The sequence below is a fragment of the Kribbella sancticallisti genome (assembly GCF_039530625.1).
Lineage (GTDB): Bacteria > Actinomycetota > Actinomycetes > Propionibacteriales > Kribbellaceae > Kribbella > Kribbella sancticallisti.
The window spans coordinates 1-57379 of the sequence record NZ_BAAAOS010000018.1; the positions used below are offsets into that span (position 1 = coordinate 1).

General features: G+C 68.9%; 52 protein-coding genes and 1 pseudogene (1 of these 53 cut by a window edge). 30 read left to right on the forward strand and 23 right to left on the reverse strand.

The window, feature by feature from the left end; translation table 11 throughout:
* A pseudogene (locus tag ABD255_RS10390) lies at nt 1-336 on the forward strand (IucA/IucC family protein); the annotation flags it as partial.
* On the opposite strand, the gene ABD255_RS10395 reads toward ABD255_RS10390, so the two are convergent.
* Together ABD255_RS10395 and ABD255_RS10400 are read right to left on the reverse strand one after the other, a co-directional pair.
* Complete coding sequence (locus ABD255_RS10395) at nt 301-1722, reverse strand: amidase (protein WP_344212356.1); 1422 nt, start codon at nt 1720-1722, stop codon at nt 301-303. The pseudogene ABD255_RS10390 and the gene ABD255_RS10395 sit on opposite strands and share 36 nt — an antisense overlap.
* Nucleotides 1723-1779: 57 nt before the next feature.
* A complete protein-coding gene (locus ABD255_RS10400; protein WP_344212358.1) occupies nt 1780-1935 on the reverse strand; it encodes a hypothetical protein in 156 nt (51 codons plus the stop codon).
* A 743-nt stretch (nt 1936-2678) separates the two neighbouring features.
* Between ABD255_RS10400 and ABD255_RS10405 the strand changes: the two genes are divergently transcribed.
* Entirely contained in the window at nt 2679-3365 is a 687-nt protein-coding gene (locus ABD255_RS10405) for a Mom family adenine methylcarbamoylation protein (RefSeq protein ID WP_344212360.1), read from the forward strand.
* Between the two features lie 28 nt (nt 3366-3393).
* On the opposite strand, the gene ABD255_RS10410 is transcribed toward ABD255_RS10405, so the two are convergent.
* Both ABD255_RS10410 and ABD255_RS10415 read right to left on the reverse strand, forming a co-directional pair.
* Nucleotides 3394-4941, reverse strand: a complete 1548-nt coding sequence (locus ABD255_RS10410) for a PfkB family carbohydrate kinase (protein WP_344212362.1) — start codon at nt 4939-4941, stop codon at nt 3394-3396.
* A 63-nt stretch (nt 4942-5004) separates the two neighbouring features.
* A complete protein-coding gene (locus ABD255_RS10415) occupies nt 5005-6891 on the reverse strand; it encodes an SCO7613 C-terminal domain-containing membrane protein (protein ID WP_344212364.1) in 1887 nt (628 codons plus the stop codon).
* A gap of 396 nt (nt 6892-7287) precedes the next feature.
* Between ABD255_RS10415 and ABD255_RS10420 the strand changes: the two genes are divergently transcribed.
* Together ABD255_RS10420 and ABD255_RS10425 are read left to right on the forward strand one after the other, a co-directional pair.
* Complete coding sequence (locus ABD255_RS10420) at nt 7288-7956, forward strand: class I SAM-dependent methyltransferase (RefSeq protein ID WP_344212366.1); 669 nt, start codon at nt 7288-7290, stop codon at nt 7954-7956.
* A gap of 127 nt (nt 7957-8083) precedes the next feature.
* Nucleotides 8084-8503 carry a DUF805 domain-containing protein gene (locus tag ABD255_RS10425; RefSeq protein WP_344212368.1) on the forward strand — a complete coding sequence of 140 codons (420 nt, stop codon included), beginning with the start codon at nt 8084-8086 and terminating at the stop codon, nt 8501-8503.
* 76 nt (nt 8504-8579) lie between these two features.
* Here ABD255_RS10425 and ABD255_RS10430 read toward each other — a convergent pair whose 3' ends face one another.
* Nucleotides 8580-9989 carry a metallopeptidase TldD-related protein gene (locus ABD255_RS10430; RefSeq protein ID WP_344212370.1) on the reverse strand — a complete coding sequence of 470 codons (1410 nt, stop codon included), beginning with the start codon at nt 9987-9989 and terminating at the stop codon, nt 8580-8582.
* A complete protein-coding gene (locus tag ABD255_RS10435; protein WP_344212372.1) occupies nt 9986-11503 on the reverse strand; it encodes a TldD/PmbA family protein in 1518 nt (505 codons plus the stop codon). The genes ABD255_RS10430 and ABD255_RS10435 overlap by 4 nt, the downstream gene beginning before the upstream one ends.
* 156 nt (nt 11504-11659) lie before the next feature.
* Between ABD255_RS10435 and ABD255_RS10440 the strand changes: the two genes are divergently transcribed.
* The 8 genes from ABD255_RS10440 (at nt 11660) to ABD255_RS10475 (ending at nt 19360) form a co-directional block, all read left to right on the forward strand.
* Nucleotides 11660-12178, forward strand: a complete 519-nt coding sequence (locus ABD255_RS10440; RefSeq protein ID WP_344213850.1) for an RNA polymerase sigma factor — start codon at nt 11660-11662, stop codon at nt 12176-12178.
* Nucleotides 12175-12870, forward strand: a complete 696-nt coding sequence (locus ABD255_RS10445; RefSeq protein WP_344212374.1) for a hypothetical protein — start codon at nt 12175-12177, stop codon at nt 12868-12870. Before ABD255_RS10440 ends, ABD255_RS10445 begins: the two co-directional genes overlap by 4 nt.
* Nucleotides 12871-12928: 58 nt before the next feature.
* Complete coding sequence (locus ABD255_RS10450; RefSeq protein WP_344212376.1) at nt 12929-13609, forward strand: hypothetical protein; 681 nt, start codon at nt 12929-12931, stop codon at nt 13607-13609.
* Nucleotides 13610-13749: 140 nt separating this feature from the next.
* Nucleotides 13750-14679 carry an ABC transporter permease gene (locus tag ABD255_RS10455; protein WP_344212378.1) on the forward strand — a complete coding sequence of 310 codons (930 nt, stop codon included), beginning with the start codon at nt 13750-13752 and terminating at the stop codon, nt 14677-14679.
* Entirely contained in the window at nt 14679-15677 is a 999-nt protein-coding gene (locus ABD255_RS10460; RefSeq protein WP_344212380.1) for an ABC transporter permease, read from the forward strand. Before ABD255_RS10455 ends, ABD255_RS10460 begins: the two co-directional genes overlap by 1 nt.
* Nucleotides 15670-16683 carry an ABC transporter ATP-binding protein gene (locus ABD255_RS10465; protein ID WP_344212382.1) on the forward strand — a complete coding sequence of 338 codons (1014 nt, stop codon included), beginning with the start codon at nt 15670-15672 and terminating at the stop codon, nt 16681-16683. Before ABD255_RS10460 ends, ABD255_RS10465 begins: the two co-directional genes overlap by 8 nt.
* Nucleotides 16680-17690, forward strand: a complete 1011-nt coding sequence (locus ABD255_RS10470; RefSeq protein WP_344212384.1) for an ABC transporter ATP-binding protein — start codon at nt 16680-16682, stop codon at nt 17688-17690. The genes ABD255_RS10465 and ABD255_RS10470 overlap by 4 nt, the downstream gene beginning before the upstream one ends.
* Entirely contained in the window at nt 17687-19360 is a 1674-nt protein-coding gene (locus tag ABD255_RS10475; protein ID WP_344212387.1) for an ABC transporter substrate-binding protein, read from the forward strand. The genes ABD255_RS10470 and ABD255_RS10475 overlap by 4 nt, the downstream gene beginning before the upstream one ends.
* Nucleotides 19361-19378: 18 nt before the next feature.
* Here ABD255_RS10475 and ABD255_RS10480 read toward each other — a convergent pair whose 3' ends face one another.
* Both ABD255_RS10480 and ABD255_RS10485 read right to left on the reverse strand, forming a co-directional pair.
* On the reverse strand, nt 19379-19876 hold the full coding sequence (locus ABD255_RS10480) for a phosphatase domain-containing protein (protein WP_344212389.1): 498 nt from the start codon (nt 19874-19876) through the stop codon (nt 19379-19381).
* Between the two features lie 6 nt (nt 19877-19882).
* On the reverse strand, nt 19883-20440 hold the full coding sequence (locus ABD255_RS10485; RefSeq protein WP_344212391.1) for a GNAT family N-acetyltransferase: 558 nt from the start codon (nt 20438-20440) through the stop codon (nt 19883-19885).
* A gap of 125 nt (nt 20441-20565) precedes the next feature.
* On the opposite strand from ABD255_RS10485, the gene ABD255_RS10490 reads away from it, so the two are divergent.
* Entirely contained in the window at nt 20566-21696 is a 1131-nt protein-coding gene (locus ABD255_RS10490) for a metallophosphoesterase family protein (protein ID WP_344212393.1), read from the forward strand.
* Complete coding sequence (locus tag ABD255_RS10495; protein ID WP_344212395.1) at nt 21693-24470, forward strand: AAA family ATPase; 2778 nt, start codon at nt 21693-21695, stop codon at nt 24468-24470. The genes ABD255_RS10490 and ABD255_RS10495 overlap by 4 nt, the downstream gene beginning before the upstream one ends.
* 45 nt (nt 24471-24515) lie before the next feature.
* Here ABD255_RS10495 and ABD255_RS10500 read toward each other — a convergent pair whose 3' ends face one another.
* From ABD255_RS10500 to ABD255_RS10515, 4 genes are all read right to left on the reverse strand, one after another.
* The gene (locus ABD255_RS10500) at nt 24516-25265 is read right to left on the reverse strand and encodes an anti-sigma factor (protein WP_344212397.1); all 750 of its coding nucleotides are present in this window, start codon (nt 25263-25265) and stop codon (nt 24516-24518) included.
* A gap of 5 nt (nt 25266-25270) precedes the next feature.
* Nucleotides 25271-25870 (reverse strand): sigma-70 family RNA polymerase sigma factor, encoded by a 600-nt coding sequence (locus tag ABD255_RS10505; protein WP_344212399.1) that lies wholly within the window; start codon nt 25868-25870, stop codon nt 25271-25273.
* Nucleotides 25871-25938: 68 nt separating this feature from the next.
* Nucleotides 25939-26766, reverse strand: a complete 828-nt coding sequence (gene fdhD / locus ABD255_RS10510; protein WP_344212401.1) for a formate dehydrogenase accessory sulfurtransferase FdhD — start codon at nt 26764-26766, stop codon at nt 25939-25941.
* A gap of 17 nt (nt 26767-26783) precedes the next feature.
* The gene (locus ABD255_RS10515; protein WP_344212403.1) at nt 26784-27773 is read right to left on the reverse strand and encodes a phosphotransferase family protein; all 990 of its coding nucleotides are present in this window, start codon (nt 27771-27773) and stop codon (nt 26784-26786) included.
* Between the two features lie 91 nt (nt 27774-27864).
* Here ABD255_RS10515 and ABD255_RS10520 point away from each other — a divergent pair, with 91 nt between their 5' ends.
* Nucleotides 27865-28482 carry a trimeric intracellular cation channel family protein gene (locus tag ABD255_RS10520; RefSeq protein ID WP_344212405.1) on the forward strand — a complete coding sequence of 206 codons (618 nt, stop codon included), beginning with the start codon at nt 27865-27867 and terminating at the stop codon, nt 28480-28482.
* Here the strand turns inward: ABD255_RS10520 and ABD255_RS10525 are convergent.
* A complete protein-coding gene (locus ABD255_RS10525; protein ID WP_344212407.1) occupies nt 28479-29369 on the reverse strand; it encodes a MerR family transcriptional regulator in 891 nt (296 codons plus the stop codon). The genes ABD255_RS10520 and ABD255_RS10525 overlap by 4 nt on opposite strands.
* A 40-nt stretch (nt 29370-29409) precedes the next feature.
* Entirely contained in the window at nt 29410-30585 is a 1176-nt protein-coding gene (locus ABD255_RS10530) for an MFS transporter (protein WP_344212409.1), read from the reverse strand.
* A gap of 101 nt (nt 30586-30686) precedes the next feature.
* On the opposite strand from ABD255_RS10530, the gene ABD255_RS10535 reads away from it, so the two are divergent.
* The 4 genes from ABD255_RS10535 to ABD255_RS10550 all read left to right on the forward strand — a co-directional run bounded on the left by ABD255_RS10535 (nt 30687) and on the right by ABD255_RS10550 (nt 34150).
* Nucleotides 30687-31811: a ferrochelatase gene (locus ABD255_RS10535; protein ID WP_344212411.1), complete on the forward strand. Its 1125-nt coding sequence runs from the start codon at nt 30687-30689 to the stop codon at nt 31809-31811.
* Entirely contained in the window at nt 31808-32608 is an 801-nt protein-coding gene (locus ABD255_RS10540) for an inositol monophosphatase family protein (protein WP_344212413.1), read from the forward strand. Before ABD255_RS10535 ends, ABD255_RS10540 begins: the two co-directional genes overlap by 4 nt.
* Before the next feature lie 279 nt (nt 32609-32887).
* A complete protein-coding gene (locus ABD255_RS10545; RefSeq protein WP_012921380.1) occupies nt 32888-33187 on the forward strand; it encodes a DUF4193 domain-containing protein in 300 nt (99 codons plus the stop codon).
* A gap of 150 nt (nt 33188-33337) precedes the next feature.
* Complete coding sequence (locus tag ABD255_RS10550; RefSeq protein ID WP_344212415.1) at nt 33338-34150, forward strand: DUF427 domain-containing protein; 813 nt, start codon at nt 33338-33340, stop codon at nt 34148-34150.
* Here the strand turns inward: ABD255_RS10550 and ABD255_RS10555 are convergent.
* Complete coding sequence (locus ABD255_RS10555) at nt 34126-34407, reverse strand: DUF4235 domain-containing protein (RefSeq protein ID WP_344212417.1); 282 nt, start codon at nt 34405-34407, stop codon at nt 34126-34128. The genes ABD255_RS10550 and ABD255_RS10555 overlap by 25 nt on opposite strands.
* A gap of 28 nt (nt 34408-34435) precedes the next feature.
* Nucleotides 34436-34891: a DUF3093 domain-containing protein gene (locus tag ABD255_RS10560; RefSeq protein ID WP_344212419.1), complete on the reverse strand. Its 456-nt coding sequence runs from the start codon at nt 34889-34891 to the stop codon at nt 34436-34438.
* A 162-nt stretch (nt 34892-35053) separates the two neighbouring features.
* Between ABD255_RS10560 and dut the strand changes: the two genes are divergently transcribed.
* From dut to ABD255_RS10585, 5 genes are all read left to right on the forward strand, one after another.
* Nucleotides 35054-35506: a dUTP diphosphatase gene (dut, locus tag ABD255_RS10565; protein ID WP_344212421.1), complete on the forward strand. Its 453-nt coding sequence runs from the start codon at nt 35054-35056 to the stop codon at nt 35504-35506.
* Between the two features lie 100 nt (nt 35507-35606).
* Nucleotides 35607-36302: a DUF3710 domain-containing protein gene (locus ABD255_RS10570; protein ID WP_344212423.1), complete on the forward strand. Its 696-nt coding sequence runs from the start codon at nt 35607-35609 to the stop codon at nt 36300-36302.
* Between the two features lie 54 nt (nt 36303-36356).
* A complete protein-coding gene (locus ABD255_RS10575; RefSeq protein WP_344212426.1) occupies nt 36357-36746 on the forward strand; it encodes an OB-fold nucleic acid binding domain-containing protein in 390 nt (129 codons plus the stop codon).
* Nucleotides 36739-37599 (forward strand): DUF3159 domain-containing protein, encoded by an 861-nt coding sequence (locus ABD255_RS10580; RefSeq protein WP_344212428.1) that lies wholly within the window; start codon nt 36739-36741, stop codon nt 37597-37599. The genes ABD255_RS10575 and ABD255_RS10580 overlap by 8 nt, the downstream gene beginning before the upstream one ends.
* A 170-nt stretch (nt 37600-37769) precedes the next feature.
* Nucleotides 37770-41402 carry a S8 family serine peptidase gene (locus ABD255_RS10585; protein WP_344212430.1) on the forward strand — a complete coding sequence of 1211 codons (3633 nt, stop codon included), beginning with the start codon at nt 37770-37772 and terminating at the stop codon, nt 41400-41402.
* 51 nt (nt 41403-41453) lie between these two features.
* Here the strand turns inward: ABD255_RS10585 and ABD255_RS10590 are convergent, their stop codons facing one another.
* Both ABD255_RS10590 and ABD255_RS10595 read right to left on the reverse strand, forming a co-directional pair.
* On the reverse strand, nt 41454-42122 hold the full coding sequence (locus ABD255_RS10590; protein WP_344212432.1) for a potassium channel family protein: 669 nt from the start codon (nt 42120-42122) through the stop codon (nt 41454-41456).
* On the reverse strand, nt 42122-42784 hold the full coding sequence (locus ABD255_RS10595; RefSeq protein ID WP_344212434.1) for a potassium channel family protein: 663 nt from the start codon (nt 42782-42784) through the stop codon (nt 42122-42124). The genes ABD255_RS10590 and ABD255_RS10595 overlap by 1 nt, the downstream gene beginning before the upstream one ends.
* A gap of 97 nt (nt 42785-42881) precedes the next feature.
* On the opposite strand from ABD255_RS10595, the gene ABD255_RS10600 reads away from it, so the two are divergent.
* From ABD255_RS10600 to ABD255_RS10615, 4 genes are all read left to right on the forward strand, one after another.
* Nucleotides 42882-44912 (forward strand): APC family permease, encoded by a 2031-nt coding sequence (locus ABD255_RS10600; RefSeq protein WP_344212436.1) that lies wholly within the window; start codon nt 42882-42884, stop codon nt 44910-44912.
* Nucleotides 44909-46078 carry a class I SAM-dependent RNA methyltransferase gene (locus tag ABD255_RS10605; protein ID WP_344212438.1) on the forward strand — a complete coding sequence of 390 codons (1170 nt, stop codon included), beginning with the start codon at nt 44909-44911 and terminating at the stop codon, nt 46076-46078. Before ABD255_RS10600 ends, ABD255_RS10605 begins: the two co-directional genes overlap by 4 nt.
* A gap of 76 nt (nt 46079-46154) precedes the next feature.
* Nucleotides 46155-48923 carry a hypothetical protein gene (locus ABD255_RS10610; RefSeq protein ID WP_344212440.1) on the forward strand — a complete coding sequence of 923 codons (2769 nt, stop codon included), beginning with the start codon at nt 46155-46157 and terminating at the stop codon, nt 48921-48923.
* Nucleotides 48924-48933: 10 nt separating this feature from the next.
* Nucleotides 48934-49866, forward strand: coding sequence for an LLM class F420-dependent oxidoreductase (locus ABD255_RS10615; RefSeq protein ID WP_344212442.1), 933 nt, complete (start codon nt 48934-48936; stop codon nt 49864-49866).
* On the opposite strand, the gene ABD255_RS10620 is transcribed toward ABD255_RS10615, so the two are convergent.
* Entirely contained in the window at nt 49832-51040 is a 1209-nt protein-coding gene (locus tag ABD255_RS10620; RefSeq protein WP_344212444.1) for an MFS transporter, read from the reverse strand. The genes ABD255_RS10615 and ABD255_RS10620 overlap by 35 nt on opposite strands.
* A gap of 195 nt (nt 51041-51235) precedes the next feature.
* Here ABD255_RS10620 and acnA point away from each other — a divergent pair, with 195 nt between their 5' ends.
* Complete coding sequence (acnA, locus tag ABD255_RS10625) at nt 51236-54022, forward strand: aconitate hydratase AcnA (protein ID WP_344212446.1); 2787 nt, start codon at nt 51236-51238, stop codon at nt 54020-54022.
* Between the two features lie 146 nt (nt 54023-54168).
* On the opposite strand, the gene ABD255_RS10630 is transcribed toward acnA, so the two are convergent.
* Both ABD255_RS10630 and ABD255_RS10635 read right to left on the reverse strand, forming a co-directional pair.
* Nucleotides 54169-55203: a hypothetical protein gene (locus ABD255_RS10630; protein ID WP_344212448.1), complete on the reverse strand. Its 1035-nt coding sequence runs from the start codon at nt 55201-55203 to the stop codon at nt 54169-54171.
* Nucleotides 55200-55799, reverse strand: coding sequence for an RNA polymerase sigma factor (locus ABD255_RS10635; protein ID WP_344212450.1), 600 nt, complete (start codon nt 55797-55799; stop codon nt 55200-55202). The genes ABD255_RS10630 and ABD255_RS10635 overlap by 4 nt, the downstream gene beginning before the upstream one ends.
* Before the next feature lie 81 nt (nt 55800-55880).
* Between ABD255_RS10635 and ABD255_RS10640 the strand changes: the two genes are divergently transcribed.
* Nucleotides 55881-56441 (forward strand): HEAT repeat domain-containing protein, encoded by a 561-nt coding sequence (locus ABD255_RS10640; RefSeq protein ID WP_344212452.1) that lies wholly within the window; start codon nt 55881-55883, stop codon nt 56439-56441.
* Between the two features lie 96 nt (nt 56442-56537).
* On the opposite strand, the gene ABD255_RS10645 is transcribed toward ABD255_RS10640, so the two are convergent.
* Nucleotides 56538-56954: an HIT family protein gene (locus ABD255_RS10645; protein WP_344212454.1), complete on the reverse strand. Its 417-nt coding sequence runs from the start codon at nt 56952-56954 to the stop codon at nt 56538-56540.
* Nucleotides 56954-57379, reverse strand: partial view of a Na+/H+ antiporter gene (locus ABD255_RS10650; protein ID WP_344212456.1) — the 3' end only. 1524 nt of this gene lie beyond the right edge of the window; the window shows 426 of its 1950 coding nt (coding positions 1525-1950); its start codon lies beyond the right edge, outside the window — the gene reads right to left on this strand; it ends in the stop codon at nt 56954-56956. Before ABD255_RS10650 ends, ABD255_RS10645 begins: the two co-directional genes overlap by 1 nt.

The following is a 57379-nucleotide window of genomic DNA, read 5'->3' on the forward strand; positions in this document are numbered from 1 at the left end:
CCCAGACCGCCAAATCACCGACTCAACCGAACATCACGAACTCCGGCTGTAGTACTAGGCGTCCTCAACCCCCTGTCGGACCTCCTTGACCTCGACGCCTTCTGGCCCATGGTCCGCGGCGAGATAGAGCTCTACGCCAGCCACAACCCGCAGTACGCCGACCGCCTCACCGCCACCGGCCTCCTGGACGAAACCTTCGCCCGCTACCCCCTCAACGGCTACCGCCTAACCCTCGGCTACACAGACCTCGACACCCGCCCACCCATCCCCGTAACCGGCCGCCTCCCCAACCCCCTCCACTCAGTCCCCGGAGTCCCTCCAACCCGCCCCTGGTGACCAGGGCGGCTGCTTGCGCCAGCTTTGGAGTTCTTCGTCGATGGCTATGCCTAGGCCGAGGAGGTCGGCTTCTCGTTCGGGGACGGTGGCCAGGGAGAGGCCCACGGGGAGGCCGCGGTCGTCGAGGCCCGCAGGGACGCTGAGGGCTGCGAAGCCGGCGACGGACCAGGGGACCGAGAGGCGGATGTGTGGACCGTCGGGTTCGCCTGCGGCGTTGATCAGCGGCGGAGGCCCGTCGATGGTGGGATGGGCGATCGCGTCCAGCCGGTGGTCGGACATGATCTGCCGCCACTTGCTCTCCCAGCGGTCGCGGAGGAGCAGCGCTTCCTCGTAGCTTTCGGGGCTGATCGTCTCGCCCAGTTGGACGCGGTAGCGAACTTGTGGCGTGTAGAGGTGGCTGTGGGCCAGCAGCGCGTCGTGGATCTCCAAGGCCTCGACGTGGGTGATCGTGTCGAAGACGCCGACCGACTCCCGAAGGACCTGCTCCGCCGACGACGGCGTACTGATCTCGACGAGTTCCGCGCCGCGGGCGACCAACTCGTCCAGAGCCTCCCGGCAGACCTCCGCGAACCGGGCGTCCACCTCCTTCCACGACATCTCGATCGGCAGGCCGATGCGGACACCGGTGAGATCGGACGGCGGAGCACACGGATAGGCCGGTATGGCGCTGTCGTGGCTGGCCGGGTCCCGCGTGTCGTGGCCGGCCAGAACCCGCATCAGCAGCGAGACGTCGAGCATGCGTCGCGCCATCGGTCCGGTGACGTCGAACGACCTGCTGAGCGGGATGACGCCGTACCGGGACAGCCGGCCGATTCCGCTGCGCAACGTCGACACCCCACAGGCGGCAGCAGGAATCCGCAAGGAGCCGCCGGTGTCCGTCCCGATGGCGAGCGGCGCCATCCGCATCGCCAGCGCGGCAGCCGAGCCACCGGACGAGCCGCCGGGCGTACGCCGGATGTCCCAGGGGTTCTTGGTTGGCAACGATGCCGTCCCATAGGCGAACTCGTGCGTCGTCGTCTTCCCGAGCAGCCCCGCCCCAGCCGCAGCAAGCCGCTGCCAGAGCGCAGCGTCCTCATTGGGCACATAACTGGCCAGCACCCTGCTCCCGGCGGTAGTCAGCACGCCACGGGTCAGGAAGAGGTCCTTCACAGCCACCGGTACTCCGGCGAGCGGGCCGACGGGGATGCGTCGCGCGCGGGCTTCGTCGGCGCGCCGAGCGGCGGCCAGGGCCAGGTGCGGGGTCTGGGTGACGAAGGCCCGGATGGTGGCCTCGGACTGCTCGATCCGGCGGAGGCAGTCGGCGACGAGTTCGCGGGCCGAGAGTTTGCGGTCGGCCAATCGGTCGAGAATCTCGACCAGGCTGAGGTCCGCGGCGTCTTCGGTCACCCGACGAGCGTACGAAAATAACCCGCCCGGGGAATGCCCGGGCGGGTCGTCGCCGACTCAGTGCTGAACGGCAGCAGCGACGTTGTAGAGGCCGAAGCAGAAGACCGCGATCACCCCGAACAGAAGGATGAAGAGGATCTGCCGCCAGAACGAGATGATGATCACTGCGGAGGCCAGTACTACGAGCGACACGAGGATTTCATTCTGAGGCATGGCGTTCCCTCTTTTCCTACTCGATTCACTTCCCGTCGGATCCTTGCTTTTCACCGGGCTTGAGCTAGATTGGCCCGGTGCCCCGTCTGTTTTTCTGTTGGTTCCAGTGAACGACAGGTCAATAGGCTGTCAATCCGCAGTATTGGTGAATGCGAGGACGCCAAGTTCCGCACGCTGGTTGCCTGAATTCCGTAGCCTCCCGGCAATATGACGGGAGCGGCTGCCAATTGGCTCTGGCTCCTGCCAATTGGCAAGATGTGCTGCCGAGCTGGCGAGTTGCCGTCGGATCGTTACCCGATGTTGATGAGTTAACTGGTTTAGCTATAGCTTGGCGGCACTAGTCTTCGGATGCCGCCAACTCTCGCGGCAAGGGACTATTGCCGCGAGGTCACAAGCCGTACGGGCAAAGCTGTCGATCAAGCAGTGAACGGACGGACAGGCGGCTCTGAGTGAGTGTCATTCCCATCGATCGGCCCTCCGCGGCGCTCGATCAGTCACCCGCGCCGCGGCGCCTGGTGTCCCAGCCGCCGGCGGGCCCGTCGAGGGCAACCGTCTCTCTGGTCGACTGCCAGGCCCATGACTCGCCGTTCGGTCTGCTGGTCCGGGAAGCTGCCGCGAGCAACAAAGTCGAGCCGCGGGCGTTGGCGGTCCGGACTCTCCTTCACCTCCCGCGGGTGGCTGGACACCGTGGCCAGATCAGCTGGCGGCAGATCCACACCGAACTGCGCAGGCGCTCCGCCGAGTTGCTGGCCGACCAGAAGAAGGTGCAGCGGCTGATCCCGACCGGAAGCTTCAAGCTGCAGGACCTCCGGTTCGTCGCCGACTACAGCAGCGACAACGCGGCCGAGATCTTCAACCACCTGCACTACCTCCGCAGCGCCCGGCCGGGCTCGCTGAACTACGCCCTGGTCGACCCGTACTACGGCCTGCCGATCAGCCTCTGCAGCGTGTCCCCACTGGAATGGCGTCGCGTCGGCCGGCAGATCAATTCCCAGTTCGGGGTCGCCATGGAGGCGGTCTGGGACATCTCGCGGGTCTATTCCTTCGATGTCGCGCCGGCGAATGCCATTTCCTATCTGCTCGCCCGGGTGCGCAATGACCTTCGGCAGCGCGTGCCCGAGGCGCAGTTGTTGTCGACCGCTGTCGATCCGAATCTCGGATTCACCGGATCCAGCTATCTGGCGGCGAACTGGCAGCGCTGGATGACGATCAAGCCGCGACCGTATCTGTATTTCGAGAACGGCTATGTCAGCCCGCGGCAACTGCGCTCGCGTTTCGAGACCACTAACGTGAGCGAGTTGCGGGCAGCCTACGGGACGAAATTCGAGCAGAGCCGGGCGCCATTGCGCGACTCGATGATCTTCTGCTGCCGGATCAAAGGCGAGACCGAGTTCGTGCCCCAGGACCTGCAGCGGCGGTTGCACCGCTGATCCTTCAACGAGCGTCGGGCCGGTCAGGTCACTGATGAGGTCGGACGGTGAAGCGGGAGCGGCTGAGGAGGGCCTCGACCCGGCGGCGGTCGGGCATCGAGTTGGAGAGCGGGAAGTCGGCGGTGGCGCAGGCCATCGCGGCGGTCGCCCACAGGGCTTGTTCCTCGGAGAAGATGCGGTCGTTGTCGATCAACTGGGCGGCCAGCGCCGCGCAGAAGGCGTCGCGGGCGGCCGAGGACTCTTTGTAGATCGACGGGAAGCTCGGCACGCTGAAGGTCTGCAGGTCGGTGTCGGAGTAGATCGTGCAGCCGCCGTTCCCGGGGATGCAGAGGGTCTCGACACCGTAGGCGAGCAGATGCCGGGCGACCGGGTCCGGATCGAACCGGTCCTGACCGGGTGGCGAGTAGCGCCCGAGCTCCCAGGCGTGGGCCACCATGTAGTCGATCTGGGACAGCGAATGCCGGGAGATGTCGTCGTCCGGATACGGCTGGCCGGGCGTGACGATGACGAGCGGGCGGTTCCGCTCGGCGGCGTGGACCAGCTCGAGCGTTCTTTGCACGGTCTCCCGCGGGATCTCGAACGTCACCAGCACGGCATCGCACTCGGTCAGTTCCTGGGAAAGGTGCTCCAGGTCCCGGACGTCGAGCCTGACCTCCATCTGGTTGCGCCAGTTCACCGCGATGCTGTCGCCGAGCTCCATCTCGATCACGCCGGTGAACGGTGTCCGGGCCTGGCGGACCATCTTGAGGTGAGAGGTGTTGACGCCCTCGTCGCGCAGGTAGTGGACGATCTCCTGCCCGAACCGGTCGTCGGCGACGGCGGCGACCAGCGCCACCTCGAGGCCCAGCCGGGCCGCGGCGACTGCCTGGGAGACTCCTTTGCCACCCGGTGAGAGATCGAAGCCGTAGGCCTCGCTGGAGGTCTCGCTCTGTGGCAGGGTCTTCGTCCGGAAGGTGGCGTCCATGACCGCGCCGCCGACGACGATGACGCGCCCTGTCGGCGCTGCCGCGCCATTGCCCGCCGCATCACCCGCAGTCGGCGCGACGACGCTCCGCGCGCCGACGGAGTTCACCTCGCGCCGGATCAGCTGACGAGCAAGCTCACGCAGTACTTCGGGCTCCGTCGTACCGCGTAGGGTGCGATCGCTGGGCGCCACGCCGCCGCCGAGCCCCATCGACTCGTGCAGGCGGGTCCAGTTGCCCAGCAGCATGTTGCGCCGGGTGCCGAGCGAATCGGCCTGTAACCCCTGCACGACCCTGTCATCGATGCCGTGCTGGCTGTACTGCTCGGCGAACAACCCGAGAGCGAGCACCGTGTCAGCGACGATCCGGTGCGTCCCGTCGATCGTCTCGAGCACACACTGCGAGATGACACCGTGCGCGGCCGAGGCGAGATCCACCTTGTAGACGTTGGAGAACCGCTGAGTCGCGTGAAGCTGGAGCAAGGGCGCAGCCGCCTGACCACGATCGTCCCGCAACCTGGCCAGCGTGAGCCCGTCCCGGGCCCGCATCTTCTCCAGGACGTGCGTCAGTACCAAGGCACTGGGCGGTTCCCATTCCCCATTGTGCTCCGCCACTCGTCTCCGTCCTCACGTCGTCACCTGCAGTCATTATGCGGGAACGAAATTGAGGGTGGAAGGTCAGCGCAGCGCGGCTACCCAGCGGGCGGCGTGTTTGGCGTTCTGTAGGCGGCGTTCGTAGGTGGCGCCGACGGTGAGGAGGATCAGGCCGGCGGTGCCCAGGGTGATCCAGCGGGGGATCAACGGAGCTACCTCCAGGAATTGCCAGAGGGTGATCTTCAGGAGGACTGCGGCGCCGATGAGGAAAGGGGCCTGGAGGGAGTGGCGGGAGCCGATGAGGATGATGAGGACGGCTGCGGCCACTACGAAGGTGGTGCGCAGGTAGTCTTCGTTGCTGTTGGCAACTAAAGTTGAGGGGACGAGGCCTAGGAGCAGGCCGGGGCCCAGGTAGACCCAGCTGGGTTGGTCTCGCCAGGCCAGGAGGCCTAGGGCGAGCACGACGGCGGCGGGTGGGAGGGTGAACCACTCGATGGTGGTGGCGCCGGCGCCGAGGACGAAGGCGGTGTTGGCGATGGCTAGGAGGAGGCCCGCGATCAGGAGAGCCTCGCGGCGGTGGGGGCGCATGCCGTAGGCGACCAGAGGGGCCGCGGTGATGGTGAGGATCACGCCGGTACCGGTGGTTGCGGATTCCAGCAGGATGACGATCTCGGCCAGGGCGGCGGCGGAGGCGGCGGTGCTGAGGAGGGCGCGTTCCAGGGGTACTGCGGGGGCGACGCAGGCGATGGCGGTGGCGGTGGCGGCGACTAGGGCCAGCAGGATCGCGCCGGTCCAGAGGGTGAAAAGGCCGTCGAAGGTGACCAAGATGATGGCTAGTTGGGCCGTGAAGCCTGCGGTGATGGCTGCTGTGCAAGGGTCGATCGCCTTGCGCCAGGCAGCGATGAGTGCGAGGCCGGCGGCGATTGCCGAGATCAGGCCTAGTTGAAGCACGTCCAGCCGGACGAGACAGACCAGCAGGTTGATGGAGGCAACGACAACGGCCGCTGTTTCCAAGGCAATAGTCAGTACTCCGGTACGCCGCGTCCGTAGTAGCGCGGCGAGTGCGAGGAGGGTGGCGGCGGCGGTGGTCAGCCAGCGGCCGGCGTCGGGAATCTGCGGCAGGCAGGTGGCTACGGCGAAGGCGGCGGCTGCTGCGCAGAGGGATTCGCCGAGGGCGGGTGGGAAGGCTCGGGGGAGTGCGATCCTGCGCAGGAGGACGATGCCGGTGAAGGCGGCGAGGCAGACGACTGCGGTGGTCGCGAGGACGGGCGACAGCGGGCTGCCGACCACGTCTCCCGACAGAGAGCCGAACACGTCGCCCGGCAATGATCCGTCGAAGAGGTCTTCGAGGAACGATCGCTGGGTGCGGGGTGAATCGAGCGCCAGCAGGCCGAGGAAGACGCGGCCGCAGCCGATGATCAGCAAGGTCCAGAACACCGCCGCGGCGCAGACGACACCGGTGGTGCGGATGAACCGGGTGCCCTTGGCGGACCAGAAGAAGGTGATGACCACCTGGATCAGCAGGCCGAACAGGAACGTCGCCAGGTTGACTCGATTGACCAGGATCAACGGGAGTGGGAGTTGGCCGATGATCACGGCGGCCACACCGTACGTGACCACCTTCGGCGCGATGCGTGACATCAGCAGGTTGACGGTGGCGATCGCGGCCGCTGCCAGACCGGCGTAGGTGAGGCCGTCGATGGTGGCCGGGGAGATCAGGCCGAGCTCGCGGGCGCCGTACAGGTCGACGGTGAGGAGGCCGGTGCCGAGGATGGCGAGGGCTTCGGCGGTGCCGGCGAGTTTGGTCTTTCCGGCGGGGACAGAACCGGCGAAGGCGAGCGCGGCGAGGGTGGCGATGATCGAGGCCTGGATCGGGACGGAGAGGTTGTCCCAGTTGACGGCGAGGAAGGTGACGCCGGCGGCCAGCAGGAGGAGTACGCCGAGGCTGAGGAGGGTGGCCTGCGGGCTCAAGCGGCGCCGCGGTCTCGAAGCCTTCGGAGCCTTCAGTGGTTCAGGAGGTCGCGTGGGAAAACCCGGGAAAGGCGGTAAGGGCTGCGGTCTCGACGCGGGGATGGGCGCCGGCGCCGGGGGGAGTACGGGCGGCGGCGGGCGGAGTACGGGCGGTGGTGGGGGAGGAGGTGGTAGGACCCGTGCGGGAGTTAGCTGTACGTCCAGTTGGAGAGCGGAACTGCAGACTGGGCAACGGAATGCGGCGGGCTGGGCGTTCATCCGGCTCCTCCTCGAGTGGTGTCCTTCACTATCGCGAGGCGGAACGGGGCGCCGCCTGAGTACGTCTACTCATTTCGTCGCGTAGGCTGCTGCGGTCTGCCGATCGTCCAGACCGGCGAGGCAACCACGGGGAGCAGGATGAAGACTGGGTATGTGGAGCTCGCACGAGCTCAGCAGGAGCGATGGCAGCGGGCCTACGAGCAGAATCCGGGACTGAACGGTACGGATCCCTCGGCGGCCGCCCGCTGGACCGTCCGGCTGTTCGGTGCCGCAGGCATCGATGACGTCCTGGAGCTCGGCGCCGGCCAGGGCCGTGACGCGCTCTACCTTGCCAGGCAGGGATTCAGCGTGCACGCCACCGACTTCAGCGAGGCTGCGCTGAGCCGGCTCCGGCTGGCTGCGCAGCGTGACGGCCTGGACGACCGGGTGACGGCGGCGCTGCACGACGTCCGCGATCCGTTGCCGCCGGCCGATTCCACCGTCGGCGCGGTGTATGCCAACGTCGTGCTGAACATGGCGTTCTCCCGCGCCGAACTGCGCTCACTGGTGACCGAGATCCGCCGCGTACTGCGACCGGGCGGCCTGTTCGTCTACACGGTCTGGTCGACCGACGACAGCCGGTACGGCAACTGCAGCGAGATCGGCGACGGACTCTACGCCAACGACGGGTTCGCCTGCCGGTTCTTCGACCTGGACCTGGTGACCGACCTCGCCGACCGCTGGGAGCTCGGCGGCGCTGACCTCTACACCGAGGATGATCGGGTGTTGTGGCGGGTCACCCAGGCCAAACCCGCTCCGGCAAGCTGAAGTCCACTCTAGCTCTGGGCCCGCCACGTTGCGGTGTGGTCACCAAAGCGAAAAGTCGCATTGACGAACCGGGTGGGTTCCGACAGGCTCTGTCCGCGTCTCACCTTCGACCATCGGAGAAACACCAATGCAGTGGTACACAGAGGTACTCAAGAAGTACGCCCAGTTCAGCGGGCGCTCCCGGCGCAAAGAGTTCTGGATGTTCGTCCTGATCAACGCGGTCATCGGGATCATCCTGAGCATCATCGACCGGGCGATCGGGACGACCTACGGTGGTTCGGCCAACCAGGGCGTGCTGAACTCGATCTACAGCCTCGCCGTTCTGATCCCCTCGATCGCGGTCGGCGTCCGGCGGATGCACGACACGAACCGCAGCGGCTGGTGGCTGCTGATCAACCTGGTTCCGTGTGTCGGCTGGATCGTCTACATCGTCTTCGCGGCCCAGGAGGGCGTTGCCGGGGACAACCAGTACGGACAGGACCCGAAGGCCGCCGAGCGCTTCGGTGGGCAGGGCCCGAACCCGGAGCCGGGTTACCCGACCGTCTGAGTTGACTGACGTCGAACGTCCCGCGACCTGGTTGAGAGACGCCGGTCGCGGGACGTTCGTTTGTCAGCAGGATCTTTCAGGAGGCCTGGCTGACGCTCGACATGTTGAAGTCGGGCACCAGCAGCGGCGGGGTCGCGGTCCGGGAGAACTCGTCGCCCCACTCGCGGGAGAAGGACGGCACGGTCGCGCCGGCCGCGGTGAAGCGGGCGAGCAGGTCGACCGGGCTCTCGTTGAAGCGGAAGTTGTTCACGGCACCGGTCACCTCGCCGTTCTCGACCAGGTAGACGCCGTCGCGGGTGAGACCGGTGAGCAGCAGGGTCTGCGGCTCCACGACCCGGATGTACCACAGGCAGGTCAGTAGCAGGCCACGGTCGAGTCCGGCGACCAGGTCGTCGACGGAACCGGTCGCACCGTCGACCGAGAGCACGTAGTTGTCGACGGACGGGGTCGCCACTGGCGCGCCGGTCAGGTCGGCGGTGAACCGGCTCAGCATCAGGTTTTCCAGCTTGCCGCCGCGGATCCAGTCGGTCGCCGTCAGGGTGAGCCCGTTGTCGAACACGCTCGACGAACCGCCGGACGAGCGGGCCACCACGAACGGCAAGGTCTCCAGCCCGGCCAGGTGCGGGTCGGAACGCAGCCCGACGGGCTGCGGCGACAGCACCTCACCCAGTCGTGTTCCGCCCGAGGGCTTGGAGAAGACGCTGCGGCCCTCGTGGGCGTCGCGGCCGTCGAGCCGCCAATACAGGAACGTCGCCAGGTCTGCCACGGCAGTCGGGGGCAGCACGGTGGGGTGACGGCCGGCGTCGACGGAGACAGTGCGGGTGGCCCAGCCGAGTCGCCGGGTCAGTTCGGCGTCGATCGCGAGCGGGTCGATGTCGGTGAAGTCGCGGGTGGCGGCTCCCACCCAGGCCGACTGGGACAGTTCGCCGGACTTGCCGGTCGCCGTGACGAATCCCCGGAGCAGGCTCTTGCGCAACCGCAGGCCGGTCGACGAGCCGACGTACACGGTCACCACCTCGTGGTCGGCGAAGCCGTACAGCCAGCGGTTCTCCTTGCCTGCTCTGGTCAGTGCCTCACCGAGGGCAGGCGCGAAGCTCTCGTAGATGCTGACCGAGGTCTCTTCCGGCTCTTCGTCCCAGTCGGGGCCGACCGTCCCGTCCACCAGCGGACGGGCGTCCTCGGCGGGGCTGGAGCCGCGTGCTGCGGTCACGGCAGCCGAAACGAGGTCGCGCAGCTTGGTGTCGGTGATCGACGAGCGCCCGACGACACCAGCAGCCGTGCCTTCACCGCCGCCGACGGTGGCGATCACCGTGACGCTGGTGCCGCGCATCGCGCCGTTGGTGGTCAGCGTGTTGTTGGCCCAGCGCAGGTTGGCGCTGGAGGTCTCGGCGACGAGCACTACGCATCCCGACGCCCCTGCGACCGCGGCCAGGTCGAGCGCCCGGTTGATCGTGTCCTGCGGCGTGAGCTGAATGGCGGTCGTCACCGGCCGGCCTCCTGCGTGGTGTTGAGAATGCGGACGTCGCGGAACAGGGCTGACGGGCAACCGTGGCTGACGGCACCGGACTGGCCCGGCTGGGCCTTCCCGCAGTTGAGCGCGCCACCCAGGACATATGTCTGTGGGCCGCCGACGGCTTCCATCGAGCCCCAGAAGTCGGTCGTGGTCGCCTGGTACGCGACGTCGCGCAGTTGGCCGTCGAGCTTGCCGTCGGTGATCTTGTAGAACCGCTGGCCGGTGAACTGGAAGTTGTACCGCTGCATGTCGATCGACCAGGACTTGTCGCCGACGATGTAGATGCCGTTCTCGACCTGGGCGATCAGTTCCTCGGTCGACGGGCCGTTCTCGGCGGGCTGCAGGGAGACGTTGGCCATCCGCTGGATCGGGATGTGCCCGGACGAGTCCGCGTAGGCGCAGCCGTTGGAGCGGCTGGTGCCGAGCACGTCCTCGTTCACCTTCGCCATCCGGCGATCCACCTGGTACCCGACGAGTACGCCGTCCTTGACCAGATCCCACTGCTGTCCGGCGACCCCCTCGTCGTCGTACCCGACGGTGGACAGGCCGTTGACCGCAGTACGGTCGCCGGTGACGTGCATGATGGGCGACCCGTACTTCAGAGTGCCGAGCTTGTCGAGGGTGGCGAAGCTGGTGCCGGCGTAGTTCGCCTCGTAGCCGAGGGCGCGGTCCAGTTCGGTCGCGTGGCCGATCGACTCGTGGATGGTGAGCCACAGGTTGGTCGGGTCGATCACCAGGTCGTAGGTGCCGGCCTCGACGCTGGGAGCGGCCATCTTCTCCGCCAGCCAGCCGGGGATCTGGGCGAGCTCCTCATCCCAGTTCCAGCCCGTACCTGTCACGTACTCCCAGCCGCGGCCGGCCGGTGGGGCGCAGGTCGCCATGGAGTCGAACCGCCCGGTCTCGGCGTCCACTGCCACTGCCTGGAGCTCCGGGCCGATCCGCACCCGCTGTTGCGTGGTGGAGGTGCCTTCGGAGTTCGCGTAGAACTTGCACTCGTTCACCGACGCGACGTGCGCGTTGACGTGCGAGACCCCCTCGGCCTGGAGCAGGCGGTCGCTGTACTCAGTGAGCAGCGCGACCTTCTCCGACCGCGGCACGCTGAGCGGATCGATCTCGTACGCCGAGACCCAGGTGACGTCGTCGTACACGGGCTCGTCCGCGAGCTCGATCGGCTCCGAGTTGATCGGGCGGGACACCTGGGCCATGTGCACGGCCTGCTCCGCGACCCGGACCGCCTCGTCGGTGGTGAGGGCCACTCCGGCGGCGAATCCCCAGGTGCCGTCGTGGATCACCCGGACGGCGAGCCCGAGATCCTCGTCGTCGCGGGCGCTCTCCAGTGCACCGTCGCGCAGCGAGATGGACTCCGACCGGATCCGCTCCAGGCGGAACTCGGCGAACGTCGCCCCGAGATCCTTGGCCCGCTGGAGGGCGGCACCGGCGAGCTCGTGGCGGGGCAGGGCGAGGAACGAAGCATCGACTTCAGGCACGTCCTCGACCTTATGACATCTGCCCCGCCGACCCACGAAGTTTTCCACCGGAGGCGAGGTTCCGGATTTCCGGAACCTGCCCTGGACCGGCGGTGTAGAGACAATGAGCGGATCGGGACAGGAGACGGAATCAGCGAGGGCGAGGAAGCGGAGATCCTGGCGCGGGTCCGTGGTGGTGAGTCCGCCGCGTACGCCGAGCTGGTGCTGCGGCACGCCCCGGTGGCGAAACGGACGGCGGTGTTCCTCGGCGCGGGGTCCGAGGCGGACGACGTGGTGCAGGAGTCGTTCGTGAAGGCCTATCGCGCGCTCGGCGGCTTCCGGGACGGCTCCGCGTTCCGGCCGTGGCTGCTGCGGATCGTGGCGAACGAGACGCGCAACCTGGTCCGGTCACGGAGCCGGCGGTGGAAGCGGGAAGAGCTGGCGGTGTTACCAGAGAGCGTGCTGGATCCTGCCGACCACGCGCTGTCCAGTGAGCGCCGGCAGGAGCTCCTGGCCGCGCTGAAGGAGTTACCCGAGCAGTACCGGCTAGTGGTCACCTGCCGCTATCTGCTGGACCTGGACGAGCAGGAGACCGCCAGCGTGCTCGGCTGGCCGCGCGGCACGGTCAAATCGCGGCTACACCGGGCCCTGGGACGTCTGCGGACGCAACTACCCGACAAGGAGGTGCAGCGATGACCGACGACTCACTCGCGGACGAACTCCGCGCGCTCGGCCGGTCCGCCGTAGTACCTCCTGTTGCGGACGGTCTGGCTACGGCCGTGCTGGAACGCATCGCCCAGCCACCGGTACGCCGTACGTTCGGCGAGGTGGTTCGGAGCAAGTGGCGCGCTCTGGTGGCTCTACTCGCGGTACTAATTGCTGGAGCGCTCGTGACTCCGCCAGTACGGGCCGCGGTGGCGGAGTGGCTCAACATCGGGGGAGTGCAGGCCCAGCCGGTCGGTGGCGGGCCGACGAGTGCTCCTGCGCCACCTGCGGTCACGGGACGCCTTAGCCTCATCCAAGCCGCCGAGACAGCCGGGTTCGTCCCCGTACTGCCCAAGGAGCTAGGTACGCCGACTGCCGTCGAAGCGTCCGTGGGTTTCATAGCGCTGGGCTGGGACGGGGTGCGATTGGAGCAGTTCGGGGCGGAGCTGTCGCCGCTGTACATCAAGAAGTACTACAACACCCTGGAGCCGGTGAACGTCGTCAACGGCTACTGGTTCAGCACGCCGCACGAGCTGGTTCTGGAAGACAAGGCCGGAACGGAACGGCGAGTACGCGTCGCCGGGCCGACGCTGGTCTGGGTGTACGAGGGCCTGACGTTCCGGCTCGAAGGCGTGGCCGACAAGGCCCGGGCGACGCAGATCGCGCTCTCTGCCGTCCGGTAGGTGGAACCACCTCGGCGGTGGCGGTGTACCAGTCATAGCCGAGTGAAGGAGAACCGCCATGGCCCACTGGCCCCGTCGTACCGCCATGCTGCTGGCCGCAGTACTGGGGACTGCCGCTCTCGGGATCTCGCCGGCCGAGGCCGGCGGGCCCACCAGCGTGCTGCTGAGCGCACCACCCAAGGTCGTTGCCGCTGGCTACGAAGACAAGGCCTACGAGGAGTTGCAGCAACTCGTCGACACCTCGGTCGTCAAGCCCGAAGCCAGTGCGGAACATCGGGGAGTCGGGAAGTTCATCCGGGCGACCTGGTTGATCCACGACATGTCCGTGTGGCGGCTGGACCTGATCTATCCCGACGCGCCCGGCGGACCCTGGATCGCGACCACGATGGACACGAACGGATCCGGCCGGATGCCCGAAACTCCCGTCTGGCACCGGGCCACCGACGGGGTTCGGCTGCTCAAACTGCTGGACTCCCTGGGCCTGCTGGCCAGGAGCGGCGAGAACTACGGTGGCCCGACGGAGCTCCCGCAGGCCGGCGGCCACGTGGCCGAAACTCCCGAGACCGCAGCGGCCGCCCCTGTCGACGACCCGCCGGCGACCACCCTGAAGGCCGACCAGCCAGCGCTGTCCGGCTGGCGCTGGTCCATCCCCGGGGCTCTCCTGGGCGCGGTCCTCACCTTCGTCGCCGTCCGCCTCGTCCCGCGCCGCCGCCCGTGGGAGCTGATCGACCAGGAGTAGTCCGTACGACCTGACTCTCGCAGAGCACAATCTCCACCATCCGGATCGACATTCCCAGCATTCAAGATGGGACCCGGATGGTGGGAGACTTCGGCCTACCGTCATCCGGCTGGTCGAGTCCATCGTTATCAGGAGTGCTCGTGAGTTCCTCGGTCGTCACGGCCGTCTCACCGACCCGGCAGGCCCTGCGCCGGGTCCGCCGGGATCGCAGCGCCCGGTTCGGCGCCTGGCTGGTGATCGCGCTGGTCGTGATCGCCGCCGCCGCGCCCTTGCTGGTCAAGTTGGCCGGCCAGGACGCCTACACGTACAACATCGGGTTGCTCGATCCGGCCCGGGGCAACGCACCGCAGGGCGCGCTCGGCGGGGTCAGCGGTGACCACTGGTTCGGGGTGGAGCCGCTGACCGGCCGGGACCTGTTCTCGATCGTGGTGCTCGGCCTCCGGACGTCGCTGTTCATCGCGATCGTGGCCACCGTGATCAGCACCGTGGTCGGCACCCTGGTCGGGATCAGCGCCGCGTACTTCGGTGGCTGGTACGACGCGGTCGTGTCGCGGCTGATGGAGTTCCTCTTCGGCTTCCCCCAACTGGTCTTCATGATTGCCCTGGGCATCATCGTGCCGTCCGGGTTCCCGCGCTGGCTGCTGCTGATCCTGGTGCTGAGCGTGTTCAGCTGGGCCGGACTCGCGCGGCTGATCCGCAACCAGGCCAAGTCACTGGTCAACCGGGAGTTCGTCGAGGCGGCGCGCTCGGTCGGGTCGAGCGGTTGGCACGTGATCGCGCGCGAACTGCTGCCGAACCTGCTCGGGCCGGTGCTGGTGGTCGCGACGATGGCGATTCCGGGTTTCATCGGCGCGGAGGCGGCGTTGTCGTTCCTGGGCGTCGGGGTGCCACCGCCGACCCCGAGTCTCGGCCGCTCGATCAGTGACTCCATCGTCTGGGTCTACACCGGTACCGATCCGTGGTTCCTGGTCTTCCCGGGGATGATGCTGTTCCTCGCCGTGCTCGGGTTCACGCTGCTCGGCGACGGCGTACGGGACGCGTTCGACGTGCGGTTGCGGAGGACCAACTGATGCCCGACGTGGCGTGGTTCGTGGTCCGCCGGCTGTTGGCGACCGTGCTGGTCATGCTCGCTCTGAGCCTGGCCGTCTACCTGATCTTCTACGCGCTCCCGGCCGACCCGGCGCGGCTGGGCTGCGGCAAACCCTGTACTCCGGACCGCCTCGAGCAGGCCCGGCACTTCATGCAACTGGACCAGAGCACCATCCAGCAGTACCTCAACTTCCTCAGGGGAATCGTCGCCGGCCGGACCTTCGGCGAGGGCTCGGCGGCGGTCCAGTGCCAGGCGCCCTGCTTCGGGTACTCCTTCCCGCTGGCGCGACCGGTCACCACGTTGATCCTCGACCGCCTGCCGATCACCGCGTCGATCGCGGCCGGGGCGGCCGTGGTCTGGCTCCTGGTCGGCGTCTCGCTCGGCACCGGTGCCGCGTTGCGCCGGGGCAAGTTGTTCGACCGGGCCGCCGTCGGGTTCGCCCTGATCGGCGTCTCGGCGCCGTCGTTCCTGGTCGGCCTGCTGGCGATCCTGGTCTTCGGGTTCTGGCTGAACATGGTTCCGGTCAACGGGTACGTGCCGCTGACTGAGAGCCCGGTGGACTGGGCCTGGCACCTGATCACTCCGTGGCTGGTGCTCGCCACGCTGTACTCCTCGTCGTACATCCGGCTGACGAGATCGCAGATGCTCGAGGAGATGAACCTCGACCACATCACCACCGCGCGGGCGAAGGGCGCGGGGGAGCGCCGGGTGGTCGTGGTGCACGGGCTGCGCGGGGTGCTGGTGCCGATCGTGACGATCTTCGGACTCGACCTGGGCAGCCTGCTCGGTGGCGCGATCATCACCGAGAAGGTCTTCAGCATGCAGGGCCTCGGCGAGTTGCTGCTCAGCGGCGTCGGCCAGCTGGATGTGGCGGTGGTGGTCGGCGTGACGTTGTTCGCGGCGTTCCTGGTGATCCTGGCGAATCTGGTGGTGGACGTGGTGCACGGAGTGCTCGACCCGAGGGTGAGTCATGGCTGACCGATCCGGCACCGGGCCGGTGCTCGAGGTCCACGACCTGCATGTCACGTTCAGAACCGAGGGCGGTCCCGTACCGGCGGTGGCGGGCATCGACTTCGCCGTCGAGCCCGGGAAGACGCTGGCGATCGTCGGCGAGTCCGGCTCCGGGAAGAGCGTCAGCACCGCGGCCGTGATGGGCCTGCTGCCCGGCAACGCCGAGGTCACGGGAGAGGTCCTGCTCGAAGGTCAGGAGCTTGTTGGCCTGTCCAACGAGGAACTGCGCAAGATCCGCGGCAACGACATCGCGCTGGTCTTCCAGGACGCGCTTTCCGCACTCAACCCGTACTACAGCGTGGGCTGGCAGGTGGCCGAGGCATACCGGCTGCATCACGACGTCTCCAAGAAGGAAGCCCTCAAGCGGGCCGTCCGGATGCTCGACCTGGTCGGCATCCCCTCCGCTCAGCGGCGGGCGAACGACTACCCGCACGAGTTCTCCGGGGGAATGCGGCAGCGGGTGGTGATTGCTATGGCTTTGGTGAACGACCCCAAGGTGCTGATCGCCGACGAGCCGACGACGGCGCTCGACGTCACCGTCCAGGCGCAGATCATGCGGCTGCTCGAGGAGGTGCAGACGGAGTTCGGTACCGCGCTGGTGCTGATCTCGCACGATCTCGGGGTCGTCGCCGAGGTGGCGGACGACGTACTGGTCATGTACGCCGGACGCGCGGCCGAGCGCGGCACCGTACGGGATCTCTTCCACCGCGCGGCACATCCCTACAGCCTCGGGTTGCTCGGCGCGATGCCGCGGGTGGACGTTCCGCCCCGGCCGCGACTCACCACGATCCCGGGCAGTCCGCCGTCGCCTGGCTCGATCGAGACGGGTTGCCCGTTCCAGCCTCGCTGCGCCTACACCGAGCGGGTCGGGGAGCGGTGCATCACCGAGCGCCCCGAGCTCACCCCGCGACCCGGCGAGGGCAACCACGAGGCCGCCTGCCACCTCGGCCGCCGCCCGGAGGTCGCGCTGTGACCGAGGAACTGCTCCGCCTCGACGGAGTCAAGAAGTACTTCGCCCTGGGCGGTTCGCCGATCCGCAGGTCGGTCGCGGTGCGGGCCGTCGACGACGTCGATTTCGTCGTCCGCCGGGGCGAGACCGTCGGCCTGGTCGGGGAGTCCGGCTCGGGCAAGTCCACCCTCGCCCGGGTGGCGACGCGACTCCTCGATCCGACCGCGGGCCGGGTGGAGATCGGCGGCCAGGACGTGACCCGGCTGAAGGGCCGACGGCTGCGCCCGGTTCGTCGCAAGATCCAGATGGTGTTCCAGGATCCGCAGGCCTCGCTCAACCCGCGGCAGTCGGTCGGCACCATCCTGACCACGCCGTTCCGGGCCCAGAAGATCCGCCCGACCCGCGCCCAACTGGTCGAGTTGCTCCGGCAGGTGGGCCTGTCCGAGGAACACCTCGAGCGCTATCCGCACGAGTTCTCCGGCGGTCAACGGCAGCGGATCGGGATCGCGCGAGCCCTTGCGGTGAAGCCTGACCTGCTGGTCTGTGACGAGCCGGTCTCCGCCCTCGACGTGTCGGTCCAGGCGCAGGTGCTGAACCTGCTCGCCGATCTGCGCGACGAGCTCGGCTTGTCGTACGTGCTGGTCGCGCACGACCTGGCCGTGGTCCGGCAGGTCGCCGATCGGGTCGCGGTGATGTACCTCGGCACGATCGTGGAGGAGGGGCCGGCGGCCGAGGTCTACTCGTCACCTGCCCATCCGTACACGCGCGCGCTGCTGTCCGCAGTACCGGTGCCGGAGCCGGGCGCAGTACGCGATCGCATCGTCTTGACCGGTGATGTGCCGACACCGATCGACCCGCCGTCCGGGTGCCCCTTCCGCACCCGGTGCTACAAGGCCGAGGACGTCTGCGCGACGACTCGGCCCGTCCTGGAACCCGTCGCCGGCGCCGAGCACCGCGCCGCGTGCTACTTCCCGGAGCCGCCCACCCCCACCGAACTCTCGAACCCCCCACTGTCGGAGAGGACACCATGAGACGCACCACCCGAGCGGTCGCCGCCGCCGTCGCCCTGGCGCTGGCGGTGACCGCCTGCAACGCCAACGACAAGTCCGCGCCGAGCGGTGGCGGTACCGCGGCCGCCGAGCAGGGCGGCACCTTCCAGGTGCTCACCACCAGCAAGGAGATCAGCCTCGACCCGGCCAAGAGCCAGAACCTGGGCACGAGCACGATCCACCTGGTCCTGCGCGGCCTGACCTCGTGGAAGACCTCGCCCGACAAGGCGGCCGAGCTGGTTCCGGACCTCGCCACCGACACCGGCCAGGTCAGCGACGGCGGCAAGACCTGGACGTACAAGCTCAAGCCCGGACTGAAGTACGCCGACGGCTCGCCGATCGTTGCCGCCGACATCAAGTACGGGGTGGAGCGGTCGTTCGCGCCCGAGCTGTCCGGCGGCCTCGGCTACCACAAGGCGCTGCTGACCGGCGCCGAGAAGTACACCGGACCGTACAAGGGCCAGCAGCTCGCCTCGATCGAGACGCCGGACGACACCACCATCGTCTTCAAGCTGAACAAGCCGTTCGGCGACTGGCCGTGGGTGGTCAGCATGCCGGCCTTCTCGCCGGTGCCGAAGAAGGCCGACACGGACCCGGCGCACTACGGCGAGAAGCCGGTCGCGAGCGGGCCCTACCAGGTGAAGTCGTACGCGCCGGGCTCGAAGCTCGAACTGGAGCGCAACCCGGCGTGGGACAAGGCGACCGACCCGGCCCGGACCGGGCTGCCGGACTCCATCGTGCTCACCATGGGCCTGCAGGCCGACGTCATCAACCAGCGGCTGATCGCCGACGCGGGCGACGACAAGAACGCCGCCACCACCGGTACGTCGGTCCCGGCCGCGCTGATCCCGACCGTGACCGGCAACCCGGCGGTGAAGGCTCGGGTGGCCACCTCGCCGTCCGGTGCGCTGCAGTACCTGGCGATGAACAACAAGCGCCCGGCTCTGTCCAACCCCGAGGTCCGCAAGGCGATCCAGTACGCCGTCGACAAGCAGGCCGTCCAGGTCGCCGAAGGCGGTCCGGAGTTCGGCGGTGAGATCGCCACCACGCTGATCACCCCGGGCATCGACGGTTACTCGAAGTACGACCTGTACCCGGCCCCGCCGCAGGGTGACCCGGAGAAGGCCAAGTCGATGCTCGCCGCGGCCGGCGTGAGCAACCTCAACCTGGTGCTCGCCGCCGACAACGCCACCGGCCTACCGGTCGCCCAGGCGATCCAGCAGGGCTTGAAGCGGGCCGGCATCAACGTCACCATCAAGCCGCTGGAAACCGAGGCGCTGACCGACCTGATCACCGGTCCCAAGGGAGACTACGACCTGACCGTGTCCAGTTGGCTGCCGGACTACCCGAGCGCGCTCGGCAACCTCCAGCCGCTGTTCTCGACGTCGGAGATCGGCAACGGCGGGTACAACGTCTCCCGCTACTCGAACCCGGCGGTCGACACCGCCATCGCCACGGCGACCGCCGAGTCGGACCGGGCGAAGGCCGCCGGTCTGTGGGGTGCCGTCGACAAGCAGATCCTCGCGGACTCCCCGATGGTCCCGCTGATCTACGCCCGCAACGCGTTCCTGCACGGCTCGAAGGTGCAGAACTTCTTCCTGCCCCCCTACCCGCCGTACCCGAACGTCCTGATCGTCGGGCTCAGCAAGTAGTTCCAGGTAACGGGTAGCTCAGGTCCGGCCTTCGGTCTCCTGGGCTTCGAAGAGGGTCGGCTGGGTCTCGGCGTCGAGTCCCCAGTCGGCCCTCATCACCGTGTAGCCGGCCTTCTCGGCCGCGTCGCACACCCTGACGTCGTCATCCACCAGGACCGCGACCGGCCGCTCCTGCGCGAGGGTCCGCAACCGGGCCAGCTTCATCGTCGCGGACGGCCGCCGGTCGTTGTTGCCGCGCATCAGCACCTTCCCGTCAGGGAAGCCGTTGTCCTTCAGCCACTTCAGCGTGTCCCGCCGCAGCCGCTCCGGCCGGCCGGTCAGATAGACGATCTCGTGCTCCGCGCCCAGCGTCGTCGCGACCGCCAGACCCTCGTCGAGCACGGCGTCGTCCTTGGCCCGGGCGAAGAACGAGTCCCAGTCCTTCGGCCTCTTCTCGAGGAAATGGATCCGCCGGCTGGTGTCGGACAAGGTCGCGTCGATGTCCAGTACGGCGTACGGGCGTTGGTCGGCAGGCACACCGCATCATCTCAGCCGGCCGGCCTCCCAGGTACTCCGGTCGATCGCGTACTCGACCTCGCCGTGCTCGGTGCCGGGCAGCGGGTCGTCGAAGTGCTCGTGGAAGACCCGGACGAAGCGCAGCCCCGACTTCACCATCACCCGGCGGGACTTGGTGTTGACGGCCATCGTGTCCGCGACCACCCGCTCCGTCCCGAGCTCGGTGAACGCCTTCGCGACCAGCGCGCGGGTGCCCTCGGTGGCATAGCCCCGGCTCCAGGCCTCGCGATTCAGCCGGTAGCCGACGTCGACCGTGCCGGCTGTCGCGGTCGGCAGCAACCCGAACCAGCCGAGGAACCGCCCGGTCGCCTTCTCGTGCACCGCGAACGTCCCCAGCCCGGGATGCGTCTCGTACCGCGCCAGGATCTCCGGCAGCACCTTCTGCTCGATCTCCTCCCGGGGCGTCGGCTGACCGGTCAGGAACCGCATCACCTCAGGATCGGAGTCCAGCTCCACCAGCGACTCGACATCCCCCGCGGTGAACCGCCGCAGGACCAGCCGCTCGGTCTCCAGATAGACGTCCATGCGGTGATCCTCGCGGGCGCCGGGCGGCCCTTCAACTCGATTTGGTGTTCGAATGGCGGGCAACCGGGGGGTTGTGGGTGTGTTGGTTGGGAGATGTCGGCGGGGCGGGTTAGCGTTCTCGCGCGATGAACGACTCGATCACCTTTCTGCACAGTTCCGACTGGCAGCTGGGCATGATGCGCCGGTTCCTGGGGCCGGACGGTCAAGCTCGGTGGGCTCAGGCGCGACTGGACGCCGTCATGCGGATCGGGGCCGTCGCGAAGGACACCGGCGCGGCGTTCGTGGTGGTGACCGGGGACGTGTTCGAGCACAACCAGGTCGAGCGGCAGACGATCTTGCGTGCTTGTGAAGCGCTGAAGCGGATCGAGGTGCCGGTGGTGCTGCTGCCGGGCAACCACGACGCGCTCGAGCCGGGCTCGCTCTGGTCGTCGGCGCAGTGGCTCGGCCACGCGCCCGACCACGTCCGGGTCGTCACCGACAGCCTGCCGTTCGAGATCGTGCCGGGCGTCGAGATCGTCGGCGCCCCGTGGCGATCGCGACGGCCGCTGTCGGACCCCGCCGCCCCCGGGTACTCCGAACTGTCGCCGGCTCCGGCTGGAACGACCAGGATCCTGCTCGCGCACGGGCAGTTGACCAGCCTCAGCGGCGGCATGTCCGACGTACCGACGATCGACCAGGCGGCGCTCGAAGCGGCCGTGGCCGACGGGCGGCTGCACTACGTCGGGCTCGGGGACAGGCACTCCACCACCGAGGTCACGGACCGAATCTGGTTCTCCGGGACGCAGGAGGTCACCGCGCCCGAGGAGACCCACCCGGGCAACGTCCTCAAGGTGACGCTCGACGCTGCCGGTATCGAGGTCGAGCCGGTCCGGGTCGGCGCCTGGCACATGGTCGAGCACCACGCCGAGTTGTACGACGAGGAGTCGATCACGGCGCTGGAGGACTGGTTCGCCGAGCTTCCGGAGAAGGAGCGGACCTACGTCCGGCTCGCGGCCGACGGGTCGTTGCCGCTGCCGCTGCTGAGCCGGCTGGACGCGATGGTCGACGCGCAGGGCGAGGTGTTCGCCAGCGTCGAGCGGTGGGCGAAGTTCTGGACCGTCCGGCCCGCACCGGACGCCGCGGATCTGGACGCGTTGCAGTTGAGCGGGCCTGCCCGGGCCGCGATGGAGGAGTTGCGCCAGGCGCTGGCCGGTGGCGACGAGAGCGCGGGCGCCGCGCTCACCCTGATGCACAGACTGGCCCGGGACGCGGGATGAGGCTGCATCGCCTGACGCTGCGGAACTTCCGCGGCGTCCAAGACCGTACTGTCGACCTTCCTGCAATCGGTACCACAGTCATCGTCGGCGACAACGAGGTCGGCAAGTCCAGCCTGGTCGAGGCGTTCGCGCTCGTCTTCGACTTCCCGGACGACTCGAAGTCGACCCGGATCCGCGACGTCCAGCCGGTCGGCCAGGACGTCGCCCCCGAGGTGACCGTCGAGCTGACCCTGGGCGGCCGGGAGCTCACCTACACCAAGCGCTGGCTGAAGAACCGCTCCACCGAGCTGTCCATCGTCGACGCGGACGGCCGCCGGCAGACCTGGACCGGCCGCGAGGCGCACAACGAGGCCGAGCGGCTGTTCGCCGAGAACGTGGATCCCGTGCTCTGGCAGACGTTGATGGTCGGCCAGGGCCAGTCGCTCGTACTGCCGACCCCCGCCGACGCCGAGCCGCTGATCACCGCGGTGACCGCGGAATCCGGTACTCCGGTGGACGGCGCCTCGATGCCACTCGTCATCGCCGTCGAGCACGAGTACCTGCGGTACTGGACCCGTGGCGGTCGTCCGACCGGAGAGTTCGCCAAGTCCGCCCAGTACGTCGCGGCGGCCGAGCTCGCCGCCGAGCAGGCGCTGAAGGCGATGGACGAGGTGGTCGCCGACATCCGTCGCGCCGAGCGGCTCGCCCTCGACCTGGCCGACCTGTCCGGACGGCTGGAGGCCCACCTCGAGTCCGTCGAGGACCTGCGCGAACGCAAGAAGGCGACCGACGAGATCCTGCTCCGGCGGGACTCGATCAGGAGCCGGGCGGAGACGGCCCGCGCGCGGCTGGAGAACCACACCCGCACCCGGCTCGAACGGGAACGCCTGCTCGCCGAGGTGGACCAGTTCACCAAGGCCGACACGGAGCTCGCCGAGCGCCGGAAGGACGCGGAGACGGTGGCTCGCAAGGCGGCCGAGATCGTGCACGCCGCCGAGGCCGCGCTCGCGGAGGTCGTCGAGCTGAAGGACGAGCGGCGCGCCGAGGTCCAGGACGTGGAGCGGCTCGTCACCTCGCTGATGGATCGCGCCGAGCTCGACCGGTTGCTGGGGCAGCAGGCCGAGCTGGTCGACGTACGGGCTCGGATCGCGGCGGCGGGGGCGGTGCTGGACGCGATCTCGGTGGACGATGCGGTCGTCATCGCGCTGGAGGACGCTCGGGCGAAGCTGGTGGAAGCCCGCGCGGCGCTGGCGGCCGGAGTACCGGAGGTTCTCGTACGGCGTACCGGGGCAGAGGCGGTCTCGTTGTCGGGGACCGGGCTGGACGCTGGGTCCGGCAAGAAGGTGCCTGCTTCGTTGTCGGAAGACGGCGAGGTGGAGTTGCTGGTCTCGGGCGAGCTGGTGATCGGCGTACCAGGACAGGTCGAGGTCAAGGTGCGTGCGGGTGGTGAGGCTGCCACTTTGCGGGCGGTCGTGGACGAGGCGGTGCGGCGCGAGAAGGACCTGCTGAAGAAGGCGCGGGTCAAGGACCTGCCGGCCGCGCGGGAGTTGTTGCGCAAGAGCGATCAGGCGTCCGCGGAGTTGCAGGAGGCTCGGCGCACGGAGCGGTCGTTGACCGCGGGTGGCGACCCGGCGGAGCGGATCGCAGTACTGGCGGCGCGGCTCGGGGTTGTCGATGGCGAAGAGCCGGCCGAGGAGCCGTCGGCCAAGCAGGCCGCGGTCGAGAGCGTGCCGGGGCAGATGTCGCTGTTCGAGCAGTTCGAGCCGGACGAGAACGCCTTCGACTTCGAGGATCTGGAGATTCCGGAGCCGGTCGAGATCGGCGAGCTCCCGGTCGCGCAGCGGCGGCTGGACAGTGCGCGGGCTGGTTTGGCTGAGGCCGAGCGGTTGCTCCGGGACGCGGAGTTCGCGGCCGCGCAGGCGCGGAAGGCGGCGGACGAGGACCGGTCGGAGGCCCAGCAGGCTCGTGCGCGATCGGAGTTGGCGGCGGAGCGGTTGGCCGCTGCTGTGGAGGCTTTGGAAGCTGCCCGGGCCGTTCTGGATGACGAAGGCGTCGAGGCTGCTGAGATCGAGGCGACGACTGAGGTCGAGGCGGTGCTCGAGGAGTTGACCGCAGTCCAGGAGCAGGTCGATGCTGCCGGGGCCGATGAGGTCGCGGGGGAGTTGGCGGATGCTCTGGCTGTCGCGACCAGACTGCAAGGGGAGCGCGATGTGCTGCGGGACTCCTTGCGGACCACCGAGGGCCGGCTGGAGCAGTCGGGCCGGGATGGACTCGCCACCCGCCGGGACACGGCCGAGCTGGATCTGGCCGCGATCCGAGCGGAGCACGAGGCGCTGAAGCGGCGGGCGGACGCCGCGCGACGGGTCCACGAGACCCTCGGCCGGCATCGCGCCGAGGCCCAGACGAAGTACTCCGAGCCGTTGCAGACCCGGATCGAGTCCCTCGGCCGCAGCGTCTACGGCCCGTCGTTCCGGGTCTGGCTGGACGACGACCTGGCCGTCGCCGAACGCGAACTGGACGGCGCCCGCCTCCGCGTCGAGGCGCTGTCCACCGGCGCCCAGGAACAGCTCGCGATCATCACCCGGCTGGCCATCAGCCACCTGGTCAGCACCGGCGCGGGCAGCGTCCCGGTCATCTTCGACGACGCCCTCGGCTGGTCCGACAAGGCCCGCCTCCGCGACATGGGCGCCCTCCTCGGCCGCGCCGGCGACCACGGCCAGGTCATCATCCTCACCTGCATGCCCGACCGCTACGAATACGTCCCCCGAGCCACCTTCATCAAGCTCGACTCCTAGTCCGCCGGCCGTCTGGCCATGTTGACCATCAGGCCATGTTGACCATCAGGCCATATTGATCAGGGTGGCGGTGGAGAGGGTTGGCTGGGTGGCGCCGGGCTTGTCCTCGATGGTGAGGCCGAGGGCGATCTTGTCGGCGATGCCGCCCTGGATGAGTTTGGACTGGTCACCGGCCACGGCTCCGCTGGCGAGGCCCGCGGAGTGCATGGTGCGGGACTTGTCCATCAGCCAGAGCTGGTAGGTCTTGTCGTCCGGGAGCTTCGGGAGGCCGTGGAGGAGGACGATCGCCCGGTCCTTGCTCGGGGACATCACTACCGCGGCCTGGCCGCCGCCCCGGATGTCGCCGCGTACGGTCTGGGCGTCCGGCTCCGCCAGGAGGGCCGCGAGTTGCTCGTTCTCCTGCCGGGTCCGGGAGTTGTCGCGGTACTGGTCGATCGCGATGCCGCCCGCGCCGGCGACTGCCAGGCCGGCTGCGGCGAGGCTGAAGAAGGAGCGGCGGCTGAAGCCCTTGCGCGTCGCCGGGACCTGCGGGGCGGTGGGCGGTGCCTCCTGCCTGACCAGTGGGTGGAGCTGCCGGGTGGTGGCGATCTCGGCCATCACTCGCGCCTTCAACGCGGGCGGCGGCTCGGTGGCGACCGCAGTACCGAGTTTGTTGGCGGCTTCGCGGAGTTCGGCGACCTCGGCCGAGCAGGACTGGCAGTCGGCCAGGTGGGCCTCGAAGCCGACCCGCTCGTCCTCGGGTAGCGCATTCAGTACGTAGGGACCGGTGAGCGCGTGCACTTCCGGTGTCGTCATGGCCCTCACCTCCCCGTCACACCCAGGCAGTCGCGCAGCCGGATCAGGCCGTCGCGCATCCGCGCTTTGATCGTCGCGAGCTTCGCGTCCAGCAACTCCGCCACTTCGCGGTACGAGTATCCGCCGTAGTAGGCCAGCGTCACCGACTCCCGCTGCAGTTCGGTCAGCGAGGACAGACAGTGCCGGACCTGCTCGACCTCGAGGTTCGTGGTCACCGTCTCGGCGACCTCGTCGTACTCCGTGGTGGAACTGGCCGCCGCGACCGCCTGCTCGCGGTCGGTGGAGGACTGCTCGGAGCGGACCCGGTCGATCGCCCGGCGGTGCGCCATCGTCAGGACCCACGAGGTGAGCGAGCCGCGGTCGGCGTCGTACCGGGTGGCGGTGCGCCAGATCTCGACCATCACCTCCTGGGTCACCTCCTCGGACTGGGCCGGGTTGCGCAGCACCCGCCGGATCAGGCCGTAGACGCGGGGCGCCATCAGGTCGTAGAGCTCGGCGAAGGCGTCCGAGTCACCCCGGGCCACCCTCGCCATCAGATCGGCCGGCGTACCGGCGGCGGTATCGACCACCACAGGCCACGGCAGGGCCGTCGACTCCTCGGTCACAGGTCGAGTCCTCCGCTTCGGTGGAAACTGGTCGGAAGATCTTCGGAGCCGGGGCATGGGCGGATGGGTCAGCGCAGGACGCGATCGGGTGCGCTGTAGATCACACAGCGCTCGCCGCGGGTGAAGCCCGCCAGCGTGACGTCGAACCGGCGGGCCAGGTCGACGGCGAGGCTGGAGGGTGCGCCGACGGCGACGACCAGGCCGAGCCCGGCGGCCACCGCCTTCTGGATGATCTCGTAGCCCATCCGGCCGCTCACGACCAGTGCCAGGCTCTTGCGGCTGTGCTGGTTCAGGACGGTCCAGCCGACCACCTTGTCGACGGCGTTGTGCCGCCCGACGTCCTCTCGCACGACGACCTTCTCCCCGGCAGGAGTGAAGAGCCCGGCCGCATGCAGCCCGCCGGTCCGCCCGAACGTCGGCTGAGCCTCCCGCAGCAACTCAGGCAACCGCAGTACGACGTCCAGCGGCACCGCCACCGGGTCCACCGGGTCGTAGTTTCGCTCGGCGAGATCGTCGAGGCTCTGCTGGCCGCACACCCCGCACGCGGTGGAGGTCACGCCGTACCGCTGGGGTGGTTCGCGGTCGGGCGGCCCGTCGAACGTCACGGTGACCGTGTTGAACTGCTGCTCCGGGGTGAGCTCCACATCCGTGCAGTAGGCGACCGTCGAGATCGCGCCCGGCCGTACCGCGAACCCCTCGCCGAGGCAGAACCCCGCAGCGAGCTCGAAGTCGTTGCCCGGGGTCCGCATCGTCACGACCAGCGGCTCCGGCGGGCGGCCGGGCCACTCCAGACGCAGCTCGAGCGGTTCCTCGGTGACCACCAGGTCCTCACGCCGGGACGTCGTGCTGCCGTCCTGGATCTCGACCTTGAAGCGCGTGGTGGGGCCCTTGCTCATGACTCCAAGTTAGATCGTCAGGCCCAGTCGCGCCGGGCGGCGAGCCAGTCGAGGAAGGTCCAGGCGTACAGACGCTGGTGCCGCCGGAGCTCCAGGGTGGTGCCGAGCGGGGGCGGCGCGTCCAGTTTGTCGAGGAAGTAGAGGGCGATGATCGCTGTCGCGGAGTCGAGATCGTCAGCCGGTATTCCGGCCGTCAGCGGGCTCGCCTCGATCGCGGCGGCGGTGTCGATGCCGTCGCGGTGGGCCAACGGGAGCAGGCCGACCCAGTCGAACCACGGCGGGCCGAGGGAGAGCCAGTTCCAGTCGACGGTCCAGCACTGGTTGGTGGCGTCCATCAGCAGGTTGTCGGGCCGGAGGTCGCCGTGGATGGCCGCCGTACCGCGGAGCGCGTGCGGGTGAAGATCGGCAAGGTCCTGGAGTTCCCGGAGCCGGTCGCCGAGCCAGGGCTGGAAGCCGTCGGGGAGCGGCCTGCGGCCGGCGATGATGTCGGCGGCCAGTTGGTCGGGGAAGTCGGGGTCGCCGATGATGTCCGCGAAGGAGACCAGATCGGCGAACGGGCTCGGGGTCAGTGCGGCCGCCATCACCTCACAGTTCGCGGTGACCGCCTGGAAGTCGCCGGGAGTCCACGGTTGGCCGGGCATCCTGGCGACGAGCCGCTCGGCGGCCACGGCGAACCACTTCGTGTCGCCGTCGGTCGCGTGAGCCGTCGCCACGATCCGTGGAACCCGTACCGCGGGCGGCAGTTGCGGCACGATCTCGGCCTCGCGCTGGTAGGCCGTGTAGGCGTGCATCGGATCGTCGGCGGCCTTCACGAACACCTCGCGGCCGTCCGCCAGCCTCAGCGGCGCCGCGAAACCGCCGGTGAAGCCGGACCCCACCGACGGGCCGGCCTCGACGATGTCGGTGCCGAGGGCAACGGCCAGTGCCTCCTGGAGGCCCGCCGGGAGAGCGCTCCACGAGGGCCTGGCCGAGGTGGCGGTGTAGTCGACGTCGGGTGGTCCGCTCATGACGTCACCCTAGAGGCGTGGCCCTGCTTGGTTCGCCTGGTTTTCGGCGGTGCTGCCACCGCCCGGATCGGCACCCGGCTACGGTGCGGGGGTGGATGGATCCGTGGCCCTGGAAGTGCTTGATCTGGTGGGGATCTTCGTGTTCGGGATCACCGGCGCGCTGGTCGGGGTCCGGAAGAAGCTGGACGTGTTCGGGATCCAGGTGCTGGCGATGGTGACCGGGCTGGGCGGCGGGTTCATCCGGGACGTGCTGATCGGCGCACTGCCGCCCGCGGCGCTGGTCGACTGGCGGTATCTGGTGGTGCCGGTGGTCGCCGGGCTGCTCACGTTCTTCCTGCATCCGGGGATCGAGCGGCTGGAGCGGCTGGTGAACATCTTCGACGCCGCCGGGCTCGCGCTGTTCTGCGTGACGGGTGCCCGGAAGGCGCTCGACTTCGGCCTGCCGCCGCTCTCGGCCGCGCTCGTCGGCACGATCTCCGGGATCGGCGGTGGCGTCATCCGAGACGTGCTCTCCGGCCGCGTTCCCGTAGTACTGCGCAGCGAGATCTACGCGACGCCCGCCTTCCTCGGGGCCGGGATCGTCGTGGTCGCGGACGAGGCGCACCTCGACGCGCCCTGGGTCGCGCTGGCGGCGGCAGTCGTGTGCTTCGTGATCCGCCTTCTCGCGATCCGCCGCGGCTGGAACGCGCCGCTTCCGCGGATGCCCTAGCTCGCCTGTCGCAGGGCCTCGATGGTCCAGTCGTAGATCGGCGTGAGGTGCTCCGGCGGAGCCCAGCCGTTGATGGTGGCGAGCAGTTCCAGATAGCGCTCTCTCCGCGGATCCCGGGCGCTCTCCAGGATCGAGAGCAGCCGCTGCGCGGCCTCGCGCAGGTCTGCCTGGGCGACAGTCCGAGCGAAGTTGTTCAGCAGCTGAGCGACCAGCGGGCTCGCTTCGGGTGAGGTGGGCGAGAGGCCGGCGGTGACAGCGGGCGCGGCCAGGGCCTGGACGGCCGCGACCGGGTCGGCTTGGAGGCCGCTGATCGGGTACTGAGTGGTGAGGCGGCGCAGATCGGTGCGGAAGGTCTCGTCCTGAAGAAGCTTGGTCAGTTCGAGCCAGGCATCAAGCTGGGCCGGTGTCGGGTCGTCGGGCAGTTCCGGGGTGAGCGTGTTTCTGGCGGCGCGTAGTTCCGGGCGGTCGGCGAAGACGGTGTCCAGAAAGTCGTCGACCAGCAGACGCCGCTCGTCGGCGGACAGCTTGGCAAGGCTGTGCATGCGTTCCAGCTCCTCAGGATTGGACCCGCGGGCGGCGACGGCCGTCAGAATCGCGCGGTGAAGGCGCAGAGTCCGGATCTGAACCGCGAGCGCCTCAGCGTGCGCGGCAGCGACATCCGAGAGCGCGATCTCGCGATCCAGCACCCGCCGAATCGTCGCCAGGTCCAGACTGAGCTCCCGCAGGGTGCGGATCAGCTCGAGCCGGGCGACAGCGGCCAGGTCGTAGCGGCGGTAGCCGGCGGGCGTACGGGCGATCGGTGGCACCAGCCCAGCGTCGGAGTAGTACCGAACAGTCCTGACGGCCAGCCCACTCCGCCGCGCCAGCTCACCGATCGAGTAGTTCACGCATCCACCCTCACGTCTCCACCCACTGGAGACTCAAGGGTCAATTGTGGGCGAAGCGGGTGCGGGGCCGGGCGAAGGTCACTGAGACGCTCGCGATCAGGGCGCAGCTGATGCCGATGGTGACTGGGACCCAGTAGGCGGTGGAGGCGCCCCAGATGTCTACGGCGTGGCCGGCGGCTGCGTTGCCGGGGGCAACGCCGAGGAGCAGGCCGGTGACGGTCCAGGTGATCGCCTCGGTGAGGCGTTGGGGCGGCACCCATTCCTCGACGCAGGCGGTGACGGCGACCAGCGTCGGGGCGATCGTCAGGCCGGCGCCGAAGAGGACCGCGCCGAGGGCGACGATGTTGCCGACCCACGGCAGCGGAGCCAGCGTGATGGCCAGGGCGATGGTCCCGATCAGCAACCGGCGCTCGACCGGCGCCCGCCAGTGCACCGAGCCGTACCAGAGCCCCGCCAGCAGGCTTCCAAGCGCCCACACAGCCAGTACTACGCCCGACATGCCCGGCTGGCCCTCCTCGGCGGTGAAGGCGACGGTGACCACCTCAGCGCTGCCCAGGGTGGCTCCGAGTCCGAGGCCGATGATGCTGAGCAGGAGCAACGAGAGCCAGGGGAGTGGCGCCTTCTCCCGGCCGTCCGACCTCCCGCGCCCGGGAGGGTCGGAAGCCCGCAGAGCAGCGAGCCAGATCCCACCGCCCAGTCCGAGGACGCCGGCCGACGCCAGGGCGGCGTACGGGCTGACCTGGGTGGCCAGGGCGGTGACCAGGACCGGGCCGACGATGAAGACGACCTCGTCGCCGACCGCTTCGAGCGCGAAGGCGGTCTGAAGAGCGCGGCCGCGGCCGAGCAGATGCGTCCAGCGGGCCCGGACGAACGAGCCGACCTGCGGACGGGTGCCCCCGGCAACGAACGACACGGCGTACATGACCCAGGTCGGGGCGTCAGCGCGGACCGCGAGGAGGAGGCCGGCCAGCGCGATCGTGCACAGCACGGTGCCGACGAGCAGCAGCAGACGCTGGCCGAAACGGTCGACGAGGCGGCCCTGGATCGGTCCGGTGAGCGCTCCCGCGACCACCGCGACACCGGAGACCGCACCGGCCAGGCCGTACGAGTCGGTCTCGCGCGCGATCAGGATGACGATGCCCAGGCCGATCATCGAGATCGGCATACGCCCGACGATCCCGGCGACGAAGAAGGCACGAGCGCCGGGCCGGCGCATGAGGTGTACGTAAGGCTTGAGCATAGGAAACCGTGCTCACCCTAGCTTCATCCAGGGGGACCACGCGCACTCGATTGCAGTGAGCCTGAGAACATCGTTGTATGCCCGTCGAGCTGACGCCTGATCCATCTCCTGATCCAACCCCGTACGACGCCGTCCTGCTGCTCTCCTTCGGTGGTCCCGAGAAGGCCGAGGACGTCTTGCCCTTCCTGCAGAACGTCACCCGCGGCCGCGGGATCCCGGACGAGCGGCTGAAGGAGGTCGGCGAGCACTACTACTCCTTCGGCGGCCGGAGCCCGATCAACGACCAGAACCGGGAACTGCTCCGGGCGCTCCGGGACTCCTTCGACGAGATCGGCCTCGAGCTGCCGATCTACTGGGGCAACCGCAACTGGGCGCCGTACCTGACGGACACGCTGCGCCAGATGACAGCCGACGGCGTACGGCGTGCTGTGGTGATCGTCACCAGCGCCTACCCCTCGTACTCCGGCTGCCGGCAGTACCGCGAGAACCTGGCCGACGCGACCGCCGCCGTCGAGGGTGCTCCGGTGATCGACAAGCTGCGCCACTACGCCAACCACCCGGGTTTCGTCGGCTCGTTCATCGAGTCCACGGCCGAGGCCCTGAGCGAGCTCCCCGAAGGCTCCGCGATCGCCTACGTGACGCACTCCATCCCGACCTCGATGAACGCGACCAGCGGCCCCGACGGCAACGGCTACGTCACCTGGCACCAGGACGTCGCCGCCGAGATCACCGCGGAGCTGGAGCGCCGGACCGGCACCGAGCGCCGGACGGACCTCGTCTACTGCTCACGCTCAGGCCCGCCGCAGGTGCCGTGGCTCGAGCCGGACGTGAACGATCACCTGGAGGAGTTGGCCGCCGCCGGCGTACCGGGAGTGGCCGTCGTACCGATCGGGTTCGTCAGCGACCACATGGAGGTCATCTACGACCTCGACACCGAGGCCGCGGCGACCGCCAAGAAGCTCGGCCTGCCGATGGCCCGGGCGGCCACCCCCGGCACCGACTCGCGGTTCGTGGCGATGCTGCGCGACCTGGTCGTCGAGCGGGCCGCCGCCGAGCGGGGCGAGCAGCCGCCGCGTCCGTGTGCCGGCCAGCTCGGCCCGGGCTGGGACAACTGCCGCCCCGACTGCTGTCCGGCTCCTCGCCGCCCCGGAGCCTCCGCATCCCCCGAATCAGCCGCACCGGCAGCGAAGGAACCTGCATGAGCTCCGAGAACCCCCAGGACCTGCTGAAGCTGGCGGTCGAGGTCGCCACCGAGGCGGCCCAGCTGATCGTCGAGCGCCGCCGCGGCACCATCACGGTGGCCGACACGAAGAGCACGGCGACCGACATCGTCACGGCCGTCGACCGGGAGTCCGAGGAGCTGATCCGGGCCCGGGTGCTGGCCGCCCGCCCGGACGACTCGTTCCTGGGCGAGGAGGGCGACGACGTGAACGGCTCGAGCGGCGTCCGCTGGGTGGTCGACCCGATCGACGGCACGGTGAACTACCTGTACGACCTCCCGACATACGCGGTCTCGATCGCGGTCGAGTACGACGGCCAGACCGTGGCCGGGGTGGTCGTGGACGCGCCGAAGGGCGAGGTGTTCACCGCGACGCTCGGCGGCGGCGCCTTCGCCGACGGCCGGCCGATCCGGGTCTCGGACTGCCCGGACCTGAGCAAGGCGCTGGTCGGCACCGGGTTCGGCTACGACCCGGACCGGCGGCTGGTGCAGGCCGAGGTGGTCCAGCAGTTGATCGCCCAGGTCCGCGACATCCGCCGGATCGGGGTCGGCGCGATCGACCTGTGCTACGTCGCCTGCGGACGGCTGGACGCGGTCTACGAGCGGGGGCTGAACCCGTGGGACTACGGCGCCGGCGCCCTGATCGCGGCCGAGGCCGGCGCGACCGTCGGCGGGATCGACGGAGCCCCCGTCTCGCCGGAGATGTCGATCGCCGCGACCCCCGCTGTGTTCGGCCCGTTGCACGCTGCTCTCGCTGCCGCGAATCCGCTCAGATCCTGAAACTGCTCGTTAGTGCGCGCTAGTGCACACTAATGAGCAATTCACTGTTCGGTCCTGTCTCAATCCGCGACACGCAGGCCAGAAGGTGGACCCCGACGCGCGCAAAGGCCCGTTGATAGGGCACAATCCCTGCCTCGGGAGCGGTATTGACGCCGCTGCCAGCCTGTCTGTCAAGGGTTTCGGGGGACCAGGGATTCCGGCATGGAATTTCTCGGCCGCTTTACCCGTTCAAGGGCTCAGCAGGCAACACCACGGGTACGAAGAGGGCAGGGAAACACCATGGCGACTGACTACGACGCCCCGCGCAAGACGGACGAGGACTCCAGCGAGGAGTCGATCGAGGAACTGAAGACTCGCCGTCACGACAAGAACTCCGGCAAGGTCGACGAGGACGAGGCCGAGGCCGCCGAGAGCTTCGAGCTGCCCGGTGCCGACCTGAGCCACGAAGAGCTGGCGGTGCGGGTGCTCCCGCGCCAGGCCGACGAGTTCACCTGTTCGAGCTGCTTCCTGGTTCACCACCGCAGCCAGCTCGCGAACAGCAAGAACGGTCAGCTGATCTGCCGCGACTGCGCTGCCTGACAACAGCACTCTCGCCCTGCTCGGCTGAGCCGTACCGACCTACGGGACCGTCCCCTGACCGGGGATGGTCCCGTCGTCATGTCTGCGAAAGCCCAGAGATAGGCAAGGCTCCGATGCCGGTACGCCGGATCTGCGCCTAGCGTGGAACCCATGAGTACGAGAATGAGTGACCTCTGGGCCGACGGGCTCCAGCGACTGCGCCACGAGCCCACCGAGATGCGGGTGCGGCTCCGATCCGATGGCCGCGAACTGGTGGACACCACCAGGGCCCTGCTCGTCTGGGAACCCCGCCGCGTCGTGCCCTCGTACGCCGTACCGGTGGCTGACCTGCAGGTGGAACTCACTCCGTCGGAGCAGGCGGCGACACCCCCGCCGGACGGCATCCTGCACCCCTTGATCCCGTTCGCGGCCCACTCGTCCGCCGGCCAGGTCATGGACGTGGGGGATGCGGTCGGTGCGGGGTTCCGGACGGAGGACCCGGCGCTGGCGGAGTACGTGGTACTGGACTTCAACGCTTTCGACGAGTGGCTGGAAGAGGACGAGCAGTTGGTCTCTCATCCACGCGAGCCGTTCCACCGGGTGGATGTCCGGCCGAGCTCCCGGACGGTCCGGATCGAGTTGGACGGGGTGGTGCTCGCGGAGAGCTCACGGCCGGCCATGGTCTTCGAGACCACTCTCCCGACTCGCTTCTACCTGCCGCGCGAGGACGTCGTCGCCGAACTGCTGCCCAGCGAGCGGCGGACGAGCTGCGCGTACAAGGGCCACGCGATCTACTACTCCGTCGCTGGAAGCGCCGACCTCATGTGGAGCTACCAGGAGCCGCTACCCGAGGCGAAGGCCCTGGCCGGGCTGATCGCCGTCTACGACGATGTCGTGGACGTCTACATCGACGGCAAGCTCCGGACCAAGCCGGGCGGTGCCTTGGCCGAGGCCCTCCGTCAGGAGTTCGACATGTCCTCGTAGCCGGGCGGCAGGCTTCCGGTGGACTTCAGCCAGTACCGCGCCGCGCGGTCCTCGGCGAAGCGCTTGGCTGCTGCCGCGGTGGCTCCACTGGCGACGGCCCAGGTGACCACCTCCAGGTAGCCCGCCGTGTTGCCCTTGGGCGGCTTGCCGCCGGATCCGAGCTTCCAGGCCGTGGTGACCGCCTTGTTGGCAACCAGCGACACCACGATCGTGAACGCCATCAGTACGAGCTTCCAGCCGATCTTGGCTCCGACCACAACTGCCTCCTAGCTACCGACCCCGATATCAGGATCTTGCCACGCTGTTGGACGTCAGAGCCGCTGCGAGCTGCTCGGGGTTCCGCGTGGCGATCAACCAGTACGGCGCCGGGTCCTGCGGATCGGTGATCTCCACCCGTACTGCGCCGGGCAGGTAGCTCCGAAGTACCAGGTAGGCGGCCGGATCGCAGTCGCGGCCGAACGCGTTTCGGGCGGCCTCACCTGACAGGGCCTCCACCTTGCCGAGGTACTCGCGCTCGATGGACGCCCGGCCGGCCCGCAGCTTCTCGGCATTCACCTCAACCACAGCACCGCCGTACCGGAGGAACAGGGTGATCAGCAGGGCGGCAGCGATGCCTCCGACCGCGATGCCGGTGAAGATCCCGGCCGGTACCGCGGTGATGACGTAGAGGGTGGCCACGGCGGCGGCCCCGATGATCCACCAGAGCACCGGCACGCTCAGCCGTTCGCGGTAATCAGCCACGGCACCAGCCTGGCACGTGCTCCGTCAAAGCCCGTCGGTAGGGTCGCCTCTCGTGATCGAGCCACCAACCCGTACTGCGACGCCGCAGCGCGACCTGGAGCCGCCGGAGCACTTCACTGAGCACGGCACCGACATGACGGTCCACGACTACGAGGTGAATCCATGACCGAGGTACTGATCCAGCGGCTCGACGCGGACCTGCCGATTCCGGCGTACGCGCACCCCGGCGACGCCGGCGCGGACCTGGTCGCGACCAGCGACGTCACCCTGAAGCCGGGGGAACGCGCCCTGGTCGGCACCGGCATCGCCATCGCCCTGCAGGACGGGTACGCCGCCTTCGTGCACCCGCGGTCGGGCCTGGCCGCCAAGCACGGGGTGTCGCTCGTCAACGCGCCGGGCACTGTGGACGCGGGCTACCGAGGCGAGATCAAGGTCTGCCTGATCAATCTGGACCCCGCTGCCGAGGTGACGCTGAAGCGTGGCGACCGGATCGCGCAGCTGATCGTCCAGCGGGTCGAGAAGGCCCGGTTCGTCGAGGTGCGGACGTTGCCGGGCTCGGCGCGCGGCGACGGCGGGCACGGCTCGACCGGCGGTTTCGGTGATGTGACACGCTGAGCAGTGCACGCCGTTGACCTGCGCGATGCGGGAGACTACGGCGGCCGCGCAAGCGGGGTGGCTGACAGATGAGTGACGACCTGGGAAGTAGGCAAGAGCAGTGATCTTCCGTCGCAAGGGCAAGAACGACGACGCTGAGACGACCGGCGGATTCTTCGGGGACGAAGAGGACGCGACCGAGGCGACCGATGCGGTCGACGAGGTCGAGGAGAGCGCCCCGGTCGGACGCAGCGCCGGACCGTTCGACTCCAGCGAGGTGGACCCGTCGACGCTCGAGGCCGAGGACCGGATCGATCTCGGCGCCCTGGTGATCACCGGTCTGCCGGGTATGGAACTGCGGCTGCAGGTCGACGAGCAGAGCGGCGAGGTGCAGGCGATCCTGCTGGTGCTGGAGGACTCCGCGCTGGAACTGCGCGCGTTCGCCGCCCCGAAGACGAGCGGCATCTGGTCCGAGGTCCGGCGCGAGATCGCGGCCGAGGCGACCAGGATGGGCGGCACGGCGTCGGAGACCGAGGGCCCGTTCGGCACCGAACTGGTCCTGGTCGTTCCGGTCGAGGACCCCGAGGGCCAGATCTTCAGCCAGACGTCGCGGGTGATCGGTGTCGACGGCCCGCGCTGGCTGCTGCGGGCCACCGTGCTCGGCCGCGCCGCGGTGGAGCCCGAGGCGGCGCCGCCGATGGAGCAGGCGTTGCGCAACGTGGTCGTCGTCCGCGGCAGCGAGCCGATGGCGCCGCGCGAATCGCTCGGCCTGCGGCTGCCCGAGGGCGCCCAGCCGGCCGCCGAGGAAGAGGCCTGACACCCATGTCCGGATACCGTTCGAACACGGTCACGAGCGGATTACACTGGCCCCATGGGTAGTGACAAGACCGGGGGGCTGTGGAAGCGCGCCTTCCGGGGACTGGCCGGCGACCGCGAGCAGCAGGACGCCGAGGTGCTCCAGGACTACGCGCTGGACTGTGGCGCGCGGTCCATCACCGGTTGTCACGACCGGGAGATGGTGACGCTGTACGGCACGCTCCGGACGATCACGTTCAGCCCGCGCGGCGGCGTACCGGCACTCGAGGGTGAGCTGTACGACGGCACCGGCACGGTCAAACTGGTCTGGCTCGGTCGGCGCAAGATCGCCGGCATCCACCCCGGCACCGAGTTGATCGCCGCCGGGCGGATCGGTGTCGTGGACGGGGACCGGGTGATGTTCAACCCGCGCTACGAACTCCGTCCGACGGCCGCGCATGGCTGAGCCGACCCAGGGGAGCGGGCGCGACCAGCAGGTCGACGACGACCTGAACGAGAAGCTCGTCGAGATTCTCCGGCCCGAGTTCGAGGCCGCCGCGACCACTCCTCCCGCCGATGCCACCACGTCCGCCTCGTCGTCGGCCGACGACACTGCTCCGGATGACGAGGGAGCCGCGAAGCCCGCGGCCAAGCCGGCCACCACGGACAAGGACTTCTTCCACGCGCTCGGCGGCTGGGGCGCGCTGCTCGACATCGGCCTGCCCTGGATCGCCTTCCTGATCGTCTACGGGGCCAGTGATCACGACCTGCGGCTCGCCCTGATCGTCGCGGTCGCCTCCGGCGCCGCGGTCGCTCTGCTCCGGCTCGTCCGCCGGCAGCCCCTGCGGAACGTGGCCGGCGGGTTCGTCGGCGTCCTGATCTCCGCCTGGGTCGCCAACCGCAGCGGCCGCGCCGAAGACGTCTACCTGCCGGGCCTGCTGGTCAACCTCGGCTACGGCGCGCTGTACCTGCTGACAGTCCTGTTCCGCTGGCCGCTCTTCGGTCTTCTCTACGGAGTCATCACCCAGACCGGTACTGCGTGGCGCCGCGACCCCGCGATGCTCAAGGGCTTCAGCCGGGCCACGCTGGTCTTCGTCGGCCTGTTCGCCATCCGGCTGATCGTCCAGGTCCCGCTCTACCTGACCGGCAGCTTGAACGCCCTCGGCATCGCCAAGGTAGGCCTGGGCCTGCCGTTCTACGCCCTGGCCCTCTGGCTCTCCTACGCCGTACTGCGGGGCTCGCTGCCCCCGGACAAGTGGGACGAGGCCCGGGACCACGTCACGCATCTACTGCGCGGCGGTAAGGGCAACAAGAAGTAGGACGCGGGCCACGTCGCTGTCGCAACGGTGACGTGGCCAAAGTGGACACCGGAAAGAGTTAATTTCGGGTGTCAAGGAAGCCTACGATTTCGCGACTTCATTCGTAGACCCTCTGTGAGGCTTCCGTGACACCACGTCCAAGCCGCGGTCTCAGACTGCCGGCTCTATCGGTGGCCCTGCTGGCCGCTGCCGTGTCCCTGACCGGCGCCGCGTCCGCCGCGCCACCATCCCCGCCCGGCTCGTACGACGTACGGGCGTCTGCCGCGCAGGCCCAACCGCGGTCCATCACCTTGGTCACCGGGGACACGGTCAAGGTCAGCGCCGGACCCGACGGCAAGAAGAACTACACCGTGACCGGACCGGACGGCCGGCTGGCCGACCACGATCTGCGGGTCGATGGGAGCGACACCTACATCTACCCGCGGTCCGCGAGCCGGTACCTCGCCGCGAAGTTGCTGGACGAGGACCTGTTCAACGTGACCCGGTTGCTGGCCGACGGGTACGAAGGTGACCTCCCGCTGATCGTCACCTACACCGATGCCGCCACGCGATCCCGCCAACAGGCTGTTCCGGCCGGCGCCCGTAAGCAGCGCTCCCTGAGCAGCATCCAAGGTGCAGCACTCACGACCGACGACACAGCAGGCTTCTGGCGCTCGCTGACCGCCGGGAGCACGGCCCGGTCAACCGGCGCGGCCACCTTCAGCGGTGGGATCGCCAAGGTCTGGCTGGATGGCAAGTTCAAGGTCAACCTCGCCGACAGCACGGCCCAGATCGGTGCGTCCGAGGTCTGGCGCGGTGGCAACACCGGCCAGGGCGTGGACGTCGCCGTACTGGACACCGGCATCGACCTGGAGCACCCGGACCTCGACGACCGGGTGGCCGCCTCGACCAGTTTCGTGCCGGAGTTGGACGTCACCGACCGGCAGGGACACGGCACGCATGTCGCGTCCACCATCGCCGGTACGGGCGAGGCCTCGGGCGGCGCTGAGCGAGGAGTCGCGCCGGGCGCTCGGCTGCACATCGGCAAGGTCCTCGACAACGCCGGCAGCGGCCAGGAGTCCTGGATCATCGCCGGGATGGAGTGGGCCGCTCGCGACCAGCACGCCAAGGTCGTCAGCATGAGCCTCGGCGGCGCACCGACCGACGGTACCGATCCGATCAGCCAGTCACTGAACGAGCTGTCCGCCGAGACCGGCGCGCTCTTCACGGTTGCTGCCGGCAACTACGGGCCGGGGTACTACACCGCGACCGCGCCGGGGGTGGCCGACGCGGCACTGACCGTGGGTGCCGTCGACGGCACGGACAAGCTCGCCCCGTTCTCCAGCTGGGGTCCGCGCGTGGGCGACGGCGGGTTGAAGCCGGAGATCACGGCCCCTGGCGTCGACATCCTCGCCGCGCGGTCGCAGTACGCGGCTGAGGGCAGTGGGTCCTACCAGCTGATGAGCGGGACCTCGATGGCGACGCCGCATGTCGCCGGCGCGGTGGCGCTGCTGGCTGCGCAGCACCCGGACTGGACGGGGGAGCAGCTCAAGAACGCGATCGTCAGTACGGCGAAGGCGACGCCGCAGTACACCCCGTACCAGGCTGGGAACGGGCGGCTGGACATCGCCGCGACCAGCAAGGCGACCGTGTTCGCCACCACCAGCGCGTACTCCGGCTTCCACGCCTGGCCCGTCGCCGTAGGCAAGAATGTCGATCGCGTGGTCACCTACACCAACACCGGTGACGCACCGGTCGTTCTCAACCTCTCCACGCAGGTGACGGACGCCCCGGCTGGTCTGTTCACGCTGTCGGCGCCGACCATCACCGTGCCGGCTCGCGGAACTGCGACCGTCACTCTCACCGCCAAGGTGGAGGTGGCGCCGGTGGACAAGCAGCTGTCCGGCCGGCTGCTCGCTACCGCTACCGGCGGCGTACAGGTGAGCACGATGATCGGCATCGGGCGGGAGGGTGAGCGCTACCAGCTGACCCTGAACGCCAAGGACCGCAGTGGTCGTCCGCTGGCCGGCGAGGCGATCCTGATCGGCCGAGGCACGTACGGCCAGTTCTACGTCGAGCCGGGTGGCACAGAGCTCCGCTTGCCGCCGGGTGATTACACGACCTGGCTGACAGCCGACGTGGAAGGTGCGAACGGCCCGTCGTCGAAGGGGCTCGCACTACTGACTCTGCTCGACATCCACCTCGACAAGGACCGCACCGTCACGTACGACGCCCGCAAGGCCCGCCAGCTGAAGGTGACGACGCCGCAGGCGACGTCGCTCGGTGAGGTCCGGGTCAACACCTACCGTGACTTCGGCCGGGACTTCGCGGTGGGCTCGTCCAGATGGCCCAACCCCAGCTACGACAGCGCCTGGGTGTTGCCGACGGGCAAGGTGACAGACGGCGCCTTCACGGCCGGAGCCCGGTGGCGGATGGAGCAGCCCGCTCTGACCCTGTCCTCTTCCGCTGGCACTTACCCCGACCTGCTGGTCCGGCGTGCCGAAACACCGTTGGCCAAGGGGAAGCAGCACGTGGAGGCGGTGTTCGTCGACAGCGACGGCGCGGCCGCGAGTAGCACGGTCGACAAGCGGGGCAAGGCGGTCGTAGTACGGCGTGGAGAGTCGGTGGAGGACCAGGCGGCTGCCGCGGCGGCTGCCGGAGCCAAGCTGCTGATCGTCGTGAACGACGGCACCGGGAAGCTGACGCCGTGGGTGGACTCGATCTGGGCGCCGAACCCGCCGCCGATCACGATCGCGACGCTCACGCGCGATGAGGGCGAGAAGCTGATCGGCCAGCTCCAGCGCGGCTCGCGCACGCTGACCGTGGACTCGAACCCGACTCTGGACTACCAGTACGACGTCTCGCGCTTCTGGGACCAAGTGCCGGCCGACCCGTCGTACAAGCCGGGCTCGCGTGACCTGGCTCGGCTGGACATCTCGTACCGGCACTTCCGTCCCGGGCAGGGCATCGAGAACCGGTACGACGTGTGGAACGTCGACTGGGAGTCCGCGATGAACACCACCGGGATGTCCGTCCAGGGCGACCGGACCGAGTGGATCACCGCCGGCGCGCCCTATCAGGCGCTGGCGGAGATCTCCCGGGAGATCCAGCAGATCGAGTCGGTCCGGACGACGTACCGCGCGGGCAGCCGGACTCCGGTGACCTGGTTCGGCCCGATCCAGCGGCCGCGGCTGACCAAGGACCTCTCACCGATGCGGCTGAACGACGGCCTGTCCATCGTCGCCCCCAGCTGGAGCGATTCGGGCGGCAGCCACATCGGCACCGCCTTCGGAAACTGGGACATCACCCAGAAGGTGAGCCTGTACCAGGGGTCGACCCTGGTCAGCTCGGCTGATCGCGACCAGTTGGCCGTCACAGGCCTGAAGGCCGAGCAGTTGCCGTACCGGATCGTCGTCGACAACACCCGTGGCACCTATCCGCACCCGTACTCGACCGCGACCCGCACGGAGTGGTCCTTCACGTCGGGCGCTTCGGCGGACGTGGCGCCGGTGTCGCTGATCCAGCTCGACTATGTGGTCGGCACTGACGCCGCCGGCCGGACAGGTCGCCGTTCGGACCTGACGATCGCGCCGAAGTGGTCGGTGGACGGTTCTGCTTCGGGCATTCGGACGCCGTCGGTCGAGCTGTCCTACGACGACGGCAAGACCTGGCACCCGGCTTCGCTGAAGAAGCACGGAGACGGCTGGTCCACACGACTGGCCGCGCCAGACTCGGCGACCGCCGTCACCCTGCGAACCCGCGCGGAGGACGCTGCCGGCAACACCGTCGACCAGCAGATCACCCGGGCCTTCGGGCTCAAGTAAAACGAAGGAGCAGCGTGGGGAGACCCTCCCCACGCTGCTCCTGGTCGTTCGTCACTTCCGGTGGTGCGGGGAGAGCATGTCCTCGAGTTGTTCCTCGGTCTCGTCGGCGGCGACGAAGAGGAGTTCGTCGTTCAGTTCGAGGGTGCCTTCGGGGTCCGGGCGCAGCACCCGGCCCTCCCGGATGATGGTGACCAGCGCGGTGTCGATCGGCCAGTCGATGTCGCCGACCCGCAGGCCGATCATCGGGGAGTCCTCGGGCAGGGTCAGCTCGACCAGGTTGGCGTCACCCTGGCGGAAGGTGAACAGGCGGACCAGGTCGCCGACGGAGACCGCCTCCTCGACCAGGGCCGACATGATCCGCGGGGTGGAGACGGAGACGTCGACACCCCACGCCTCGTTGAACATCCACTCGTTGCGCGGGTGGTTGACCCGGGCAACGGTCCGCGGTACGCCGAACTCGGTCTTGGCCAGCAGCGACACGACCAGGTTGGTCTTGTCGTCGCCGGTGCTCGCGATCGCCACCTGGCAGCGCTGCAGGGCTGCCTCCTCCAGCGAGGACAGCTCGCAGGCGTCGGCCAGCAGCCACTCGGCCCGGGGGACCGACTCCGCCTTGATGGCGCGCGGGTCCTTGTCGATCAGCAGTACTTCGTGGCCGTTCTCCAGCAGTTCGGAGGCGATCGATCGTCCGACGTTCCCCGCGCCGGCGATGGCTACCCGCATCACAGCTCCTCAGGCTTGGTGCCTAGCTGGGACTCGATCGCCGCGGCGTCGCGCTCCAGCATCACGACGTGGACCAGATCACCCTCCTGGATGACGGTGTCGGCCTTGGGCAGGACCCCTTCGCCGAGCCGGGTCAGGAACGAGACCCGGGCGCCGGTGGCCTTCTCGATGTCGAACGCGGGCCGGCCGACCCAGCCGGAGTGGACGTGCACCTCGGCCAGCCGGACGGTGCCGGACGGGTCGCGCCACTCGGGCTCCGAACCGCTCGGCAGCACCCGCCGGATCATCTGGTCGACGGTCCACTTCACCGTGCCGACGGTGGGGATGCCGAGCCGCTGGTAGACCTCGGCGCGGCCCGGGTCATAAATCCTTGCGACGACGTTCTCGACGCCGAAGTTCTCCCTGGCCACCCGGGCGGCCAGGATGTTGGAGTTGTCGCCGTTCGAGACGGCCGCGAACGCCTCGGCGTCCTCGATCCCGGCCTCGATCAGCACCTCCCGGTCGAAGCCCATCCCGGTGATGGTGCGGCCGGAGAAGTTGGGGCTCAGCCGGCGGAAGGCGTCGGCGGACTGGTCGATGATCGCGACCGTGTGGCCGCGCTTCTCGAGCGTCCGGGCGAGCGTGGACCCGACGCGGCCGCAGCCCATGATGACGACGTGCACTCCGTGATCACTCCTCGCCCCACTGAAGGGGCCGCTGGCATCGGTTCGGCAGGGATAGACGCTACACCGGACCGGGGCTGCCTCTAACATCACCGGTGTGACCCCCGCGCTAGGCGACATCGGCAAACGCATCCTCATCGGACGCAAGCTCCGCAGCACACAGCTCGGGGAGACCTTGCTCCCGAAGCGGATCGCACTCCCCGTGTTCGCCAGTGACGCTCTGTCGTCGGTCGCCTACGCCCCGGACGAGATCCTGCTGACCCTGTCCCTGGCCGGCCTGGCGGCGCTGACGATCTCCTGGAAGGTCTCCCTGGTCGTCGCCGTGGTCCTGCTGGTGGTGGTGCTGTCCTACCGGCAGAACGTCCACGCCTATCCGTCCGGCGGCGGTGACTACGAGGTCGCCACCGTGAACCTGGGCCCGACCGCCGGACTGACCGTGGCCAGCGCCCTGCTGGTCGACTACGTCCTGACCGTTGCCGTCTCCATCTCCTCAGCCGCCCAGTACGCCGCCTCGGCCATCCCGGCGCTGGAGGGCGACCAGGCGATGGTGGCAGTGATCGCGGTCCTGTTCCTCACCACGATGAACCTTCGCGGCGTCCGCGAGTCCGGCACCGCGTTCGCCATCCCCACCTACGTCTTCATGATCACCATCCTGGGGATGGCGGCCTGGGGCTTCGGCCGGCTGCTGCTCGGCAGCCTGCCGAACGCCGAGAGCGCCAATTACGACATCGCGCCGGAGGCACAGTTCGCCCAGGGCGCCGGCGGACTGGCGATGGCCTTCCTGATCCTGCGGGCCTTCTCCTCCGGCTGTGCCGCGCTGACCGGCGTCGAGGCGATCAGCAACGGCGTACCGGCGTTCAAGAAGCCGAAGAGCAAGAACGCCGCGACCACCCTGCTGCTGCTCGGCTGCATCTCGATCACGATGGTGATCAGCGTGGTCGCGCTGGCGAACGTGATGAAGGTCCGGTTCGCCGAGGACCCCGGCAGCCAGTTGCTGCGGGACGGGGTGCCGGTGGGGCCGGGATACCACCAGGACCCGGTCATCGGCCAGTTGGCGAAGGGGATCTTCGACCACTTCTCGCCCGGCTTCTACCTGGTCGCGGCGGCCACCGGCGTGATCCTGGTGCTGGCCGCGAACACGGCCTTCAACGGCTTCCCCGTACTCGGCTCGATCCTGGCCCGGGACGGCTTCCTGCCCCGCCAGTTGCACACCCGCGGCGACCGGCTCGCGTTCAGCAACGGCATCATCATCCTCGCCGGGTTCGCCATCGTGCTGATCGTGGCCTTCAACGCCGAGGTCACCAAACTGATCCAGCTCTACATCGTGGGCGTGTTCGTCTCCTTCACCGTCAGCCAGACGGGCATGGTCCGGCACTGGACCCGGCTGCTGCGCACGGAGCAGGATCCGGCCCGGCGGCAGAAGATGCAGCGGTCCCGCGTCATCAACAGCGTCGGGCTGTCCTTCACCGGGGTCGTGCTGATCGTCGTCCTGCTGACCAAGTTCCTGCACGGCGCCTACATCGCGATCATCGCCATGGCCGTCCTGTTCCTGATGATGAAGGGCATCAAGCGGCACTACGACGCGGTCGGGAAGCAGATGGCCGTCGAGGGCGACGAGACTCTGACGCTGCCGTCCCGGGTGCACTCGATCGTGCTGGTGTCGAAGCTCCACAAGCCGACCCTGCGGGCACTGGCCTTCGCCAAGGCGGCCCGGCCGTACATGCTCGAGGCAGTGACGGTGGATGTCGACCGGGAGGAGTCGGAGGCGCTGCAGGCCGAGTGGGACGCGCGCGACATCCCGGTACCACTCAAGCGCCTCGCGTCGCCGTACCGGGAGATCACCCGGCCGATCCTGCAGTACGTGCGCGACATCCGGCGGCAGTCGCCGCGGGACGTGGTGATGGTCTACATCCCCGAATACGTGGTCGGGCACTGGTGGGAGCACATCCTCCACAACCAGAGCGCGCTGCGGCTCAAGGGGCGGCTCTTGTTCACACCTGGTGTGATGGTGACGTCCGTTCCTTACCAGCTGATCTCTTCGCAGGCTGCTGAGGAGCGGCAGGACCGAGAAGAACGCGTAGCCGGCCAGGTACGGCGCGGCGCGCGCAAGAGTTCAGGAGACAGGTGACGGCCGAGCAGATCGTCGGGACGCTACTGGAGCTCGAGGTGGGACCCGTGGCGCACGGCGGGCACTGCGTCGCGCGCTACGAGGGCCAGGTGGTCTTCGTCCGCCACGCACTGCCAGGTGAGCTGGTGCACGCCCGGGTGACCGAGCAGACCGCGAAGTACCTCCGCGCGGACGCGGTGTCGATCGTGACGCCGTCGCCGCAGCGGATCGAACCACCCTGCCCGTACGCCGGGCCGGGGCGCTGCGGCGGCTGCGACTTCCAGCACGCCAACATCGTCGAGCAGCGCAGGCTGAAGGCGACGGTGGTGTCGGACACGCTGCGGCGGATCGGCGGCATCGAGCGCAACATCGTGATGGAGTCACCCGGCGACGACGGCCTCGGCTGGCGGACCCGGATGCGGTACTCCGTGGTCGGTGGCCGGCCGGGCATGTTCGCGCACCGCTCGCACGACCTGATTCCGATCGACCGGTGCCTGATCGCGCACCCGGACACCCCGGCCGTGCTCGACCAGCACTGGCAGGACGCGTCGTCGGTGCAGGCGGTGGTGTCGTCGGAGGGCAAGACGGCCGTGCTGACCGACGACAACTCGGCCGGACGGCTCGTCGAGGTGGTCCGGGGCCGGCGGTTCCGGGTGGAGGCCGACGGATTCTGGCAGGTCCACCCCGCCGCGCCGGAGACGCTGGTGGACGCAGTACTGGCTGGGCTCGAGCCGAAGGACGGCGAGACAGCGCTCGACCTGTACTCCGGGGTCGGGCTGTTCGCGGCGTTCCTGGCGGAGGCTGGGTGCTCGGTGCTCGCGGTGGAGGGCAACAAGGCCGCGGTCAAGAACGCCCGGCGCAACCTGCACGACCTGCCGCAGGTGACGCTGGAGGTGGGCGACGTGGCGAAGGTGCTGAACGCCGCGGCCGGGCAAGGGCTGGAGCACGTCGATCTGGTGGTGCTCGATCCGCCGCGCACGGGGGCCGGGAAGGACGTCGTACGGCGGATCGCGGCGCTGTCGCCGCGGCGGATCGCGTACGTCGCCTGTGATCCGGCGGCGCTCGCCCGGGACCTGAAGACTTTCGGGACCCTCGGGTACGGCGTCAGTTCGCTGCGGGCGTTCGATTTGTTCGGGATGACGCATCACATAGAGTGCGTGGCTGTGCTCGAGCCGCGAGCGGTCTAGTAGGTCGCTGACGCGTCGGGTACCGTTCTGGCCTGGATTTGGCCGGAGCTGGATTGGCACCTGAGCAGGAGACCCGATGCCGCTCGTCGACCTGGACGACCCGGAGGATCTGCGCGCCCGCTGGAGCGCGCTGGCCGCCGTCGCCCATGCCACCGGCTTCGACCGCCGGTGGTACGCCGACGAGAACGGCTGGTACCACCAGGACGAGACCGGCAGCGACCTGCGGCTGGTCCGGCTCGAGGGTGGGCGGGCGGTGCTGTTCGGGTTCCACACCCAGCACAGCCGGACCGCCGAGGCCGACCTGCTGGCCGGCGCGCCGGACTGGATCGGGCAGCCGGAGGTCAGACGGCGGATCGCCACCGGGGAGCTCGGCTTCGTCTACGGAAGCTTCAGCGGGACGTGGGCGCGGGCTTCGTATCCGGGGGACCCGTGGCAGCCGCTGGACGACGGCTTCCTGCCGATCGCCGAATGGCTGACCTCGGACGAGGAAGCCGCGCGCGAAATGATCGAGTGGGCGGCCGAGTGGGCGGACTATCTCGGTGGGCTGGACGAGGTCCTGCCGGTCGGGGTCGAGCTGATCCGGACGGGTGTCACGCCGGAGTCTCTGCTGAATCTGTTCGATCAGTTGGGGATCGGGGCGCGCTCGCCTCAACAGCCAGACCTCCGAGCAGCCCTCGCAGCCGCCGAAGCTTTCAGCACGACCGCCGAGGTCGGCCCCGACCCGGTGATCGGCAGCGGCTACACCGCCGAGCCGGGTCCGGTGATCGACGCCGGCCCATCCACCAGCCCGGCGCCTTCCGACGTTCCTGTCTACGCAGCCGAGGGGTATGACGACGACGAGGAAGAAGAGTCCGTTGCCGTGCCGCCGGGGATCAGCCCGTTCACCGGGCAGCCGATCGGTGACGATGCGAACCTGATCATCGGCGGTGGTGAGCCGTACCAGCCCGAACCGACGTATGAGCCGCCGTACGAGGCGCCGTACGAACCTCCGGCCTACGAGGCGCCGTACGAACCTCCGGTCTACGAGGCGCCGCCGGTGCAGGCTCCGGCGGACGAGTACGGGGTCACTGGCAAGAAGTCGCGGTTGTTCCGGCGGAAGCAGAGGCAGGACGACGGAGAAGGGCTGGCCCGGCTGGGCTTGATCGGACCGGAGCCCGAGCCCGCCGCGCCCACCGCGCCTGAACCAGCTCCCACCGAGGCAGCGGGGTATGCGGCGGGGGACTACGGCCCGTTGCCGTCTGCTGAGCCGCCGCGGGTTGGCGGACCGGTCGGCGAGGGGGAGGACTACTACGCGAGCTTGTTCGCGGACGCGCCGGCGGCGGCGACCTATCTGCCGGATGTGGTGCGTGGTCCGGAGCAGGCCGAGCAGCCGGAACCGGCCGAGTGGTCGGCTGATGACGCGACCAGCGAGTTCGTGGCGTTCAGCGATGACACTGCTCCGGTAGAGGCTGTCTCGCCGTCTGAGGACACCGGAGTCATTCCCGCGCTGGAGGCCGAGTCCGCGCCTGCCGATCGGGAGTGGGTCGGCGGGGCGTGGATCAACGGTGAGTGGGTTGAGGACGTCGCCGCTTACCTGGCGGCAGAGGAGGCGTCGCAGGACGCTCAGGTGGCCGCTGAGGGCCTGGCAGAGAGCCCTGAGGACGTACCGGCGGTCGTCGAGGAACCGCAGCAGCTCTATGAGCCGGAGCCGGAGCCTGAGGTTGAGCCCGAGCCTGAAATCGTGGCTGAGCTAGAGGTCGTCGAGGATGAGGCGCCTACTGCTGAGATCGCCGCGATCGTCGAGCTTGAGGACGAAGAGGACGAGTACTACGCGAGCAGTAGTTCGCCGTTCGCGCCGGCGGCTCAGGAGGAGTACGAGTTCGGGCCGGAGGAGCCGTTCCAGGACGAGATCCTCGGCGACGCCGACTGGACCGCGGATCAGTTGGGCGAGGTCGTCGCGGAGGTCGAGCAGGCGGAACAGCCTGAGCCTCCAGCTGAGCTTGAGGTCCAGTCAGAGGTCGAACAGCCGGAGGTTGACCAGCCGGAGATCGAACAGGCTGCCGCTGAACGACCGGTGGTCGAGCAGGCTGAGGTTGAGCCGGCTGAGGTTGAGCGGGCTGAGGTTGAGCGGGCTGAGGTTAATCAGGCTGAGGTCGAGCAGCCCGAAGTCGAGCAGGCTGAGGTTGAACAGCCCGCGCTCGAACACCCCGCGCTCGAACACCCCGCGCTCGAACACCCCGCCGTCGAAGAGCCCGAGCCAGTGGTTGAGGAACCGCGAGTCGAGCCGGTGGTCGAGCGGAAGCAAGAGCTGGTGGCCCCACCACCCAGCGGACCAGTGGCGATTCCCGGCGTCGGGATTGTCGGCGGTGACGGACCGCTGGTCGAGGCGGAGCCCGGATCCATCGAGGAGGCCATGCGCGCCGAACGAGAGCGCCCCCGCCCGCGCCCCAAGGAGACTCCCGCGCTGGCGGCGTTGCGCGACTGGTGCCGCGCCCGGACGAAGATCGTGCCGTCGGGCTTCACGATCCAGGTGCAGGTGCTGGACCCCGCCGCGCCGTCGTACCGGTTCGATCTCGAGCCGCCGGCGGTCGACGACCCGCAGTACGGGGACGAGCGGTTGACCGAGTTGCTCGGCGACCTGTGGATGGCGGAATCGCAGGAGGAGCAGGGCGGCTGGTTGTTCGCGCGGATCGACGCGGCGGGCCGGACCGTGCGGGTCGACCGGTGGTACGACCAGGTGCCGGACTGGTGGGACAACCCGGTGGAGCCGCGGCTCGACGTGCACGGACTCGTCCGGCGACTCAACGGGCGCGGCCCGGACTGGCAGCCCTCCTACCTGGAGAAGTTGTACACGACCGCGAGATAGCGTTGTCCGCATGTTGCTCAGGATCTTCACCGAACCCCAGCAAGGCGCCTCGTACGACGATCTGCTGGCGGTCGCCCGTACCACGGAGGAGTGCGGATTCGACGCGTTCTTCCGCTCCGACCACTACCTGGTGATGGGGGACTCCGACGGCCTGCCGGGGCCGACCGATGCCTGGATCACCCTCGCCGGGCTGGCCCGGGAGACGAGCCGGATCAAGCTCGGCACGCTCGTCAGCGCCGCGACCTTCCGCAACCCCGGCGTGCTCGCGATCAGCGTCGCGCAGGTGGACCAGATGAGTGGCGGTCGCGCCGAGCTCGGGCTGGGCGCGGGCTGGTTCGAGGAGGAGCACGCGGCGTACGGGCTGGACTTCCCGGACACGCCCGGCCGGTTCGACCTGCTGAGCGAGCAACTCGAACTGATCACCGGGCTGTGGGACACGCCGGTGGGGAAGAAGTACGACTTCACCGGCAAGCACTACCAGCTGAAGGACTCGCCGGCGCTGCCGAAGCCGGTGCAGCAGCCGCATCCGCCGATCATCGTCGGCGGCGCGGGCAAGAAGCGGACGCCCGCGCTCGCCGCGCAGTACGCGGCCGAGTTCAACGCCGGGTTCAAGCCGGTCGAGGAGACCAAGGTGCTGTACGACCGGGTGCGCGCCGCCTGCGAGGCGATCGACCGCGCCCCGGACACGCTGGTGCTGTCCGCGGCTCACCGGGTGGTCGTGGGCAAGGACGACGCCGAGGTGAAGCGTCGCGCCGCCGCTGTCGGATGGAGCCTCGAAGAGCTGAAGGAGCACGGCGTCGGCGGTACTCCGGACCAGGTGATCGACCAGCTCGGCCGGTTCGCCGAGTTGGGCACGCAGCACTACTACCTGCAGATCATGGACCTGGCTGACCTCGACCACCTCGAGCTCATCGCGTCCGAGGTTCTACCGCAGGTGTCGTAGGTCGCCGCATCACCGCCGCGGTCAGGACGAACAGCGCGGCGGAGCCGGCCAGGGCGACGGGTAGCGAGACCAGTGTCGCGATCAACGCGATCGCCAGGCCGCAGGTGACTTCGCCGAGATACTCGGCCTGAGCCAGAAACGAATGCGTAGTAGCCCGTACTGCGCTCGTCGTCCGCGCGTTGACCCAGATCACGGCGATGATCCGGGTCAACGGGACGGCGATCCCGGACACGATCACCAGCGCCGCACTCGCACTGACGGAGTCCGGCGCGAACGCCAGCACGGCCATGCCGACTGCGCCGACGATGGCCGCCACCCGGTACGAGTGGCTTGCGTGCTCGCCATCGAGACGCTTCTCCACGACCCGCAGCACCACGGCACCGACGATGAGAGCCAGGATGCCGATCCCGGTCAGCCAGACGATCGGGTCCCAGCTGACCGGCAGGCCCAAATCGAGCAACTGCTTCGGCGCGAGCCGGCCGCCGGCGTCGGCGGCACCGTTGATCAGGAACGTGGCCAGGAAGATCCGCCGGATCTCCGGGCTCTGGCGGACCAGCGCGACCCCGCTGCGGAAGATCGTCCAGGACGTCGACCAGCGGGCTGTGCGGGCCGGGGTGAAGCGTCGCTCGGTGAACCGGAGCACGACGTACAGCGCCAGCACGAGCATTGCCGAGCCGCCTACAACGATCGCGACGTCGCGCCGCGTCGCCCATGCCAGCGCGCCCAGCGCGACGAGCCCGGTCGCCGCGCCGGTCAACTGGGCGCGTGCGGTCCGGGACAGGACCGCCGAGATGAGCTCCGGCTGATCGAGTTCGTCGGTGATCCAGGCGATGTCCGCGCCGCTGGCGAACGTCCACGACAAACCCCACAGAACCTGCGTCGCCAGCAGCAGCGGGAAGGACGTGACCAGTCCGGTCGCCACCATCGCCGTACCCATCAGCACCTGCGAGAGCACCAGCGACCACTTGCGGCTGAAGGTGTCGGCCAGTACTCCGGCAGGCACCTCGCCGAGCAGCGCGAAGATCCCCTGCACGGCCCCGATCAGCACGATCTGCGCGGCCGACAGACCTGCGTCGACGACCATGTAGAGGCTGGCCACGAGCCACCAGCCGTTGTGCAGGAAGGCTCGCAGCCAGGTCCACCGGACGAAGGAGATGACCAGGGAACTGCTCACGAGACAGTCGACCAAATCAGGCGCGGCCCCGGCAACGTGATTTCGGCTGGATGCCCGCCGGTGGCTCGATGTCGTGTATCTTGATGTCGAGAGAGTTTGTGGCCCGGCAGGTTAGGGCAGCCTGACCTGTCGGTTGTGCCGGCGGCTCGGCAGGATGGGTACCAGCGGAACAGGACCGGATAGAGGAGCAGGTTGATGGCCAGCGTCGACAGCTTCGGTGCCAAGGGTGCACTCGAGGTCAACGGACAGTCGTACGAGATCTTCAGGTTGGCGGGAATCGAGGGCGCGCAGACGCTTCCGTACTCCCTCAAGGTGCTGCTCGAGAACCTGCTGCGCACCGAGGACGGCGCGAACATCACCGCCGACCACATCAACAAGCTCGGCAACTGGGACGCGAACGCGGCGCCCGAGACCGAGATCCAGTTCACCCCGGCCCGGGTGATCATGCAGGACTTCACCGGCGTGCCGTGTGTCGTCGACCTGGCCACCATGCGCGAGGCGGTCGCCGAACTGGGTGGCGACCCGACCAAGATCAACCCGCTGGCGCCGGCCGAACTGGTGATCGACCACTCCGTCATCACCGACGTGTTCGGCCGCGCGGACGCCTTCGAGCGCAACGTCGAGTTCGAGTACCAGCGCAACGGTGAGCGCTACCAGTTCCTGCGCTGGGGCCAGACCGCGTTCGACGACTTCAAGGTCGTCCCGCCGGGCACCGGCATCGTGCACCAGGTGAACATCGAGCACCTGGCCCGGACGGTGATGACACGCCGCGACGGCCATATCGTCACTGCCTACCCGGACACCTGTGTCGGCACCGACAGCCACACCACGATGGTGAACGGCCTGGGCGTGCTCGGCTGGGGCGTCGGCGGGATCGAGGCCGAGGCGGCCATGCTCGGTCAGCCCGTCTCGATGCTGATCCCCAAGGTCGTCGGCTTCAAGCTGACCGGCTCGGTGCCGGCCGGCGCGACCGCGACCGACGTGGTGCTCACCATCACCCAGCAGCTGCGCAAGCACGGCGTGGTCGGCAAGTTCGTCGAGTTCTACGGCGAGGGCGTCGCGGCGGTGCCGCTGGCCAACCGCGCCACGATCGGCAACATGAGCCCGGAGTTCGGCTCCACCTGCGCGATCTTCCCGATCGACGACGTGACGCTGGAGTACCTGCGGCTGACCGGCCGCAGCGACGAGGACGTCGCCCTGGTCGAGGCCTACGCCAAGGAGCAGGGCCTGTGGCACGACCAGTCCGTCGAGCCGCGCTTCTCGGAGTACCTCGAGCTGGACCTGTCGACCGTCGTTCCGTCGATCGCCGGCCCGAAGCGGCCGCAGGACCGGGTCTCGCTGAGCGAGGCCAAGGAAGCCTTCCGCGGCGCGCTGGTCGACTACGCCACCGAGGAACTGGACGTCGACCCGTCCGAGCTCGGCAGCTTCCCGGCCAGTGACGCGCCGAACGGTCACGGCAACACCAACGACGAGCCGCACGTGCCGCACGGCGCCAACGGCCGGCCGTCGAAGAAGACGAAGATCAGCCTGAACGGTCAGGAGACCGAGCTCGACCACGGCCATGTCGTGATCGCCAGCATCACCTCCTGCACCAACACCTCGAACCCGTCGGTGATGCTCGCCGCCGCGCTGCTCGCCAAGAAGGCGGTCGACAAGGGGCTGACCTCCAAGCCTTGGGTGAAGACCTCGCTGGCACCGGGTTCGAAGGTCGTGACCGACTACTACGACAAGGCCGGCGTCACGCCGTACCTCGAGAAGCTCGGTTTCCACCTGGTCGGCTACGGCTGCACCACCTGCATCGGCAACTCGGGCCCGCTGCCCGAGGAGGTCTCCGCCGGGGTGCAGGAAGCCGACCTCGCGGTCGTCTCGGTGCTGTCCGGCAACCGGAACTTCGAGGGCCGGATCAACCCGGACGTGAAGATGAACTACCTCGCGTCCCCGCCGCTGGTGATCGCCTACGCGCTGGCCGGCACGATGGACTTCGACTTCGAGACCGACCCGCTGGGTCAGGACACCGACGGCAACGACGTGTTCCTGAAGGACATCTGGCCGGCCGCCGACGAGGTCGAGCGGGTGATCGCCTCCTCGATCAACAAGGAGATGTTCACCAAGGACTACGCCGACGTGTTCGCCGGTGACGAGCGCTGGCAGTCGCTGCCGACGCCCGAGGGCAAGACGTTCGCCTGGGACGCCGAGTCGACGTACGTGCGCAAGCCTCCGTACTTCGACGGGATGGCGAAGGAGCCGTCGCCGGTCGAGGACATCGCCGGTGCCCGGGTGCTCGCCAAGCTCGGCGACTCGGTCACCACCGACCACATCTCCCCGGCTGGTTCGATCAAGGCCGACAGCCCGGCCGGCACCTACCTGGCCGAGCACGGCGTCGACCGCAAGGACTTCAACTCCTACGGGTCGCGCCGCGGTAACCACGAGGTGATGATCCGGGGCACGTTCGCCAACATCCGGCTGCGCAACCAGATCGCGCCCGGGACCGAGGGTGGCTTCACCCGCGACTTCACCAAGGACGACGCGCCCGTCACGTCGATCTACGAGGCCGCCGAGTCGTACGCCCAGGCCGGTACGCCGCTGGTGATCCTGGCCGGCAAGGAGTACGGCTCGGGCTCGTCGCGCGACTGGGCCGCGAAGGGTACGGCGCTACTCGGCGCGAAGGCGGTCATCACCGAGTCCTTCGAGCGGATCCACCGGTCGAACCTGATCGGCATGGGCGTACTGCCGCTGCAGTACCCCGAGGGTGAGAACGCGGAGTCGCTCGGCCTGACCGGCGAGGAGACCTTCGACATCACCGGCGTCACCGCGCTGAACGACGGCGAGGTCCCGCGCACGGTGCACGTCAAGGTCACCGGCACCGACGGCGCGGTCAAGGAGTTCGACGCCGTGGTCCGGATCGACACCCCCGGCGAGGCCGACTACTACCGCAACGGCGGCATCCTGCAGTACGTGCTCCGCTCGCTGATCGCGAACTGACACACCAACAACCGGTACTGCGTACTCGGGCGCGAGCCTGAGTACGCAGTACCGGTTCGTCTGCGGAACCGTTCAGCGGGTGGGTTGTTGCTCGTGACACCAAAGCATTTTTTGCTTGAGAATCTCGCCCGCGCCTGTGTTGCTTCTCAGCAGCCGAGACCTTGCTGGTAGTCGCTTGGGACCTGGTTCTCGGCGATGGTGTCGGCGTACTCCCAGATCGTCTCCGGGTAGTCGCCTTGCTTGTCCATCTCCTTCAGGATCTTCCACGTGTGGCTGGTCTTCATCGCCGCGACCGCCTCGGCGACCTTCGCCGTGTCGCCGGACTTCTTCGCCGCGGTCCACTGGTCGAGCCACGCGCAACTGACCGCCCCGGTGACCCGAGCGCCGACCTGGTACCGATCGCTGACCGTCTGCGTGTAGAGCGACGCCTTGTCGAACCCGTCCGGCTTCGGCAGCCCCTCGAGCATCCCGTCGACGACCTTCTTGTTCTCGTCCGGCTTGACCGACGACGCGGGCAGCGCGTCCAGCCACTGCTCGACGCCGGCCGGCTTCAGCTTCCCGATCAGCTCCCGGTACGCCGCCTCCGAGCCGACGTCGGTCCGGATCTCCAGGAAGTTCTTCCCCTTGACCGGCAGGATCGTGGTGAAGTCCGTCGTCTTGGTCTGCCCGTTGCTGTACTGGAACATCGTCCCGTTCTGCCCGAGCAGCGTGATCGGCTGCTGCGTGTTGCCGTGCGCCCGGTCGGCGAGGAACGTGTCGTACTGCGCCGCCGGGCGCCAGTGCACGTCGAGCCGCTTGTTGCCGTTGGCGAATGTCATCTCGCCTTCCTCGGCGGTGAACTCGTCGACCCGGCTGACCTTCCAGCCCGGCGCGTCGAGCAGCAGCCGCTGGTTCGCCTCCGCCACCGCCAGTACTTCGGCGCCGTACGCCGAGACCGGCGCGGCCGGGTTGCCGCGCGGAAAGAACACCCCGGTGAGCGCGACGACGATCGCTGCCGCGGCGGCGACGAGCACGATGGTGCGGCGCCGGCGGTTCGGTCTGAGCTCGGGGGTGGGTGCGGTGCTGGTCACGATTTCCTCCAACAGGTCGGACGCGGCGTCAGCGGCCGGCAGTCGCCGGACCGTGTCGTCGCCGTACGGGTTGGCCCGCGCGAGCAGCCGGTCGAACTCGTCGTCGTTCATCGCTCCTCCTGAACTGGTCGCGCGTGCTGGTCATCCCGTACATGTCCGTCACTGGTGAAAGCGTCTCCGACCGCTTTGCGCAGTCTCGCCCGGGCCCGGTGCAGCCTGGTCCGGACCGTGCGCGACGGTACGCCGAGCACGACAGCGGCCTCGCGGGGATCGAGGCCGTCCCACGCGGTGAGCAGGATCAGCTCGCGATCGTCGTCACTCAACTGGGCCAGCCCGTCCTGGATCACGGCGGTGGAGTCGGCCAGGCTAGCCAGGTCCGGCGTCACCTCGGCCAGTTGCGACCGCAGCCGCTCGGCCAGCTTGTCCCGCCGAACCTGGCCGCGCCGGTGGTTCGCGAGGACGCGGCGGGCGACGCCGTACAGGTAGAGCCGGGCGGTGTCGTCCGCCGGTACTTCGTCGATCCGGCGCCAGGCGACCAGCATCGTCTCGGCGACGATGTCCGCCGCGTCGTCGGGCGACCCGACCCGCCGGAGCGCGTAGCCGAGCAGTTCGCGGAAGTGGCCGGCGAACAGCTCGCGGAAACGGAGTTCATGATCCGGAACGGCCCGAAGCGCCACCGGAAGGGGTGGACTCGGCGTGCTCGTCATACCCCGTCCATGTCCAGGAGTATGCCGGTCGTTACAGGGCAATCCACGGGAATTGTCGGCAGCCCGGGTTTTACTGACCGCATGGCCACCGAGGAGCGTGAGCATCCCCGCGAGATCATCCACGCCGCCTGCGCCGAGCACGGCGAGGACACGGTGATCGACTGGTGCGTCGCGTTCCTGACCGGGGAGATCTCGGGCGAGGACGCCTACGGGCAGGAGTTGCCGAAGCTCGCCGCGATCACCGGCACCTCGAACCCGGGCGGCTGGTCCCGACCGGTCGATCCGGTGAACTTCTACTGGATCAGGGTGTGGGCCGCCCGGGTGTTCCTCTACGTCTGGCGTGACGACGTCGTGGACGCGTTGCTGATCGCCGCCGACGACCCGGCCTGGCGGGTCCAGGAGCACGTCGCCCGGATCGCGGCTCAGCGTGAGCTCGGGCAACTGGCCGAGGCGATGGTGCCACTGCTCGGTCACGAACTGCCGCGGGTCCGGGTGGCCGCAGTACGGGCGTTGGGGGCGGCGGGGGAGTACGAACATCTGGAGGCGGTGCGCGAGTTGGCAGGCGATCCGGACGTGACGGTGCGGGCGGCTGTTGAGCGAGCCTTGGAGCGGCTGCGGAAGCGGCTGGATCGGGAGCTGTGAGCCAGTTCCCCCCGTCATCCGCACGGCCGCCGTCGACCGCACACGCCTTTGCTCCGACCGCACCTTCTTAAGTGCGACCGGGAGGGTCAGGCGGGACTAGCTAGAGAGGGTGTCGCGGAGGGTCGTGGCGTACTGCGCGGCTTCGGCGTCGTCGGCATACTTCGTCCTCGGCCAGAAGAAGCCGCGCAGGCCGTCGCCCTTGGTGCGGGGGACCACGTGGACGTGCAGATGGGGGACGGACTGCGACACCACGTTGTTGACGGCAACGAACGAGCCCTGCGCGGAGTACGCCGTACGGACGGCTGCCGCGACCGAGCGGGCGGCACCGAACAGCGGGACCGACAGTTCGTCGGGCAACTCCACCAAGGTCGGGATGTGTTCTCGCGGCACCAGTAGCGTGTGTCCCTTGAACACCGGTCGGACGTCGAGAAAGCCGACCACCTCAGGGGTGTCGAGAACGATGTGGGCCGGGGTGGACCCGGCGATGATCGAGCAGAAGAGACAGTCCGCCATCAGCCCAGCTTCTCGTCCACGAAGCACCAACGCCAAGTTTCGCCAGGTTCGAAGCTGCGCATCACCGGGTGGCCGGTCTCCTCGAAGTGCTTGGAGGCGTGCCGTTCGGGTGACGAGTCGCAGCAGCCGACATGCCCGCACTCCAGGCACAGCCGCAGGTGCACCCAGGTGGCGCCGTCGCGCAGGCACTCCTCGCACCCCTCGGGCGTCTTGGGAGTCAGCACGCACGGCGCCGTCGCCAGGTGGTCGCAGGGAGCATTGATGTCGGCCGGCACCGTCAGGTTCTCCGACTGCCCGCCGACGTCGTCCGCCTCGGCCCGGTCCAGGATCGACTCCTCGATGTCGAGGGCGACCTGGGCTCGCTGCAGCACCTCGTCCGGGATCAGACCCTCGTCGCGGATCTTCAAGATGTGTGCGCGCTCCGC

Bases quoted from the DNA above. Each gene is read 5' to 3' on its own strand.
- ABD255_RS10400 (WP_344212358.1), bottom strand. From the start codon at position 1,935: ATGCCTCAGAATGAAATCCTCGTGTCGCTCGTAGTACTGGCCTCCGCA.
- ABD255_RS10420 (WP_344212366.1), top strand. From the start codon at position 7,288: ATGAAGACTGGGTATGTGGAGCTCGCACGAGCTCAGCAGGAGCGATGG.
- ABD255_RS10425 (WP_344212368.1), top strand. From the start codon at position 8,084: ATGCAGTGGTACACAGAGGTACTCAAGAAGTACGCCCAGTTCAGCGGG.
- ABD255_RS10445 (WP_344212374.1), top strand. From the start codon at position 12,175: ATGACCGACGACTCACTCGCGGACGAACTCCGCGCGCTCGGCCGGTCC.
- ABD255_RS10450 (WP_344212376.1), top strand. From the start codon at position 12,929: ATGGCCCACTGGCCCCGTCGTACCGCCATGCTGCTGGCCGCAGTACTG.
- ABD255_RS10460 (WP_344212380.1), top strand. From the start codon at position 14,679: ATGCCCGACGTGGCGTGGTTCGTGGTCCGCCGGCTGTTGGCGACCGTG.
- ABD255_RS10465 (WP_344212382.1), top strand. From the start codon at position 15,670: ATGGCTGACCGATCCGGCACCGGGCCGGTGCTCGAGGTCCACGACCTG.
- ABD255_RS10475 (WP_344212387.1), top strand. From the start codon at position 17,687: ATGAGACGCACCACCCGAGCGGTCGCCGCCGCCGTCGCCCTGGCGCTG.
- ABD255_RS10485 (WP_344212391.1), bottom strand. From the start codon at position 20,440: ATGGACGTCTATCTGGAGACCGAGCGGCTGGTCCTGCGGCGGTTCACC.
- ABD255_RS10490 (WP_344212393.1), top strand. From the start codon at position 20,566: ATGAACGACTCGATCACCTTTCTGCACAGTTCCGACTGGCAGCTGGGC.
- ABD255_RS10495 (WP_344212395.1), top strand. From the start codon at position 21,693: ATGAGGCTGCATCGCCTGACGCTGCGGAACTTCCGCGGCGTCCAAGAC.
- ABD255_RS10500 (WP_344212397.1), bottom strand. From the start codon at position 25,265: ATGACGACACCGGAAGTGCACGCGCTCACCGGTCCCTACGTACTGAAT.
- fdhD (WP_344212401.1), bottom strand. From the start codon at position 26,766: ATGAGCAAGGGCCCCACCACGCGCTTCAAGGTCGAGATCCAGGACGGC.
- ABD255_RS10515 (WP_344212403.1), bottom strand. From the start codon at position 27,773: ATGAGCGGACCACCCGACGTCGACTACACCGCCACCTCGGCCAGGCCC.
- ABD255_RS10530 (WP_344212409.1), bottom strand. From the start codon at position 30,585: ATGCGCCGGCCCGGCGCTCGTGCCTTCTTCGTCGCCGGGATCGTCGGG.
- ABD255_RS10535 (WP_344212411.1), top strand. From the start codon at position 30,687: ATGCCCGTCGAGCTGACGCCTGATCCATCTCCTGATCCAACCCCGTAC.
- ABD255_RS10540 (WP_344212413.1), top strand. From the start codon at position 31,808: ATGAGCTCCGAGAACCCCCAGGACCTGCTGAAGCTGGCGGTCGAGGTC.
- ABD255_RS10545 (WP_012921380.1), top strand. From the start codon at position 32,888: ATGGCGACTGACTACGACGCCCCGCGCAAGACGGACGAGGACTCCAGC.
- ABD255_RS10550 (WP_344212415.1), top strand. From the start codon at position 33,338: ATGAGTACGAGAATGAGTGACCTCTGGGCCGACGGGCTCCAGCGACTG.
- dut (WP_344212421.1), top strand. From the start codon at position 35,054: ATGACCGAGGTACTGATCCAGCGGCTCGACGCGGACCTGCCGATTCCG.
- ABD255_RS10575 (WP_344212426.1), top strand. From the start codon at position 36,357: ATGGGTAGTGACAAGACCGGGGGGCTGTGGAAGCGCGCCTTCCGGGGA.
- ABD255_RS10580 (WP_344212428.1), top strand. From the start codon at position 36,739: ATGGCTGAGCCGACCCAGGGGAGCGGGCGCGACCAGCAGGTCGACGAC.
- ABD255_RS10590 (WP_344212432.1), bottom strand. From the start codon at position 42,122: ATGCGGGTAGCCATCGCCGGCGCGGGGAACGTCGGACGATCGATCGCC.
- ABD255_RS10610 (WP_344212440.1), top strand. From the start codon at position 46,155: ATGCCGCTCGTCGACCTGGACGACCCGGAGGATCTGCGCGCCCGCTGG.
- ABD255_RS10615 (WP_344212442.1), top strand. From the start codon at position 48,934: ATGTTGCTCAGGATCTTCACCGAACCCCAGCAAGGCGCCTCGTACGAC.
- acnA (WP_344212446.1), top strand. From the start codon at position 51,236: ATGGCCAGCGTCGACAGCTTCGGTGCCAAGGGTGCACTCGAGGTCAAC.
- ABD255_RS10630 (WP_344212448.1), bottom strand. From the start codon at position 55,203: ATGAACGACGACGAGTTCGACCGGCTGCTCGCGCGGGCCAACCCGTAC.
- ABD255_RS10635 (WP_344212450.1), bottom strand. From the start codon at position 55,799: ATGACGAGCACGCCGAGTCCACCCCTTCCGGTGGCGCTTCGGGCCGTT.
- ABD255_RS10640 (WP_344212452.1), top strand. From the start codon at position 55,881: ATGGCCACCGAGGAGCGTGAGCATCCCCGCGAGATCATCCACGCCGCC.
- ABD255_RS10645 (WP_344212454.1), bottom strand. From the start codon at position 56,954: ATGGCGGACTGTCTCTTCTGCTCGATCATCGCCGGGTCCACCCCGGCC.